Annotated in this window: 55 protein-coding genes (1 of these 55 cut by a window edge); 16 read left to right on the forward strand and 39 right to left on the reverse strand. The window is 63.7% G+C overall.

Annotation, left to right across the window (positions count from 1 at the left end):
- Positions 1-20 precede the first annotated feature (20 nt).
- From LB577_RS01335 to LB577_RS01345, 3 genes are all read right to left on the reverse strand, one after another.
- A complete protein-coding gene (locus LB577_RS01335) occupies positions 21-1,148 on the reverse strand; it encodes a sugar ABC transporter substrate-binding protein (protein WP_013894574.1) in 1,128 nt (375 codons plus the stop codon).
- A 293-nt stretch (positions 1,149-1,441) separates the two neighbouring features.
- Positions 1,442-2,485 (reverse strand): LacI family DNA-binding transcriptional regulator, encoded by a 1,044-nt coding sequence (locus tag LB577_RS01340; RefSeq protein ID WP_224685238.1) that lies wholly within the window; start codon positions 2,483-2,485, stop codon positions 1,442-1,444.
- Positions 2,486-2,642: 157 nt separating this feature from the next.
- Positions 2,643-3,872: an MFS transporter gene (locus LB577_RS01345; protein WP_224685239.1), complete on the reverse strand. Its 1,230-nt coding sequence runs from the start codon at positions 3,870-3,872 to the stop codon at positions 2,643-2,645.
- 179 nt (positions 3,873-4,051) lie between these two features.
- Between LB577_RS01345 and LB577_RS01350 the strand changes: the two genes are divergently transcribed.
- Entirely contained in the window at positions 4,052-4,342 is a 291-nt protein-coding gene (locus LB577_RS01350) for a DUF3175 domain-containing protein (protein WP_023768265.1), read from the forward strand.
- Positions 4,343-4,351: 9 nt separating this feature from the next.
- On the opposite strand, the gene LB577_RS01355 is transcribed toward LB577_RS01350, so the two are convergent.
- Entirely contained in the window at positions 4,352-5,128 is a 777-nt protein-coding gene (locus tag LB577_RS01355; RefSeq protein WP_224685240.1) for a FadR/GntR family transcriptional regulator, read from the reverse strand.
- A 154-nt stretch (positions 5,129-5,282) separates the two neighbouring features.
- Positions 5,283-6,179: an NAD-dependent epimerase/dehydratase family protein gene (locus LB577_RS01360; protein ID WP_224685241.1), complete on the reverse strand. Its 897-nt coding sequence runs from the start codon at positions 6,177-6,179 to the stop codon at positions 5,283-5,285.
- A 119-nt stretch (positions 6,180-6,298) separates the two neighbouring features.
- Between LB577_RS01360 and LB577_RS01365 the strand changes: the two genes are divergently transcribed.
- On the forward strand, positions 6,299-7,237 hold the full coding sequence (locus LB577_RS01365) for an NAD(P)-dependent oxidoreductase (protein WP_140576762.1): 939 nt from the start codon (positions 6,299-6,301) through the stop codon (positions 7,235-7,237).
- A gap of 59 nt (positions 7,238-7,296) precedes the next feature.
- Here LB577_RS01365 and LB577_RS01370 read toward each other — a convergent pair whose 3' ends face one another.
- Both LB577_RS01370 and LB577_RS01375 read right to left on the reverse strand, forming a co-directional pair.
- The gene (locus tag LB577_RS01370; protein ID WP_013894567.1) at positions 7,297-8,076 is read right to left on the reverse strand and encodes a FadR/GntR family transcriptional regulator; all 780 of its coding nucleotides are present in this window, start codon (positions 8,074-8,076) and stop codon (positions 7,297-7,299) included.
- Positions 8,077-8,257: 181 nt separating this feature from the next.
- The gene (locus LB577_RS01375; protein WP_013894566.1) at positions 8,258-9,247 is read right to left on the reverse strand and encodes a sugar-binding protein; all 990 of its coding nucleotides are present in this window, start codon (positions 9,245-9,247) and stop codon (positions 8,258-8,260) included.
- Between the two features lie 459 nt (positions 9,248-9,706).
- On the opposite strand from LB577_RS01375, the gene LB577_RS01380 reads away from it, so the two are divergent.
- From LB577_RS01380 to LB577_RS01425, 11 genes are all read left to right on the forward strand, one after another.
- On the forward strand, positions 9,707-10,450 hold the full coding sequence (locus tag LB577_RS01380) for an ATP-binding cassette domain-containing protein (RefSeq protein WP_224685442.1): 744 nt from the start codon (positions 9,707-9,709) through the stop codon (positions 10,448-10,450).
- Between the two features lie 55 nt (positions 10,451-10,505).
- Positions 10,506-11,504, forward strand: coding sequence for an ABC transporter permease (locus LB577_RS01385; RefSeq protein ID WP_023768273.1), 999 nt, complete (start codon positions 10,506-10,508; stop codon positions 11,502-11,504).
- Positions 11,505-11,752: 248 nt separating this feature from the next.
- A complete protein-coding gene (locus LB577_RS01390; protein WP_224685242.1) occupies positions 11,753-12,580 on the forward strand; it encodes a helix-turn-helix domain-containing protein in 828 nt (275 codons plus the stop codon).
- 113 nt (positions 12,581-12,693) lie between these two features.
- Positions 12,694-13,137 (forward strand): SRPBCC family protein, encoded by a 444-nt coding sequence (locus LB577_RS01395; protein ID WP_023779831.1) that lies wholly within the window; start codon positions 12,694-12,696, stop codon positions 13,135-13,137.
- An 11-nt stretch (positions 13,138-13,148) separates the two neighbouring features.
- Positions 13,149-13,943 carry an FAD binding domain-containing protein gene (locus LB577_RS01400; RefSeq protein WP_224685243.1) on the forward strand — a complete coding sequence of 265 codons (795 nt, stop codon included), beginning with the start codon at positions 13,149-13,151 and terminating at the stop codon, positions 13,941-13,943.
- Between the two features lie 59 nt (positions 13,944-14,002).
- A complete protein-coding gene (locus LB577_RS01405; RefSeq protein WP_224685244.1) occupies positions 14,003-14,485 on the forward strand; it encodes a (2Fe-2S)-binding protein in 483 nt (160 codons plus the stop codon).
- Positions 14,486-14,612: 127 nt separating this feature from the next.
- On the forward strand, positions 14,613-15,980 hold the full coding sequence (locus LB577_RS33045; protein WP_263495784.1) for a xanthine dehydrogenase family protein molybdopterin-binding subunit: 1,368 nt from the start codon (positions 14,613-14,615) through the stop codon (positions 15,978-15,980).
- Between the two features lies 1 nt (position 15,981).
- A complete protein-coding gene (locus LB577_RS33050) occupies positions 15,982-16,986 on the forward strand; it encodes a xanthine dehydrogenase family protein molybdopterin-binding subunit (RefSeq protein WP_013894558.1) in 1,005 nt (334 codons plus the stop codon).
- A gap of 8 nt (positions 16,987-16,994) precedes the next feature.
- The gene (locus LB577_RS01415) at positions 16,995-17,876 is read left to right on the forward strand and encodes an AAA family ATPase (protein WP_224685245.1); all 882 of its coding nucleotides are present in this window, start codon (positions 16,995-16,997) and stop codon (positions 17,874-17,876) included.
- A 198-nt stretch (positions 17,877-18,074) separates the two neighbouring features.
- On the forward strand, positions 18,075-19,211 hold the full coding sequence (locus tag LB577_RS01420; protein ID WP_224685246.1) for a vWA domain-containing protein: 1,137 nt from the start codon (positions 18,075-18,077) through the stop codon (positions 19,209-19,211).
- Positions 19,211-20,098, forward strand: a complete 888-nt coding sequence (locus LB577_RS01425) for an amidohydrolase family protein (protein WP_224685247.1) — start codon at positions 19,211-19,213, stop codon at positions 20,096-20,098. The genes LB577_RS01420 and LB577_RS01425 overlap by 1 nt, the downstream gene beginning before the upstream one ends.
- 14 nt (positions 20,099-20,112) lie before the next feature.
- Here the strand turns inward: LB577_RS01425 and LB577_RS01430 are convergent, their stop codons facing one another.
- The 7 genes from LB577_RS01430 to LB577_RS01460 all read right to left on the reverse strand — a co-directional run bounded on the left by LB577_RS01430 (position 20,113) and on the right by LB577_RS01460 (position 29,413).
- The gene (locus tag LB577_RS01430) at positions 20,113-20,520 is read right to left on the reverse strand and encodes a carboxymuconolactone decarboxylase family protein (protein ID WP_224685248.1); all 408 of its coding nucleotides are present in this window, start codon (positions 20,518-20,520) and stop codon (positions 20,113-20,115) included.
- 371 nt (positions 20,521-20,891) lie between these two features.
- Positions 20,892-22,388, reverse strand: a complete 1,497-nt coding sequence (locus LB577_RS01435; RefSeq protein WP_224685249.1) for a sugar ABC transporter ATP-binding protein — start codon at positions 22,386-22,388, stop codon at positions 20,892-20,894.
- Positions 22,388-23,437, reverse strand: coding sequence for a hypothetical protein (locus tag LB577_RS01440; protein ID WP_224685250.1), 1,050 nt, complete (start codon positions 23,435-23,437; stop codon positions 22,388-22,390). Before LB577_RS01440 ends, LB577_RS01435 begins: the two co-directional genes overlap by 1 nt.
- Positions 23,434-25,557: an ABC transporter permease gene (locus LB577_RS01445; RefSeq protein WP_224685251.1), complete on the reverse strand. Its 2,124-nt coding sequence runs from the start codon at positions 25,555-25,557 to the stop codon at positions 23,434-23,436. Before LB577_RS01445 ends, LB577_RS01440 begins: the two co-directional genes overlap by 4 nt.
- 75 nt (positions 25,558-25,632) lie before the next feature.
- Positions 25,633-26,658 carry a sugar ABC transporter substrate-binding protein gene (locus LB577_RS01450; RefSeq protein WP_224685252.1) on the reverse strand — a complete coding sequence of 342 codons (1,026 nt, stop codon included), beginning with the start codon at positions 26,656-26,658 and terminating at the stop codon, positions 25,633-25,635.
- 62 nt (positions 26,659-26,720) lie between these two features.
- Positions 26,721-27,707: an ABC transporter permease gene (locus tag LB577_RS01455; protein WP_224685253.1), complete on the reverse strand. Its 987-nt coding sequence runs from the start codon at positions 27,705-27,707 to the stop codon at positions 26,721-26,723.
- A gap of 272 nt (positions 27,708-27,979) precedes the next feature.
- Entirely contained in the window at positions 27,980-29,413 is a 1,434-nt protein-coding gene (locus tag LB577_RS01460; protein ID WP_224685254.1) for a DHA2 family efflux MFS transporter permease subunit, read from the reverse strand.
- A gap of 121 nt (positions 29,414-29,534) precedes the next feature.
- On the opposite strand from LB577_RS01460, the gene LB577_RS01465 reads away from it, so the two are divergent.
- A complete protein-coding gene (locus LB577_RS01465; RefSeq protein ID WP_224685443.1) occupies positions 29,535-30,536 on the forward strand; it encodes an ornithine cyclodeaminase family protein in 1,002 nt (333 codons plus the stop codon).
- A complete protein-coding gene (hutH, locus tag LB577_RS01470) occupies positions 30,533-32,044 on the forward strand; it encodes a histidine ammonia-lyase (protein ID WP_224685255.1) in 1,512 nt (503 codons plus the stop codon). Before LB577_RS01465 ends, hutH begins: the two co-directional genes overlap by 4 nt.
- Here hutH and LB577_RS01475 read toward each other — a convergent pair.
- From LB577_RS01475 to LB577_RS01540, 14 genes are all read right to left on the reverse strand, one after another.
- Complete coding sequence (locus LB577_RS01475; protein ID WP_224685256.1) at positions 32,009-32,809, reverse strand: 3-methyl-2-oxobutanoate hydroxymethyltransferase; 801 nt, start codon at positions 32,807-32,809, stop codon at positions 32,009-32,011. The genes hutH and LB577_RS01475 overlap by 36 nt on opposite strands.
- 40 nt (positions 32,810-32,849) lie before the next feature.
- Positions 32,850-33,161, reverse strand: coding sequence for a MocE family 2Fe-2S type ferredoxin (locus LB577_RS01480; protein WP_023768294.1), 312 nt, complete (start codon positions 33,159-33,161; stop codon positions 32,850-32,852).
- A 28-nt stretch (positions 33,162-33,189) separates the two neighbouring features.
- Positions 33,190-34,272: a fatty acid desaturase family protein gene (locus LB577_RS01485; RefSeq protein WP_224685257.1), complete on the reverse strand. Its 1,083-nt coding sequence runs from the start codon at positions 34,270-34,272 to the stop codon at positions 33,190-33,192.
- Positions 34,273-34,321: 49 nt separating this feature from the next.
- A complete protein-coding gene (locus LB577_RS01490) occupies positions 34,322-35,497 on the reverse strand; it encodes an aldose 1-epimerase family protein (protein ID WP_224685258.1) in 1,176 nt (391 codons plus the stop codon).
- Positions 35,498-35,507: 10 nt separating this feature from the next.
- Entirely contained in the window at positions 35,508-36,290 is a 783-nt protein-coding gene (locus LB577_RS01495) for an ATP-binding cassette domain-containing protein (protein WP_198028498.1), read from the reverse strand.
- The gene (locus LB577_RS01500; RefSeq protein WP_224685259.1) at positions 36,287-37,291 is read right to left on the reverse strand and encodes an ABC transporter permease; all 1,005 of its coding nucleotides are present in this window, start codon (positions 37,289-37,291) and stop codon (positions 36,287-36,289) included. Before LB577_RS01500 ends, LB577_RS01495 begins: the two co-directional genes overlap by 4 nt.
- A 57-nt stretch (positions 37,292-37,348) precedes the next feature.
- Positions 37,349-38,293, reverse strand: a complete 945-nt coding sequence (locus tag LB577_RS01505; protein ID WP_224685260.1) for a substrate-binding domain-containing protein — start codon at positions 38,291-38,293, stop codon at positions 37,349-37,351.
- A 55-nt stretch (positions 38,294-38,348) separates the two neighbouring features.
- On the reverse strand, positions 38,349-39,263 hold the full coding sequence (locus LB577_RS01510) for a sugar phosphate isomerase/epimerase family protein (RefSeq protein WP_224685261.1): 915 nt from the start codon (positions 39,261-39,263) through the stop codon (positions 38,349-38,351).
- A gap of 56 nt (positions 39,264-39,319) precedes the next feature.
- The gene (locus tag LB577_RS01515) at positions 39,320-40,405 is read right to left on the reverse strand and encodes a Gfo/Idh/MocA family protein (RefSeq protein WP_224685262.1); all 1,086 of its coding nucleotides are present in this window, start codon (positions 40,403-40,405) and stop codon (positions 39,320-39,322) included.
- Positions 40,406-40,440: 35 nt separating this feature from the next.
- Positions 40,441-41,502 carry an ABC transporter ATP-binding protein gene (locus LB577_RS01520; protein ID WP_224685263.1) on the reverse strand — a complete coding sequence of 354 codons (1,062 nt, stop codon included), beginning with the start codon at positions 41,500-41,502 and terminating at the stop codon, positions 40,441-40,443.
- A gap of 3 nt (positions 41,503-41,505) precedes the next feature.
- A complete protein-coding gene (locus LB577_RS01525) occupies positions 41,506-42,597 on the reverse strand; it encodes an ABC transporter ATP-binding protein (RefSeq protein ID WP_224685264.1) in 1,092 nt (363 codons plus the stop codon).
- Positions 42,594-43,553, reverse strand: coding sequence for a carbohydrate ABC transporter permease (locus LB577_RS01530; protein WP_224685265.1), 960 nt, complete (start codon positions 43,551-43,553; stop codon positions 42,594-42,596). The genes LB577_RS01525 and LB577_RS01530 overlap by 4 nt, the downstream gene beginning before the upstream one ends.
- Positions 43,550-44,410 carry a carbohydrate ABC transporter permease gene (locus LB577_RS01535; RefSeq protein WP_023779805.1) on the reverse strand — a complete coding sequence of 287 codons (861 nt, stop codon included), beginning with the start codon at positions 44,408-44,410 and terminating at the stop codon, positions 43,550-43,552. Before LB577_RS01535 ends, LB577_RS01530 begins: the two co-directional genes overlap by 4 nt.
- A gap of 82 nt (positions 44,411-44,492) precedes the next feature.
- On the reverse strand, positions 44,493-46,106 hold the full coding sequence (locus LB577_RS01540; protein ID WP_224685266.1) for an extracellular solute-binding protein: 1,614 nt from the start codon (positions 46,104-46,106) through the stop codon (positions 44,493-44,495).
- Positions 46,107-46,463: 357 nt separating this feature from the next.
- Between LB577_RS01540 and LB577_RS01545 the strand changes: the two genes are divergently transcribed.
- Positions 46,464-47,492: a LacI family DNA-binding transcriptional regulator gene (locus LB577_RS01545; protein WP_224685267.1), complete on the forward strand. Its 1,029-nt coding sequence runs from the start codon at positions 46,464-46,466 to the stop codon at positions 47,490-47,492.
- On the opposite strand, the gene LB577_RS01550 is transcribed toward LB577_RS01545, so the two are convergent.
- From LB577_RS01550 to LB577_RS01600, 11 genes are all read right to left on the reverse strand, one after another.
- A complete protein-coding gene (locus LB577_RS01550; RefSeq protein WP_224685268.1) occupies positions 47,467-47,940 on the reverse strand; it encodes an aconitase X swivel domain-containing protein in 474 nt (157 codons plus the stop codon). The two genes, LB577_RS01545 and LB577_RS01550, sit on opposite strands and share 26 nt — an antisense overlap.
- Entirely contained in the window at positions 47,937-49,187 is a 1,251-nt protein-coding gene (locus LB577_RS01555; protein ID WP_224685269.1) for an aconitase X, read from the reverse strand. Before LB577_RS01555 ends, LB577_RS01550 begins: the two co-directional genes overlap by 4 nt.
- A 238-nt stretch (positions 49,188-49,425) precedes the next feature.
- Complete coding sequence (locus LB577_RS01560) at positions 49,426-50,490, reverse strand: ABC transporter ATP-binding protein (protein ID WP_224685270.1); 1,065 nt, start codon at positions 50,488-50,490, stop codon at positions 49,426-49,428.
- The gene (locus tag LB577_RS01565) at positions 50,490-51,278 is read right to left on the reverse strand and encodes an ABC transporter permease (RefSeq protein WP_224685444.1); all 789 of its coding nucleotides are present in this window, start codon (positions 51,276-51,278) and stop codon (positions 50,490-50,492) included. Before LB577_RS01565 ends, LB577_RS01560 begins: the two co-directional genes overlap by 1 nt.
- Positions 51,278-52,141 (reverse strand): ABC transporter permease, encoded by an 864-nt coding sequence (locus tag LB577_RS01570; RefSeq protein ID WP_224685445.1) that lies wholly within the window; start codon positions 52,139-52,141, stop codon positions 51,278-51,280. Before LB577_RS01570 ends, LB577_RS01565 begins: the two co-directional genes overlap by 1 nt.
- Before the next feature lie 67 nt (positions 52,142-52,208).
- Positions 52,209-53,264 (reverse strand): ABC transporter substrate-binding protein, encoded by a 1,056-nt coding sequence (locus tag LB577_RS01575; RefSeq protein WP_318013396.1) that lies wholly within the window; start codon positions 53,262-53,264, stop codon positions 52,209-52,211.
- 39 nt (positions 53,265-53,303) lie between these two features.
- Positions 53,304-54,272, reverse strand: coding sequence for a PfkB family carbohydrate kinase (locus tag LB577_RS01580; RefSeq protein ID WP_224685272.1), 969 nt, complete (start codon positions 54,270-54,272; stop codon positions 53,304-53,306).
- Positions 54,269-55,318 (reverse strand): ADP-ribosylglycohydrolase family protein, encoded by a 1,050-nt coding sequence (locus tag LB577_RS01585; RefSeq protein WP_224685273.1) that lies wholly within the window; start codon positions 55,316-55,318, stop codon positions 54,269-54,271. Before LB577_RS01585 ends, LB577_RS01580 begins: the two co-directional genes overlap by 4 nt.
- A gap of 3 nt (positions 55,319-55,321) precedes the next feature.
- The gene (locus LB577_RS01590) at positions 55,322-56,047 is read right to left on the reverse strand and encodes a GntR family transcriptional regulator (RefSeq protein WP_224685274.1); all 726 of its coding nucleotides are present in this window, start codon (positions 56,045-56,047) and stop codon (positions 55,322-55,324) included.
- 348 nt (positions 56,048-56,395) lie between these two features.
- A complete protein-coding gene (locus LB577_RS01595) occupies positions 56,396-56,560 on the reverse strand; it encodes a DUF3309 family protein (protein WP_023768317.1) in 165 nt (54 codons plus the stop codon).
- Between the two features lie 231 nt (positions 56,561-56,791).
- Positions 56,792-57,109, reverse strand: the 3' portion of a protein-coding gene (locus LB577_RS01600; RefSeq protein WP_224685275.1) for a hypothetical protein. Its footprint extends 201 nt past the window's final position; 318 of the gene's 519 nt are visible here — the last part of the coding sequence; the start codon falls outside the window, past its right edge — the gene reads right to left on this strand; the stop codon is at positions 56,792-56,794.

Below are 57,109 nucleotides of genomic sequence, written 5' to 3' on the forward strand. Positions count from 1 at the left end.
CCCCCCCCCCCCCGGTCGGATTATTTGTTTTCCTTGGTCTGGCCCATGATCTCCTGGGCCGTGAAATTGATGCCGCAGGTCGGGAAGGAATTGCCGACGAAGAAATTGTCGGACTGGTCGGGGAAGAAATCCTGGCCTGCCTTGAAGTTGGGATCCTCGACGATTGCCAACGGCAGCTTGACCGACTGCGGCACGACATTGCCTTCAAGGGCTGCTATCGCCGTCTTGATGGCGACCGCCACCTGGGCAGGACCAGTGCCGGCCGATGAGCATTTGAGCCCATCCGCCGCATGCGCCGAGCAGAATTTGCGGAAGCCATTCTCCGTTTCGCCGCCGAACGGAACAAACGGATGCTTGGCGTCCATCATCGCCTGCACGATGCCGGTATCGCCGCCTTGCCCGGTGATGCCGTCGAAAGGTCCATTGGTGGCGATCGCGTCGGCTGTCGCTTTCTGGGCCACGCCATCGTCCCACTTGCCGACCACCTCGGTGACGGCCCACTTCTTGCCGGAACCGTCGAGCACTTCGTGGATACCGGCATGGCGGTCGGTATCGACGGAGGTGCCGGCAACGCCGCGCACTTCAAGCACCTTGCCGCCGTTCGGCACGTGCGAGACCAGCCACTTGCCCCACAATGCGCCAAGGCCCTTCTGGTCGACATTGACGTTGATGGCATCCTTGGTGTCGAGGATGTTGTCGAAGGCGACCAGCACCACGCCGGCTTCCTTGGCACGCTTGATGACCGGTCCGAAGGCGGTCGGATTCTGCGCATTGACGACGATCGCGTCAAAGCCGGAATCGATGAAGTTGTTGATCGCGGAGATCTGCGCCGGAACATCCTCGCCGGTCGAGACGACCTTGAACTCCTTCAGCTTCTTGGCGACATCCGGCTGTGCGGCATAGGCCTTGGCGGTCTGCACCATCTGGATGCGCCAGGTGTTGGCGATATAGCCGTTGGCGAGCGCAATGCGGTATGGACCGTCCTTCTTGGGGAATTTGAAGAATTGGGTATCGGCGGCCCAGGGCGCAAAACAATCCGGCTCGGCGGCCGGTCCCTTGACGACTTCGGGCCCCGCGGCCATCGCCGCCGAACTCAACATGACGAATGCAGTGGCGGCAACGATGCCACCAACGAGTGACTTGATCATCGATATTCCTCCCATTTGCAGTTCTGATTTATCTGTTGGCTGCAGTACAATTGACGCGCTTGCTCAAGCACCTCCTGCCTTGGCCCACCGCTGTTTCAGGCGGTCAACGCCGACCTGATCCTCTCCCTTGTCGCTCCCTCAAGCGGCTACGAAAACTATCATATTATCCATAATAAACAAGAAACATTCTGTCGCTTATGTATAATAAACAGAGTTGTTCCTCTTGTGAGTTTTCGCGAGCGCGGGATGGTAGCGCTACCAAGAAAGCCTGTAAAGTCTCATTTCAGCGAACTCTAAGATACTCGGCGGGCAGTGCTCTCGCGGCGCTTGAGCTCGAAGCCGAGATCGACGACCCGCTGCTGCGGCCTGTCACCGCCGATCGCCGCCAGCGCCATGGCGACAGCACGCCGGCCGATTTCATAGCGATGGGTGCGGATGCTGGTGACCGAGGGAAACGCCACCTGCATCATGTCGAGATCGTTGAAGCCGACGATGCCGATGGTCTTTGGCACGTCGATCGCTGCGCGGTGGCATTCGAACAGCACGCCGAGCGCGATGTCGTCATTGTTGCAGAACACACCGTCGAGCGTCGGAACCTTGGCGAGGGCATCCCGGAACAGTTCGCGGCCGAGCGACACGCTGGACGGCACCGGCGTGGTGGTGACCAGGCGCGGATCGAACAGACCGGCTTTTTCCATGGCGATCCGGTAGCCGGCAAGGCGGCGCTGCGAGCGCGGATCCATGCGGGCGCCGATGAAGCCGACGCGACGATACCCCATCTCGATCAGGTGCTCGGTCGCCGTTCTGCCGCCGTCGAGATGCGAAAACCCGACCATCATGTCGACGGGATCGGGGCCGATCTCCATCACCTGCACCACCGGGCAACCGGCATTCTCCAGCAGTCTTCGTGAACTCGGCGTCTGATCGATGCCGGCCACGATCAGCGCTGCAGGCCGCTGCGAGCCGAACAGCTGCAAGAGCCGCTCCTCCTCCAGCCCGGAATAGTGCGTGTTGCCAAGCTGGATGCGGAACGGACTGTCCGACAGGCTGTCATAGATGCCGCGCACCACTTCGGCGAAAACGTTGTTGGTGAGCGAAGGCACCAGCACGCCGAACACCTCGGCGCGCGCCGAGGCCAGCGCCCTTGCATTGGGGTCCGGCACATAGCCGAGTTCGTCGACGGCGGCCTGGATCTGGCGGCGCAAATCCTGGCTGACGCGCTCCGGCTCGCGCAGCGCGCGCGACACGGTAATGGCACCGACGCCGGCCTTGCGCGCGACATCGGATATGGTCGGGCGGCCGCCGCCCCGGCGCGAGCGCGGCTTGATCAAGGCCATGGCCCGTGCGCATGTCCGCCGAAGCGGACCCGCAATACGATCATCTGAGCTGTCGACATGTCACCGGCCCGTTGCCGCACCCTTCGGCCTTTGGCGTCGCGCAGTGCCTGTCCGTTGTCAAGCCGAGGCACTCAGCAGCCGCACCGCGCCCTTTATCTCAGGCCGCAACAGTGGCCCTGTGCCTCGCCTTCCACATGAACAGGCCGATGGCCAGTATGTTCAACAAATTCCAGGCGATGCCGTTGAGGAATGCTGCGGCGTAGGAGCCAGTCAGATCGTAGATCCAGCCCGACATCCAGCCGCCGATCGCCATGCCGAAAATCGTCGCCATCATGACGATGCCGATACGCTGGCCGGCCTCCTTGGCAGGCAAATATTCGCGCACGATGATCGCGTAGCACGGCACGATGCCGCCCTGCGACAGGCCAAACACCAGCGACACGACATAGAGCGAGGCGAGCCCGTCGAACGGGATGTAGAACAGCAGCGACAGGCATTGCAGTACCGAACCGATAAGCAAGGTTTTCGCGCCGCCGATGCGGTCGGCAATAAAGCCGGAGGCAAGCCGGCTGACGACTCCCGCCGCCATCATGATCGACAGCATGTCGGCGCCATGCGCCACCCCGTAGCCGAGATCCATGCAGTAGGCCACGATATGCACTTGCGGCATCGACATGGCTACGCAGCAGCCGAGACCGGCGACGACCAGCAGCGCCTGCAACGCCGCCGGCGACATTGGCATCGGCTGCACCGGCCGGCTTCCCGGCGAGCCGGCGGCCGCAGCCTCCGGAGCGCCGCGCCGCAGCATCAACACCAGCGGCACCATCGTAACCAGGCAAAAGATGCCGATGGCGGCATAGGTGAAGCGCCAGCCTTCCGCTTTCATCACTGTCGGCATAATGGTCGGCCAGATCGCTCCGGCAAGGTAGTTGCCTGCCGCGGCGGCTGTCACCGCGACGCCGCGCCGGCGGTTGAACCAGTGCGAGATGTCGGCGATCAGCGGCCCGAAGATCACCGAGGTGCCGACACCGATCAGTACCCCCTGGGCAAGGGTGAATTGCAGGATAGAGGTCGACAGCGCGGCCAACAGGAGGCCTGCGGATAGCGCCACGGAAGAGATCAGCGCCGGGATCCAGTAGCCCATGCGGTCGATGGCGCGGCCAACCAGCACATTACCGGCGGCGAAGCCCACCATGGTTGCAGTGTAGGGCATCGATGCCGCGGCGCGGTCGACGCCGAACTCGGCCTGCACGGCGGGCAGCACCACGACAACGGCCCACATGCCCACGGCGCCGATCGTCGCCAGCAGCATCGAAATGGCAAGCCGCATCCAGGCGTAGGAACTGTCGATGCCGGGGCTCGGCCGGCTCAAATCTGTTCGGGTCAAGGCGTTTCCTGTCGGCGATCTCGAAATCGGCTGCCGTTCGCTCCCACTATCGCCGCATTCTGAGCCCGCAGCAGCGCCACGACAGGCAAATCCGTGGCTCCAGAGCGGACAAGAAATGCGGGAACCGAGGCCAATGTGTGGAGTTTTCCGGTCAGCAACCCCGCAAAGGAGTCCCAGCCATGACCGCTGCCAAGGAAAAATGGTCGGCCGAGGTGACCGAGCACAGCAACGCGATGGATCTCGAGGACCATGTCTTCGAATCCGACGATGCCAAGAAGATCGCTGCCTCGCTCAAGCGATCGGCCGAACACAGCCACAGGCGCAAGGCCGAGCCGTTTCAGTCCGCCATGTCGATGCTGAATTTCTACATCAACCGGGCCGGCAAGAACCTGCCCGCCACGCGCAAAAAGGTGCTCGAAAACGCCAAGGACGAACTGCGGGTGGCCTTCGGCCGCGAGAAAGAAGGCTAGCGCCCGGGCCTAACGCGACTTGATCACGTGGTCGGTGTTGGCTAGCAATTTGCGCACCGCGTTGCGTGCTGCGTCCGGCCGCTGCAGGCGGATGTTCTTCTCGATCGCCTCATGCAGCTTTTGCGCATGGTTGAGATCGTCGACGGCCCGCGTCGTATAGGTGAAGAGATGATCGAAGGCGGACTCGATCAGGACGCCGAGCGGAACCAGCAGATCGTTGCCCGAGGCGCGCAGGATGGCAAGATGGAAGTGCGTATCGGCGCGCGTGCGCTCCTGCAGGCTCGTCGCCTCCCCCATCTCGCGGCAGGCCTGGCTGATCTCGGCCATCTGCTCGTCGGTCCGCCGCATGGCCGCAAAGGCGGTCGCTTCCGGCTCGATGATATGACGGAACTCCTGCACCGTCTTCAGGAACACCTCGCGGTCCGGCGACGTCGCGTACCAGGCGAGCACGTCTCGGTCGAGCAGGTTCCAGCGCTCCTTGGGCTCGACCCAGCTGCCGATCTTGGGGCGTGAGGCCAAAAGGCTCTTGGCCATCAGCATCTTGATCGCCTCGCGGACCGCCGAACGGCTGACGCTGAAAGTCTCCGACCATTTGGCTTCATTGGGCAGGATGGTGCCGGGCGGATAATCGCCGCGCACGATCCGCAGACCAATCTCGCTGGCCAGTGATGTGTGCACGCTGGAGCCGGGAATGCGCGCCGCGTCGGACCGCCGAACACCGGCCGGGCGCTCAGCGGCTTTAGCCTTTTTCGGCGATCTTTCCTTGTTCGGCTTTGCGTCCCGCATGCACTTCAGAAAGGCTGGTTTGCGGAAGCTGTCAAGCACTGTCGGGCGGTTAGGCCGCAAAGCCCGCCGCTATGCACAGCCCAGCCCGTTCCGCTGCTCGATTGCGCATGTTGAGGTTCAGGTCAGGCCGGCATCACCTGAACCTCGACCTGCCTCAGGCGGTTTTGACGTATTTGCGCCAGCTATGCTCCGGTCGGAAACCCAGCATGTCGCGCGCCTTGCGGTTCGATAGCAGCGTCTCGTATTCGCCGAGCTCCGCCTTGACCGGCACATCTGGATAGAACCGCTTCAAAAGCTCCGCCGTCGGCAGATCCGACGACGTGTCGTCATTGGCGGCGTTGAACACCTGGTAGCCGTGCCCATCCTTCTCGATGGCGCGCAGCGTGATCTGGCCGAGATCGCGCGCGTCGACATAGCTCCAGGCGATGCGCTTGCGGAAGCCCGGATCGGCGAACCATTTCGGGAACAGCGAATACTCATGCGGCTCGATGACGTTGCCGATGCGCAAGGCGTAGATGTCGGTGCCATTGCGCTGTGCGAAAGCCCGCGCCGTCTTCTCGTTGACGATCTTGGACAGGGCGTAGCTGTCCATCGGATCGACATCATACTCCTCGTCGAGCGGGAAATATTTGGGGTCCCGCGGCTCGTTGGCGAAGACAAGGCCGTAGGTCGTCTCGCTGGATGCGACGATCACCTTGCGGATGCCAAGCTTCACCGCGGCCTCGATGACGTTGTAGGTACCCATCGCATTGATGCGGAACACCTCATTGTCGGGCGTGATCATGATGCGCGGGATGGCGGCGAAATGCACCACCGCATCCACCGGCTGCGGGCGCAGCGACGGGTCGAATTCGTGCAGGCCCATATAGCTCGACAACGCGTTGAACACCTGCCCGCTGTCGGTGATATCCGTGATCAGCGTGCGCACCTTGGGATTGTCGAGCGGCTTGGTGTCGATGTTGAGCACCTGGCAGCCCTGCTCGACAAGATACTGCACGACATGACGCCCAGCCTTGCCGCTGCCGCCGGTGAACATGATCCGCTTCGTCATTGTGGTCTCCATGACAGGCTCTGGAATTCCCGTGTATTGTCAGACAATATTGCTTTCTGCAACCGCGTAGGGCTAAAACGGCGGCGCTATTATCAATAATCTGGGATAGGACTGAGAACATGAACACGACTGCCGCGCGCGAGACGATCGGCTTCATCGGCCTTGGTCTGATGGGACACGGGATCGCCAAGAACATCGTCGACAAGGGCTATCCCCTGACGTTCCTCGGCCGCAAGAACCGCAAACCGGCGGAAGATCTTCTGGGCCGTGGCGCCAAGGAAGCCTCGACCTCGCGCGATGTCGCCGCGGCATCGACGATCGTCTTCATCTGCGTCACCGGTTCGCGTGAAGTCGAGGCCATCATCCGCGGCCCGGGCGGCCTCAAGGAGGGGTTGAGAAAAGGCTCGGTCGTCGTCGATTGCTCGACCTCCGATCCGGTCTCGACCGTGGCACTGGCGACCGAACTCAAGGCGCTGGGCATCGATTATGTCGACGCACCGCTGAGCCGCACGCCGAAGGAAGCCTGGGAAGGCACGCTCGACGCCATGGTCGGCGCGCCCGATGCTCTCTTTGCCCGGGTGAAGCCGGTGATCGAAACCTGGGCCGGCCGCATCGTCCACATTGGCGACACCGGCGACGGCCACCGTATGAAACTGCTCAACAATTTCATCTCGCTGGGTTATGCCGCGATCTATTCCGAAGCACTGGCCCTGGCGCAAAAGGTCGGCATCTCGCCGCCGCGTTTCGACAGCGTCATCCGCAACGGCCGCATGGATTGCGGCTTCTACCAGACCTTCATGCGCTGGACGCTGGAAGGCGATCGCGACGCGCACAAGTTCACCATAGCCAACGCCTTCAAGGATCTGACCTATCTGGAATCGATGGCGGGCGCCGCCGGCATTGCCAACCCGCTCGGCAACGCCACCAAGAACTCCTTCGCCGGCGCCCATGCCACAGGCCCGGCCGAGCAGTTCGTGCCGATGCTGGCCACCCATATCGGCAAGGTCAACGGCGTCGACCTGATGCCCATGAAGGACGGCAAGAAGCAGACGATTTGAGAGAACAGTTCTCCCAGGGAAAATGCGTCAAAACAAGGAGCTGGGGCAGCTAGGCGGCCTTACCGCCGGCCCCTTCCGATCCCTTCATCGGTGTCGGCAAGCAGCTTGTGCACCGCATTGCGCGCCGCCGCCGGGCGCTGCAGGCGAATGCTTTTCTCGATCGCTTCGTGCAATTTCTGCGCTCGCGGCTGGTCGCCGACCTGCCGCGTCGTGAACACGAAGAGATGGTCGAGCGCAGACTCGATCAACACGCCGAGCGGCACCAGCAGGTCGTTGCCCGAGGCGCGCAGGATGGCGAGGTGGAAGCGTGTATCGGCGCGGATGCGTTCCGGCAGGTTCGCCGCCTCGCCCATCTCGCGGCAGGCCTGGCTGATCTCGGCCATCTGCTCGTCGTTGCGCCTTATGGCGGCAAAGGCGGATGCTTCCGGTTCGATGATGTGACGGAACTCCTGCACGGTGCGCAGGAACGCTTCGCGGTCGGGTGCGGTCGCGTACCAGGCAAGCACGTCGCGGTCGAGCAGGTTCCAGCGCTCCTTCGGCTCGACCCAGCTGCCGATCTTGGGGCGTGATGCCAAAAGGCTCTTGGCCATCAGCATCTTGATCGCCTCGCGCACCGCCGAGCGGCTGACGTTGAAGGTCTCGGCCCATTTGGCTTCGTTGGGCAGGATGCTGCCGGGCGGATAATCGCCGCGCACGATCCTGAGGCCGATCTCGCTGGCCAGCGAGGCATGGACGCTAGACCCCGAAAAGTGCGCGGCATCCACTCTGCGCGCCGCCGGATCGCGGTTGGCTTGCACCTTGGCCCGGCTGGCTTGTTTCTTTGCCTTTTCGTCCGGCATTCACGTTCCAATAGGTTCGGCCGTCTGTCGCCCGGATCGATCCGGATCTGCGCGGCGCCGATCCCGTTGCCGAATTCAAACTCTGGACGCGTCAAAGCTGGAGCCAATTGCCCCGGCTACCGCGTCTTCTGAAGTTTCGATGGAACGGGGCGCCCGGCGCCGGGCGCCCCGAAGTTGCAGCCTATTTCTGGATGCAGGTGTCGACCGTGTCCTTGGTGCATTCGTCGAGGCCGGTGAAGACCGGATCGTCGACCTTCTTGCCCTCGATGAGGTCGATCATCACCGACGGCGCCTTGTAGCCCATCTCGAACGGCCGCTGACCGACTAGAGCGGTGACAAGGCCGTCTCTGGCGATCGCCACCTCGTCGCCGATCGTGTCGGCGGCGCCGATGACGAAGTCGTTCTTGGCCAGCCGGTCCTTGAGCGGGCCGACCAGGTCGCGGTAGGGCTGCGGGGCGCCGAACAGCGGCCAGCCGCCCATGATGCCGAACGCGTCGAGCTTGGGGTTGGCGGCGAGGATGTCGGTCATCGCCTGAACGCCCTTGGCGCCGTCGTCATTGGTGAACACCGGACAGCCTGCGACTTCGGTCCAGCCACCTTCGCCGGCAAGCGCCGAGAGCCCTTCCTTGCCCGTCAGTGCGTCGCGCATGCCTTGCGCGCGGCGCAGGATGTTGTCGGCCGCCGGATTGCCCTCGATGGTGCAGATCGTGCCGCCATTCGGCTTGGCCTTCTTGATGTATTCGCCGATCTTCTTGCCCATCAGGTAGTTGTCGGTACCGAGATAGGTCTTGCGAAGCGCGGCGTCGTCCTTGGAAAGGTCGGCGTCGACGGTCATGATCGGGATCGTCGGATTGGCGGACTTGATCGTCTGCGCGATCAGCGGCGCGTTGGACGGCGAGATCGCCATCGCGACCGTGTCGGCCTTGCTCAGCATGTCCTGGACGATCTGTGCTTCGCCGGCTTCGTCGGAAGTCGACGCCGGGCCGGTGTAGAAGCATTCATATTCCGAGCTGGCGTTTTCCTTGTTCCACTTCTCGCAGCCTTGGTGGATGGCCTCGAAGAACGGATTGTCGAGACCTTTCACCACGATGACGAGCTGCTTCTTGGCCAATGCCGGCCCGGCGCCCAACGCCATGGCGGCGACGGCGGCGAGCAAAAGTGTTTTCCTCATGTCAGTCCTCCCTTGGAAACAGACGGACACGGCGTGCCCGCCACACAAACCAGCCCGGATGCAAGATGACGAAGGCGCGAGCGCTCGTGCCATCAAGCCAGGCCGATGAGCATTTTCAGATGCGACCGGGCCGGCATTCGCCGGCACGATCGATAATAACCTCCAGCCGCTCCCGTCGCCGATGATGGCGTCAAGGGAACCAGCGTATCTTCCTCCGGCTCCCAGCTAATAACGGCGGACGGCCAACGTCAATTGCAATTTGTCCTACAAAACTGATTTTTCAAAACAGCACGAAACTATTCGTCTGACAATTGGATTTTCTTGTGCATCCGACAATTGACGCCCGCGCGGCCATTCGCGTAAATGCCGGTCATCGCTGGTTCCGGGAGGATCTGGGAGCGCGACGTGAAGGCAGCACCCTATTTTGGGTATGCGGCAAACATGGGAGGCAACAGGCTGGTGGCGGTTCTCGAACTCACCAATATCTCGAAGCATTTCGGCGCCATCCAGGCGGTCAACGACGTGTCGCTGTCGATCGAGCCCGGCCAGGTCGTCGGCCTGATGGGCGACAATGGCGCGGGCAAGTCAACATTGGTCAAGATGATCGCCGGTAATTTCCATCCGAGCCATGGCATCATGCGCATGGACGGCAAGGAATTGATCCTGAACAAGCCGGCGGAAGCCCGCCAGCACGGCATCGAGATCGTCCACCAGGACCTTGCGCTCTGCAACAATCTGACGGCCGCCGCCAATGTCTATCTCGGCCGCGAACTGCGGCGCGGCGTTGGCCCATTCCGCATCCTCGACTATGCCGCCATGTACAGGCGCGCCGGCCAGCTCTTCGCCGAATTGAAATCCGAGACCCGCCCGCGCGATCTCGTCAAGCAGATGTCGGGCGGCCAGCGCCAGGCGGTGGCGATTGCCCGCACCATGCTGTCGCAAGCCAAGATCGTGCTGATGGACGAACCGACGGCGGCGATCTCGGTCAGGCAGGTCGCCGAAGTGCTCAACCTGATCCGCCATCTGCGCGACCAGGGCATCGCCGTGGTGCTGATCAGCCACCGCATGCCCGACGTGTTCGACGTCGCCGACCGCGTCATCGTCATGCGGCGCGGACGCAAGGTCGCCGACAAGGCAATCGCATCGAGTTCGCCCGAGGAAGTCACCGGGCTCATCACTGGCGCCATCGAGCAGGTCTCGTAGGCGCGGCTAATTTCACCAGGCTGGCGCGTATCGCAGCCGGCAGGAAAGGTCGATAATGGCAGTCACCCTTGACCAGACGATCGCACAGAAGCAGCACAGTTTCCTGTCGCGGCTGTTCTCCACCCAGACCTTCTGGGTGGTGATCGCCGTCATCCTGGCCTGCATTTTCCTGTCGTTCGCAACCGACGCCTTCGCCACATCGAAAAACCTCTACAACATCACCCGCAACATCACCTTTGTCGCCATCATCGCGCTCGGCATGACCTTCGTCATCATCACCGGCGGCATCGACCTGTCGGTCGGCTCGGTGCTGTGCCTGTCGTCGATGGTGCTAGCCGTCACCATGCATGCCGGCTACTCGATCGAGGTCGGCATCCTGGCTTCGATCGCCACCGCGCTCGCCATCGGCGCCTTCAACGGCATTTTGATCGCCTATCTCGGCTTTCCGCCGTTCGTGGTGACGCTCGGCATGCTATCGATTGCCCGCAGCCTGGCCATGGTCGCCTCCAACAACACCGTCGTCTTCCAATTCGGCCCGGACCACGACAAGCTTCTGGCGCTCGGCGGCGGCGCCTGGGTGTTCGGCATCGCCAATCCGGTGCTCTACATGATCCTGCTGGGGCTGATCACCGGCTTCATCCTGCGCTGGACCAAATTCGGCCGCCACATCTTCGCCATTGGCGGCAACGAGCATGCGGCGACGCTGACCGGCGTCCCGGTGAAGCAGATCAAGGTCGCCGTCTACATGATCTCGGCGCTTTCGGCCGGCATTGCCGGCATCATCCAGACCGGCTGGCTCGGCGCCGTCACCACCAATCTCGGCACCGGCATGGAGTTGCAGGTCATCGCCGCCACCGTCATCGGCGGCGCCAATCTGGCCGGCGGCGTCGGCACCGCCTTCGGCGCCATAGTCGGTGCGGCCCTCATCGAGGTGATCCGCAACAGTCTCGGCCTGCTCGGCATCAATGCCTTCTGGCAGGGCGTGTTCATCGGCGGCGCCATTCTGATGGCCGTGCTGTTCGACCGCATCCGCAATTTCAGACGCAGCGACTGAAGCTCAAGCGCCTGTCCTTCTCCCACAAGGGGCCCTGTCCTTCTCCCACAAGGGAACCGTCCTTCTCCCACAAGTGAGAAGTGCGAAGCGTTATTCGTTCTGGTTCCTATCGTTCAGTCTGAAAATCGGCTGAAGCGGCCTGTCATGGCTATCGGCTAACAGCCGATAGCTTGACGGAAGCGGACAACCGGCCGCACAATCCTCGATGCAGGCGAAGGGAGGCCAGTCGCCTGCGGGAGGATATACCCATGACGGAAGCGATCAGGCTCTACTGGGGCCGGTTCGGACATGTTTCTGTCCTGAATGTCGCGAGCGACTTCGTCACCCATGCCCATGTCGAGGCCCATCTGATCATCTGGCTCGAAGGCACCGCCGGCGAGATGACCATCGGCCGAGAGACCGTCCGGCTCGGACCATGCACCGCCGCTGGCATCAATTCCTTCCAGCCGCACAGCCATGTCCTGTCGCAGAACGGGACGCCCGGTCTGTTTCTCGCCTTCTACATCGAGCCCGACTGGGCGCGTCGCCGCCGAGACCTGCCCTCTTCCGCGCCGCTGTTTTCGCAGGCGGCAATCACGCTGGAACCTTGGTTGCACCAGGCTGCCGCCAGCCTGCTCGACCATCTGACCGACAATGAAAGCATCGACGACGTCGCCAATTACGAGATCGAGCGCTTCATCGACAGTGTGCTCGATGCCGCCGACGCCTCGGCGCCGCAGGAGGCGCGCGCCCGCATCAGCACCATGCAGGATTTCCGCGTCCGCAAGGCGATCCAGCTGATGAAGGCTAATGTCTGCGAGCGCATCTCCTTCGACGACGTGGCGCGCAGCGTCGGCCTGTCGCGGCCGCATTTCTTCGCTTTGTTCAAGGAACAGACCAATCTGACGCCCAATGTCTACTGGAACACGCTGCGCATGGAGGAAGCGGTGCGGCAGCTGCAGTGGTCGCAGGAGCCGCTGATTTCGGTCGCCTGCAACCTCGGCTTCACCACGCAAGGCAATTTCTCGCGCTTCTTCCGCGACCATGTCGGCGTGCCGCCGACGCTCTACCGCGAGGCCGCGCGCGCAACTGCCTGAGCCCGACGCCTGTTTTTCAGACTCCTTGATACGCGCCCAAGACGCATTGATAAGCGCCCTTGAAATGGCCGCCCTACCCTTGCCCGGCTGTCGCATTCGCAAGGGAACATCATATGCCGAAAGTCACCATCTCCAGCGTCATCGACGCGCCGGTCGAAAAGGTCTGGGCGCGCATACGCGACTTCAACGGCCTGCCGGGCTGGCATCCGCGCATGGTCGAGAGCCATATCGAGGACGGCAAGGACGCCTCGACGATCGGCTGCGTGCGCAACTTCCAGCTCGCCAGCGGCGCGCGCCTGCGCGAAAAACTGCTCGACTTCTCCGATGACAATTTCCTCGTCAGCTATTCCATCCTGGAAACGCCGCAACCGCTGACCAACCACAAGGCAACGCTGCAGCTCAGGCGCGTCACCGACGGCGACCGCACCTATGCCGAATGGACAGCCAGCTTCGACGCCGCGCCCGAGGATGCCGACAAGCTGGCCGAGGGCATGGGCACCAATGTCTTCCAGGGCGGCTTCAACGCCCTGAAAAGCCATTTCGCCGGCCAGAACTGAAGGAGCGGGCCATGGCGCTGGCACTGCAGACTTTTGCAACGGTGAAGGACGCGAACGCCGCGCTGAAGGCGGCCGGCACCCGCTATCTCGGCGGCGGCACGCTGGTTATCCGCGCGGCCAATGAAGGCGACATCTCGGTTTCCGGCCTTGTCAGGTCGACCGACCCGGCGCTGTCGGCCATTGCGGTCGCCGGCGGCAAGGCCCGCATCGGCGCTTCCGTGACCATGGCGGCGATCGCCCGCCATCCTGAACTGGGCCCGCTCGCCAAGGCCGCGCGCGCCGTCGGTGGCCCCGCGGTCCGCAACATGGCAACCGTCGGCGGCAATCTGTTCGCGCCTGCGCCCTATGGCGATTTCGCGGTTGCCTTGCTGGCGCTCGATGCCACGGTCGGCACCGATGACGGCGAATTGCCCATCGAAGGCTTCCTGGCCGGACGGGACAACAGCCGCATCATCGTCACCTCGGTTAGCTTTGCGCTTCCAAGTGCCGACAGCTTCCGCTTCCTGAAAGTGTCGCGGATCAAGCCCAAGGGCGTCTCCGTGCTCAGCATCGCCGCCATTCTGGAGCGGGCTGCCGACGGCACAGTCTCCTCGGCGCGGATCGCGCTCGGTTGCATGGCCGATCGCCCGATGCGCGCCAGGGCGGCGGAAAAGGCGCTGCTCGGCCGAAGCCTGACCAAGGACGGCATCGCCCCGGCGCTGGCTGCCGCAAGCGAAGGCATCTCGCCGATCACCGATCCGATCGCCAGTGCCTGGTATCGCGCTGAAGTCCTGCCGGTCCATCTCGGCCGGCTATTGCTTGGTTAAACATCCGTCGGGGGGCGCGCGTCTGTCCGATTGCTCGGGCAGGCGCGCAAGGAGGAAACATGGCGAAAGTCCCGGTTCAATTCACGCTCAACGGCTCTGAAAAAGCCGAATTCATCGAAGGCGGCACGACGCTGCTCAACGCCCTGCGCGACAAGATCGGCGATACCTCGCCGAAGGGCGGCTGCCATCAGGGCACTTGCGGCGCCTGCACCGTCATCGTCGACGGCGAGCTCCGGCTCTCCTGCCTGACACTGGCCGAGACCTGCGATGGCGCCGCCATCACCACCACGTCCGGCCTCGCCGAGGGCGGCGTGCTGCATCCGCTGCAGCGCGCGTTCCTCGACACATTCGCCACGCAATGCGGCTTCTGCACGCCAGGCATGATCATGGCCGCCAAGGTGCTGCTCGATCACACACCCAACCCCAGCCGCGACGAGGTGATCGAGGCGCTGTCAGGCAACATCTGCCGCTGCACCGGCTATGAGCCGATCATCCAGGCGGTGCTAACCGCCGCGCGCGCCAATTCGCAGAACGCCGCCTAGAGCCGGATGATTTCGGGTCGAATCGACCTGAAATCTGAATCCGGTTCTAAATCAAAGGGATAGAGCATGATGTCGTCCGAAAACCGCCTCACACTTTTCGGCATCATGCTCTGAGGGGACCAAGAGCATGGAACTGCGCAAGAGCTACTTCGCCGATGTCCGCAAGGACGACCTGCACGAGATCGGCCAGCCCAGGCCACGCTCGGATTCGCCCGGCCACGTCACCGGCAAGACCGCCTACTTCGCCGACCGTAACTTTCCCGGCATGTTGCACCTGAAGATGGTGCGCAGCCCGCACCACCACGCCCGCATCCGCTCGATCGACATTTCGGAGGCCGAAAAGCATCCGGGCGTGGTCAAGGTGCTGACGGCCAAGGACGTGCCCCACAACGTCTACACCATCCTGATCCTGATCCAGATCGGACCCGAGGACGAGACTGTGCTGGCCGACGGCAAGGTGCGCTGGAAGGGCGAGACCGTGGTGGCGGTGCTGGCCGAGACCGAGCGCGCCGCGCAAGAGGCCGCCGCCAAGGTCAAGGTCGACTACGAGGTGCTGCCGGCCGTCTTCGACATGGAGGAAGCGCTGAAGCCTGGTGCGCCCATCGTCAACGAATATCACGGCCAGAACTATTATCTCTACGACAGCGGCGAGTGTCGCAAGGTGCGTTTCGGCGATGTCGAGGCCGGCTTTGCCGGGGCCGACCACATACTGGAGCAGAGCTACCAGTCTTCGCCGATCGAGCACGCGCCGACCGAGACCACCGGCTGCGTGGTGGTGCCCGAGGGCAATGACCGCTTCACCTGCTACACCAACACGCAGGCAATGTTCTTCACCCTCGACAACACCTCCATCATCCTGCAGATGCCAGGCAGCAAGCTGCATTTCGTCGGCGGCACGGTTGGCGGCGGTTTTGGTGGCAAGGTCGACGTCATCGTCGAGCCGATCGCCATCCTCGGCGCGAAATTAACCGGTCGACCAGTCTGTTTTATCTACAGCCGCGAGGAGGAGATGCAGATCTCCTCGCCCCGCGCCGCCGAAAAGGTCGTCATCAAGGACGGCGTCATGAAGGACGGCCGTATCGTCGCGCGTAAGGTCACCGGCTACACCGATGCCGGCGCCTATTCGCGGCACTCGCCTTATGGTGCCCAGAAGGGCGCGGGGCACTATCCCGGCCCCTATACGATCCCCAACGTCTGGATCGACACTTACTGCGTCTACACCAACCGCACGCCATCGTCGGCCATGCGCGGCTTCGGCGTCACCATCGGCGACTTCGCGCTGGAAGTGCAGATGGACAAGCTGGCGCGGCTGATCGGCATGGACCCACTCGAATTCCGCTTCATCAACGCCTATCGCGACGGCGACATGAAGGCGCATCGCCAGCCGACCGAGGGGGCGGCCCTGATCGAATGCATGCAGGAGGCCTCGCGCGCCGCCAACTGGCCCGTGGCGGAGAAATACATGGCGATGTCCTCCTACGCGAAGGGAGCTTGAGATGACGATCAGGCGCGGACGCGGCGTAGCCGCCATCAATTATCCCACCGGTATGAACCTTGGCGGCGACCCGACCCAGGCGCTGGTCCATTCGACACCAACCGGCAATTTCATGGTGACTTTGTCATCAGTCGATCTCGGCCAGGGCATGAAGCAGATCATGGCGCAGATCTGCGCCGAGACCATCGGCGTGCCGACGGACCGTGTCGTCGTCGACACCGCCGACACCGACACCGGCCCGCATTGCATGGGCACCTTCGCCTCACGCGGCACCCACCGCGCCGGCAATGCCGTCATCCAGGCCGCCAAGGAAGCCCGCCAGGTGATGCTGGAAGTGGCGGCGGAAGAGCTGGAAGTCAATGCGTCGGACCTCGAGACCGACGGCCAGGGCAACATACTGGTCAAGGGCGCGCCGCAGAAATCGATCTCGATCTTCGACGTCGCCCTGTCGGCGCATTTCAAGCGCGGCCGCTCGATATCAGGCCGCGGCATGTTCCTGATCCCGCGCTCCTATCCGGAGAAAGAGACCGGCGCTATGAAGCCATCGACTTGCTATGCGCACGCCTGCACGGTGGCAGAGGTCGAGGTCGACGACGAAACCGGCGAAGTGACCGTGCTGACGGTGAAGAACGTGTTCGAGATCGGCCGCGCGCTTAACCCCAAAATGGTCGAGCAGCAGCTCGTCGGCGGTTCATGGATGGGCATCAGCCACGCGCTCTACGAGACGACCGAGCCCTATTATCCCAACCGCGACCATGGCGGTACCGACTTCAACCAGTATCTGATGCCAGGCCCCGGCGACCTTGCCGAAACCGAGATCATCGTGCTGGAACGGCCCTCGGCCGACGGGCCTTACGGTGCCAAGGGGCCTGGCGAAATGTGCGCCAACCCGCAGATACCGGCGGTCGCCAATGCCGTTTTCGACGCCGTCGGCGTACGCATCGACACGCTGCCGATCACGCCGGAGCGCATCTTGCGCGCGCTCAAGGCGCAAGCGGCGAACTGAGGCCCGAAATGTCCGGGACAAACGCCGAAACGGTCGCGACCTCGCCGGAGGCGGTGGCCGAGCATCTCGCCGCCTCGCGCTATCTGGCCGACGACAGCCTGGCGACCGCGATCTTCCTGGCGATCCGCCTGGGCAAGCCGCTGCTGCTCGAAGGCGCGCCGGGCGTCGGCAAGACGGAAGCGGCGAAAGCCATCGCCGAGTTGCTCGGCCGCGATCTGGTGCGGCTGCAATGCTATGAAGGCATCGACGCCGCGCACGCGCTCTACGAGTGGAACTACCAGCGCCAGCTGCTTGCCATCCGCCATGCCGGGGAGCATGAGATCGACATCTACGACGATCGCTTCCTGATCGCGCGGCCGCTGCTGCAGGTGCTGAAGGCACCCGACCAGCGTGTGCTGCTGGTCGACGAGATCGACCGTTCCGACCATGAGTTCGAAGCGCTGCTGCTGGAATTCCTCTCCGACTTCCAGATCAGCATTCCCGAGCGCGGCACCATTCGCGCCGCCGCTCAGCCGATCGTCATCCTGACCTCGAACCGCACCCGCGAATTGGCCGAAGCGCTGCGCCGGCGCTGCGTCTACCATTGGATCGGCTATCCCGACGCCGAGCGCGAAGCCGCCATCATCATGCTGCGCGCCGGCAATGTCGCTGAAGGCACGGCGCGCGCCGTGGCGACCGCCGTGCAGACCATCCGTGCCCGGCCGCTGGCCAAGCCGCCGGGCATAGCCGAAGCGGTCGAATGGGCCAATGCCGCCACCATCCTCGAAAAATGCGGCAGCCCATGGCCGGAAGCCTTCCGCCGCGCCATCGGCGTGCTGATCAAGGACGAGGAGGATCTGTCCTATATCGCACCGGAGCTCGGCCGCATCGTCGAGGAGGCGCTGGCGTGAGCCGGGACCTCATTCCGCAACGCTGGCGGGACAGCGCCCCCCTCTGTCCTGCCGGACATCTCCCCCTCCAGGGGGAGACCAGCCGCCATCGCGGCTTTCGCCAATCTCCAGCATCGCAAAGCTGAGCGAAGCATCAAAGCTGCCAATCTCCCCCCTTGAGGGGGAGATGTCCGGCAGGACAGAGGGGGGCGACACAGAATGATGCGGGCAACAAGCCTGCCCCGTGCCGCCGTGCCCCTCTTCGGCTTCGCCCGCCTGCTGCGCCGCCACGGCTTTGCCATCGCACCCGAGCAAGTCTCCGGCTTCATGCAGGCGGTGACGCTGCTCGGCCCACGCTCGATGGCCGACATACGCGAGGCCGCCCTTGCCACGCTGGCGCCACCGCCGGACCGCCGCGATGAATTCGAGGCGCATTTCCAGAGCCATTTCTATGGCAACGCATCCGCAGTGGTCGAAGCCGACGCCGATGAGGAAACCCGAATCAAGGATGATGGCGGCGCCGACGACGAGCGGATCGAAGCCGAGCAGCAACAAGAGGGCGGCGAGCTGTCTTCGGCGCTCGAGCAATTGAGCACGCGCGATTTCCAACGCGACGACGACAGGCTGACCGCCTTTCGCCGAAGACTGTCGGCCGCCCTGCCCGCCCGCCGCTCCTTCCGCACCGTGCGCACCCATTCGCGCGGCAAGCTCGATTTGCGCCGCTCGCTCAGGGAAATCGTCAGTGCCGATGGCGATGTCCCCTCGCCGCTGCTGCGCCGGCGGCAGACCGTGCCACGCAAGCTGCTGCTGCTGATCGATGTCTCCGGCTCGATGAAGCTGCACACAGCGGACTATCTCAAGCTGGCGCACGCCGCCGTGCAGGGCGCTGACCGCGCCGAAATCTTCACCTTCGGCACACGGCTGACCCGCATCACCGCGGCATTGCGCATCCGCGATCGGGATCAGGCGCTGGCCCGTGCGGCAGCCCAGGTCGACGACTGGGACGGTGGCACCCGCATGGGGCCGACGCTGCTCGCTTTCCTCTCCGTGCCGCGCTTCTCATCCTTCGCGCGCGGTGCCGCGATCGTCATCCTCTCCGACGCGCTGGAGCGCGGCGACCATGCCGAACTGGAAACAGCCATGCGCCGGCTGAGCGCCCGCGCCTTCCGGCTGTCGCTCGCCACACCTTTGGCCGGTGACCCGCGCTTCCGGCCGGAGACGGCGGGGCTCCGCGCCATCCTGCCGGTCCTCGACGATCTGGTCGACGGCTCCTCGCTCGCCGGCCTCACCGGTTTCATCCTGTCGCTTGCCCGCCCCGCCCCGGCGGCCGAGACCATCTGGAAAAGGGTATCGTGATGCAGAAAGCCATCGACGCGCATTTCCACATCTGGCGCCAACAAGATCAGCCCTGGCTGGTCGGTCCAATGGTGCCACGCATCTTCGGCCCCTACGAGCCGATCCGTCGCGACTATCCGATCACCGAGTTTTTGGAAGACCAGAAGGGTTCGGGTGTCGAAAAGGCCGTCTATGTCCAGACCAACTGGGCCAAGGAAGATTTCGAGAAGGAAGTCGCCTTCCTGCAGAAGACGTCGGACGAGACCGGCTGGCCGCATGCCATTGTCGGCTATGCCGACATGACGGTGGACGATGTGCGCCATCAGATCGACCGGCTGATGAAATACAAATTGCTGCGCGGCGTGCGTATGCAGTTGCACTGGCACGAGACGCCGGCCTTCCGCTTCGCCGCTTCCCCCGACCAGGTCATCGACCCAAAGGTGCGCGCCAACGTGGTGCGGCTCAAGGACTACGGCCTGTCCTTCGACCTGCAGCTTTTTCCCGCCCAGATGAAGGATGGGCTGACATTGGTCGGCGACAACCCGCAAACCAACTTCATCCTCACCCATGCCGGCATGCTGACCGGCATGGACCCGGAGACGACAGAGGCCTGGAAGGCCGGCCTGCGCACGTTGTCGGCGGCGCCCAATTTCTACGCCAAGCTGTCCGGCCTCGGCACATTCGTCCACCGCAACGATCCGGCCCTGATCGCCTACATCGTCGACAACGCAATCGAGATTTTGGGCGCCGACCACCTGATGTTCGGCTCGAATTTCCCGATCGAGAAGCTGTGGACCAGCCACGCCGAGCTGATCAAGGCGCACCGCGATGCGGTGGCCAGGCATGGTCCGGCAGCGGAGGCGGATATCTTCTGGAATACGGCGGAGAAGGTGTACCGGCCGGTGTAGCGCGGGTCTTTCCCTCACTTCACCTCGAACTGCGGATCGACCGGAATCTGCATCGCCGTCACCAGGTGGTTGGTCTGGCCGGCAAGCCCGATGATCGACACCAGCTCGCCATGCTGAGCGTCGGTCATGCCCTTGGCCCGCGCCGCCGCGGTGTGCGAGTGGACGCAGTAGGAACAGCCATTGGCGGTCGAGACGGCTATGTAGATCATCTCCTTGGTAAGCGGATCGATGGCGCTGTCCGCCACCATCACCACTTTCAGCTGCTCCCAGATCCGCTTCAGCGCTGGGGGATCATTGGCCAGCCCGCGCCAGAAATTGTTGACGAAATCCGATTTCCGTATCGCGCGGATGTCGTCGAACACGGCCTTCACATCGGGGATTTTTTCGACCTCGGCATCGGTCAGGAGTTTAGTGGTGGCCATGGCATTTTCCTTTCGTGTGAATTGAATCAGGTCATGAGCAAAGATGGCTAGTCGGCTCTTCTGATTCAGTTTTCGTGCGTATCGAAACCGATCTTGATGATTGGCCGAAGCTTTTCACCTTCGTCATCCTAGGGCGAAGCAGGAGCGAAGCTCCGTCGCGGAGGCCCGAGGATCCATTCCGTGACGTCTATCGAAGTGTGCAGCGGAGCAGAATTCCGCACCGTGGCAGCGCTTCCGAGTCCCGGCATGGATCCTCGGGTCTGCGCTGCGTCGCTACGCTCCTTGCTCCGCCCGGGGATGACGAAATGACGGATGCCTCGGCTAATTCCGGTGTTCGATCCAACGGTGCGATCATCCGCCTTGCCCGCCACCTAATGTACCGCCGCATACATGATCTTCTCCTCCGTAGCCTCCGCCGGCGAAAACTCCTCGACGATGCGGCCTTGCCGGCACACGAGAATCCGATCCGACAGGTTCATGATCTCCGGCAGGTAGGACGAGATGACGACCACGGCGAGGCCCTCGTCGGCCAGCCGGTTGATGATTTGGTGGATCTCGGCGATGGCGCCGACATCGACGCCGCGCGTCGGCTCGTCGAAAATGACGATGCGCGGCTGCTGCACCAGTCCCTTGCCGATCACCACCTTCTGCTGGTTGCCGCCGGAGAGCTCGACCACGCGCGCATTGTCGTTGATCGTCTTGATGTTCAGCGTCTTCGTCCACCCGGCCGAAAGCTGCCGCATTTCCTGCTGGTTGATCACCCATGCCTTTTCGCGACCTGCCGCCAGCAGGCCGCCAAACAGGTTCTCGGCGATGCCCATGGTCTCGAAAATGCCTTCGCTCTTGCGGTCCTCGGTGACGTAGACGATGCCGTCGGCCACGGCTTCGCTCGGCACGAGATAGCGCACCGGCCTGTCGTCCAGTTCGATCGCGCCACCGCGCAAGAAATCGCGCTTGTAGATGCCGGAGACGATCTTGAACGTCTCCGTGCGGCCGGAGCCGATCAGCCCGAACACGCCGGTTATCTGGCCCTCGAAGATCGAGAAGGAATTGTTGCGCACGACATTGCTCATCGAGATGTCCTGCACCGAGAGCACCTTCTTGCCGGCTTTGCGCAGCTTGGTCTCGTCGCGCTGACGATAGATCTGTCCCGACAAGGTGCGGCCGACCATGGCGGCGACAATGCGGTCGCGGTCGAAGGCGGATGTGTCGTCGGTGATGACCAGTTCGCCGTCGCGCAGGATGGTGATGCGGTCGGCAATGGCAAGCGCCTCCTCTAGCGCATGGCTGATGAAGACGATCGACACGCCACTCGCTTTCAGCCGCCGGATCAGCGCGAAGAAGTGGCGCTTTTCCTCCGGCGTCAGCGTCGCCGTCGGCTCGTCGAAGATGATGATCTCGGCATTGTGGTGCACCGCGCGCGCGATCTCGACCATCTGCCGCTTGGCGGCACCCAGCGTCGCCACCATGGCGTTCGGATCGACCGGAAAATTCAGCGACTGCAGAAACTGCTGTGCTGAAATATACGTGCCGCGCAGCCGGTTGAGGAATTTTTCAGTACCGAGATAGAGGTTCTGCGCCACCGTCATCGACGGCACCAGGCTGGTCTCCTGGAACACCATGGCAATGCCGGCTTCAAGTGCGGCATGCGGCGACGCGTAGGCGATCTCCTGCCCCTTGTGGAACATCTTGCCCGAAGTGGCATCGACGACGCCGGCGATGATCTTGGTCAGTGTCGATTTGCCGGCGCCGTTCTCGCCAAGCAGCGCGTGGATCTCGCCCTTGCGCAGTTCGAAGCTGACTTGTCTGACCGCCGGCACGCCGCGATAATTCTTGGTGACGTTCTCCAGGCGAACGATCGGTTCCATCAGAAACCTCCCGCGTCGACGGAAAGGATGCAGTCGCCACCCCTGGAGGCGATAAGCAACTCGCCCCCCTTTTCCGCCACGCTGCAGATGCCATGGCGTGTGCCGTTGGCGCGGCTGTGCAGGCTGAATTGCGGTTGCACCCTTGCATCGAGCCTGACCACCAGTCCGTAGGAGCGGCTCGGCGACCACGGCTTGTGGATGCCCATGGTACGGATGCCGCCGCACTGCAGCGGCTCAAGGAAGCTGCGGCTGGAGGCCAGCGCCGGCGCGATCCAGTATGCCGGCGGCACTTGGTCGATCATGTCCTGCCGGTAGTGCGTTTCCTGCAGCACGAACTCGATCAGCCGGTTGCGTGGCGCAAACAGTGTCAGCCATGCCGCGCCATCCGCGGATGGCGACAGGCGAGCAGGATAGCCAGGCAGATGCGTCAGCACCGTCGAGCGGCTGCCGGTCGCGCCGTCAAGGCGGACGAGCTGATGGCGCCAGCTTTCGCTGACCAGAACGTCCCCGCCGACGGGATGGAGACCGTAGGGGAAAGCGAGATCGCCGGCCACTTTGCGGAAGTCCCCGCCGGCCGGGTCTCGCTTCCAAAGCGAACCGGACGCGCCCTTCTTCATCAGATCGGCGGCCCATTGCGATGGCGTATGGTCGAGCGAGCCGTTGGCCAGCCACAGCGTGCCGTCCTCTGCATAGACGAGCGCGGTGATGCAGCGGACACCGGCCGGCAGCGAAATCTCTTGACCGCCAATCAGCAGCTTGCCGTTTTCCAGCCCGACGGTCAGTTCACCCGATCGCGACAGAGCCAACGCCGTAATGGGAGACGAAAAGGTCTCGACCACCTTGGGCTCGGTTTCGGCGGCAAGCGAATAGACGGCGTTGCCACTGGAGGCGAGCAGCCGGTCACCGGAGACCAGAAGATTATCCGGCTCGGTTAGCTCCGCAAAGGCCGGCGCATCGTCCAGCCGCGTGTTGGGCCGAAACGCACCATCCAGCGGCGGGATGGTCACCGCCTTGCCGCGAAACATATCCAGGATCGGATCGAGGATCATGATGCTGCTCCCCAATAGGAAGCCGGGCTGGTCCAGTTCGGGTCGGCGCCTGAAATCTTGTAGCGACCGATGCGGTTGTTGAGGATACCGCCGACGAACAGAGAGCCCTTGTGCTCGCGCATCGAAGTGACCATCGGATGCGCGCCGCCGGTGAGGTCGCCCATCGCCTCGACGATGCTGCCCTTCTCCGTGAATTTCACCACGCCGCCGGTGTTGATGTTGGGAAACAGCCATTCATCCTGCGGCAGCCGGCGGGTCATGCGCTTGCGCATGTCGGGATGGCGCAGCGACAGGTCGAAGCTCGGCGTGCGCATGCCGAGCCACGCCATCCAGTAATTGCCGTCCGAGGCGCGGTTGATGTTGTCGGGATATCCAGGCATGTCGCGAATGAGGCATTCGGCGGTGCCGGCCTTCGGCCCCTCCAGCCAGTAGCGATGCACGCGACAGGCCCAGCTTTCGGCGAAGAACAACGACTTGCCGTCATGGGCCATGCACACACCGTTGGTATAGCGATAGCCGTCGAGAAGCGTCTTGGTCGAGCCGTCCTTTGGGTCGTAGACCAGCAATCGCCCCGTGGCGCGGTTCTCGATCGAATCCAGTGCCCAGTCATGGGCGTCGTAGCGCTTGGTGGAGTCGGTGAAATAGATGCGGCCGTCAGGTGCGATATCGCAATCGTTGGGGTCACGCAGCCGCGCATCGTCGACGATCGAGGTCCAGGACCGCGATGTCTCGGCCGACAGGCGTTTCACCTCGCGGTCCGGCGAGACGGAATAGAGCCCCATTGCGCCGACGCAACTGATCAAATTGCCCGATTTGTCGAAGGCGAGGCCGAGCGGAAAGCCGCCGATATGGGCAAACACTTCCGACTTGACGTAATCGGGCGCGAAAAAGCGGACGATCTCACCATGACGCGTGCCGCAGTAGAGATTGTCGTCGCGGTCGAGGATGACGTCCTCCGGCCCTTCCAACTCGCCAAGCCCGATATGGTCGGCCGCCGACAGCCGGTTGTCGAGTTCATAAGGCGTGCCGGAGCCTGGTGCTGCGGACTGCGTCTCGCCCATCTTGAGATAGACCGGCGCGACATAAACCTCGTTCAGCACCTTGTGACGGTTCTTCAGCCAGCGGATGTCGATGGTCACCGCCACCGCCAGCATGATGCCGAGCACCATCTGGTTGGTGCCTGTGCCGTAGCCCAGCCGGATCAGACCGTTGGTCATCGTCAAGACGATGATCGCGCCCATCAGGCCCTTGATCACCGAACCGCGCCCGCCGCCAAGGCTGACACCGCCGACCACCGCCGCCGTCAGCGCCATGATCTCGAGATTGAGGCCGGTTCCCGGCCCTGCCCCGCTCAACCGGCAGGCGATGAGGAAACCGCCGATCGAGGCACAGAAACCGGAGAACACATAGGTCATGAACACGGTGCGGCGCACGCGGATGCCGGCATTGTGCGCCGAGCGCCTGCTGCCGCCGACCGCCAGCACGTGCCAGCCCGGCCGCGAGCGCGTCAGCGCGATATGGGTGACGATGGCCAGGATGATGGCCAGCCACACCGACACGGAGAGCCCCCAGAAGGTGCTGTCGCCGATGAAATCCAGCACATCCGAGGTCGCCGTCGAAAGCTGGACGTCGGCGGCGTAAGTGGTGACCAGGATGTCGAACAGCGCCCGTCCGAAAATGAAGGTGACCAGCGTGGTGAGGAAGGCCCGCAGGCGCAGGTAGCCGACGAGATAGCCGTTGATGGCGCCGAAGACGAGGCCAGTGGCGAGCGATGCGGCCAGCGCCAGCCAGATCGACTGTTCGAGGATGAAGAAGACATAGACGGCAGAGAAGCACGACAGCGCGAAGATCGAGCCGACCGACAGATCGATGCCGCCGCCCAGCATCACCACCGTCATGCCGGTCACCACCATCGAGAACTCGCCGAGCTGGCGGGTCGATTCCTGCAGCGAGGTCAGCTTGAAGAAGCCCGGAATGATCGACCCGAAGGTCGCCAATGTCACCACCAGCGCCAGGAAGGGAATAGCGTTGTCGGTCCAACGTTTGGTCAGGATCTCGCCGACCAGATGGTCGGGCACGAGATTGTAGCGCCAGGACTGGAGGCGTTCGCGAAAGGACATCGGCTCACTGCGGCAAGAGAAAGAGGTGGCCGGGCAATCCGGCCACCTCATTGACTGGTGTTTGTAAGGATCGGCTTACTTCGCCGCCGCTTCGGCCTGCAGCGCCTTCAGGTCCCAGCAGCTGTCGGGCTTCAGGTCCGCCTTGGTCGTCGCCTTCTCCAGCGTGTAGATGTAGGTGTGCGAGGTGCCGGCCGGCTGGCCGCTCTGCAGCAGGAACTTGATGATGGCGTTCATGTCACCCGACTGGCGGGCAAGGTCGGTCATCACCACGGCGCCATAGGTGCCGTCGGCCAGCTTGTCGCAGTCGGCCGCCTTCTCGCCGCCGCCAGTGGTGACCAAAAACACCTTGCCGTCGAGCTTGGCGTCACGGATCGCGGCGGAAGCGCCGGTGGCGTCACCATCCCAGAAATCGATGATCGAGCAGATGTCCGGGTTCTGCTGCAGCATCGTTGTCGTCACGTTGCGCGAGGTCGTTGCATCCCAGTTGGAGTCGGGCTTGGCCACCACCTTGAAGTCGGGATGCTTGTCCAGCACCTTCATGATGCCGGCATATTGATAGAGGCTGGACGAGTTCGCCTGGTCGCCTTGCACCAGTCCGATCTTCTTGGAAGAATTTTCGCCGCAGCCCTTGATCGCCGCTTCGGCCTCGAGCTGGCCAAGCCGGTCCCAGTCGCTGCCGACAAAGGCGTCAGCCGGGAAGTTGGCGGGATTGTCGACCAAGAGCACATAGGTGCCGGCGGCCTGCGCCTTCTTCATCAGCTTGGAGTAGGAGTTGAGGTCGGGCGCATGGATGATCAGCACATCGGGCCTGGTGTCCGACGAAATGGCGTCGGTGATGGCTTGCGCGCCGGCATCGACGACCCAGTTCGGATCGCGCGTTTCGAACACGCCGCCCCAGGCCTCGACCTCGGTCTTCAGATAGTGCGACCAGCCTTGCGCCAGATCGAAGCCCATCGCCAGCGGCACAAGCATGACGCGCTTGCCCTTGAGTGCCTGCGCATAGGCGGCCGGACCCGGATCGTCGGCGGCAAAGGTCGGCGCCACGAAGGCGGTAACGGCAAGCGCCGTGGCCGCGGCCATCAGTGTTCTGATCAGTTTCATGTCGTCACATCCTCTGTTCGGTTTTCATTGCCGGCCGATCGTCGCGATCGCGCCGGGTACCCCTAAATGTCGCCCTGCTGGGCGGTCTGCTCGTCACGTGGATTGATGATGCCGTCGACGATGATGGCGCCGAGCAGGATCGCCGCCTTGATCAGGTTTTGGTAGAGCAGCGGAATGTCGATGATGGTCATGGCGTTCAAGAGAATGCCGATCAGCGCCGCGCCGACCAGCACGTTGCGCACCCCGCCTCGTCCGCCCGACAGGCCGATGCCGCCGATCACCGCCACCAGCACGATGTCGTAGAGCAGCGTGGAATTGACGATTCGGGTGTTGATCGAATGCAGGCTGGCCGCCGTCAGCAGGCCGGCGATCAGCGCCACGAATGCGGACAGCACGTAGCGCAGCACCAGCATCGGCCGCACCGGAATGCCGATGTTGCGGGCGGCCACCGGATTGTCGCCGGCGAAATAGATGTAGCGGCCCCATTTTGTGTAGCGCAGGAACAGGAAGAACAGGAAGGCCAGCCCCGCGAAGACGAACACTTCGATCGGAATGTCGAGGAAGCGCAGGCCGCCCAGCAATTCGACCCAATGGCCCTGCGGCACCGGCACGGCATCCTGCGTGATCAGCTGCGAGCGCACATAGCCGAAGACGAAGGAGCCGGTCGCCAGCGTGACGAAGATCGCCGGCACATCGGCATAGGCAACGAGAAAACCGTTGAGCAGTCCGATCGCCAGCACGCCGGCCAGCACATAGGCGAAGGCCAGCCCGTCCGAGGTCCCGGTGTTGAGCAATTGCAGGTACCAAGCGACCGACATCGCCATGATCGCCACGGCGGAGAGGTCGATACCGCGACCGATGATGACGACCGCCATGCCGAGCGCGAGGATCCCCAGCACCGATACCGAGCGGACGATGGCGACGAGATTGTTGGGATCGATGAAGCCCGGCAGGCCGATCGCCGCGACAACGAACAGCACCACCGCAATGGCAAAGACAATGCCTTCCTGATTCAGGCTCCTGAAGTTCGGCCAGCCGGTCGTGTTCATGTCTGCATTCGCCCCGATGGCAGCGCTGCCATCCCGAAAACAAAAGCTAATCGGCTCAGCGCTGGTTCGTCAAATGAATCCGCGTCCGGAACGAGGCCCCATGTCGATATTCGTCGAGTGGACGCATCGATTGCCTAAGCTGGCGCAATGCATGGAAAAGCCTGCATTTTTTGGCAATTGATTGCGCCGTGTCAGCTGTTCGCGAAAGTGCTGGATCAAGGCGAAAGGACAAAACGGAATTTATCTCCGCGCCGGGCGGAAAAATTCGATTTTCAGTTCGTCGGCGTGTGGCCGGAAACCTCGGCGCCGGCGCCGGGCGGCAGCACCAGAAATCGCAGCGCGGCCACCAGTCCGATGACGCCGATCACCAGGAAGGCGATTCGGAAATCGACGAGGTCGAGCGCCGGCTGTGCCCTGGCGATCTGCGACAGATTGAGGATGGCCGCCGCCACCGCGACGCCGAACAGCATCGCCACCTGCTGCAGCATGGACGACAGCGTCGCCGCCGAACTGCGCTGCGCCGCTTCGATATCGGCGAAGGCCAGCGTGTTGAGTGCCGTGAACTGCATCGAGCGCGACAGGCCGGCGACCAGCATCAGCGCCACCACCAATGACTGTGGTGTCTGCGGCGAAATCGCCGCACAAGCCATGATCGAGGCCGACGCGATCAGGCCGTTGACGACCATCACCGATCGGAAGCCGAAACGCCGCAAAGTCGGCGTCGTCACTGTCTTCATGCCGAGATTGCCGAGGAAATAGGCCAGGATCATCATACCGGCATCGACGGGGCTGAGGCCGAAGCCGACCTGGAACAAAAGCGGCAGCAGGAACGGCGTGGCGTTGATTGCCACCCGGAAAATGGTGCCAGCGGCGAGCGTCGAGATGGCGAAAGTCAGTACCTTGAATGAGGAGAGATCGAGTAGCGGATGCGGCGCGCGCCGGAGATGCCGCGCCGCCAGCCAGTTGATGACGATGCCCGCCGCGATCAAAAGCACCGTCGGCAGCACGCCGTCCTCGGGATGCGCGATGCGCTCGAGGCCGTAGAGCAGCAGCGCGAGCCCGAACGATGTCAGGAAAAACCCCGGCCAGTCCAAAGGCTTCGGATCGGTCTCGCGGTCGCCGGGAATGAAGCGCGCGACCGGCGCCAGCCCGATCGCGCCCAGCGGTATGTTGATGAAGAAATTCCAGTGCCAGGACAGATAGGTGGTGATGAAACCGCCGAGCACCGGCCCGACCACCGGCGCGAACAGCGCCGGCCAGGTGATCAGCGCCGTGGCATTGAGCAGCTCGGATTTCGACGCATTGCGCAGGACGAGAATGCGCCCAACCGGCGTCATCAGCGCGCTGCCCAGCCCCTGCACCGCGCGCGCGGCAACGAACTCGGTCAGGTTTTGCGAGAAGCCGCAGGCGAGCGAGGCCAAAGTGAACAGCGCGATCGCCACCAGGAAGATGTTGCGCGCGCCGAAGCGGTCGGCGAGCCAGCCCGACAATGGCACGAACACCGCCATGGTCAGCATGTAGATGGTGATGCCGATGCTCATCGCCACTGCCGGCACACCGAAGGAGGCACCCATCTGCGGCAGCGACGTCGAGATGATCGTCGAATCCAGCAGTTGCATGAAGAACGCGATAGCGACGATCAGCGCCACGCGCCGCGCATTCGTGGCCGTTTCGGACAAGGCTTCAGTCTCGGGAATGGCAGTCATGACGGATCGGTTTGAACAGCATTTGGGAGGCAGCGTCCATAGATAGCGCAACAAACTTTCGTGTCGCGCCGTGGCCTGCTATGGGATGAGCGGGGCAATCGAGGAAAGTGCACGCATCGACATGAAGGCGATCTATATCGACTACCTCAATGCCCTCGACATCGATGCGCTTGCCATGACCGATGGCGAAATCATTGCCGCCGTCGAGGCCGGCCTTGTCGCCCAGGGTAAGGGCCAGACGGTGATCGAACCACGTGTCCATCTCGAACCGGATCCATCCTTCCACGGCCATTTCAATGTCTTGCGCGGCTACGTCGCGCCACTCGATACAGCGGGTGTGAAAATCGTCGGCGACTATGTCGACAACTACCTGCACGGCCTGCCCTCGGAATTCGGCATCCTCAATTTGTTCGATCCGCGCACCGGCATGCCGCGCGCCATTCTCGACGCCACCGTCATCACCGACATGCGCACCGGCGCCGTCACCGCCATCGGCGCCAAACATCTGGCGCGCAAGAATTCCAAGGTGCTGGCCCATATCGGCGCACGCGGCACCGCCTACTGGAACGTACGCCTGCTCGATCATCTCTTCGACTTTGACGAAATCCGCGTCCATTCGCGCCGCCCGGAGAGCCGCGACGGCTTTGCCGCCAAGCTCTCCGCCGATCTCGGCAAGAAGGTCACGGCCGTGGCCGACTGGAAGAGCTGCGTCGAAGGCGCCGACATCGTCGTCGAGGCTTCGCGCCTGCCGGAGCCGCAACCGCTGCTCAAGACCGAATGGATTAAGCCCGGCGCGCTGGTTGTGCCCTACGGTACGATGAGCGCGGTCGAGCTGTCGCTGACCGATATCATGCAGAAGACGGTCGTCGACGACTGGGGCCAGTGCAAGGGCGGCAAGTTCGGCTCGCTGCGCGCCCATGTCGAAACCGGCCGGCTGAGCGAAAAGACGCTGCATGCCGAACTTGGCCAGATCGCCGCCGGCCTCAAGCCCGGGCGCCAGAGCGACGACGAAACCATCCTGTTCTGGCATCGCGGCCTGTCGCTTTCAGACATCGCGCTGGGCAAGGCGATGCTGGCCAAGGCAGGGGAAAAAGGCATCGGCCAGAGGCTGCGCTTCGCATGAGCGCGCTCGTCCTCACCGGAACCGGCGTCAGCACAAGCGATGTCGCCGCTGTCGCTCGCGAGGCGCGCAAGGTAGAGGTCGGACCCGATGTCGTCGGCAGGCTGGAGAAAGCGCGAAAGGTGCTCGACCAGGCGGCCGCCTCCGGCCAGCAGATCTATGGCCTGAACACCGGGCTCGGCGCCAATCTCGGCACCACAGTCCAGGGTGATGCCAGTGCCTTCCAGCGCCAGTTGCTGGAAGGGCGCAGCGCCGCGGTCGGCGAAGCGCTGCCGGTCGAAGCCGTGCGAGCAACCATGGTCGCCCGCGCGGCGATGCTGTCCACCGGCGGCTCCGGCCTTTCGCCCGCCGTGTTTGTCGCCCTGGTCGACGCACTCAACGCCGGCGTCCATCCGGTGATGCCGTCGCTCGGCTCGATCGGTGCCGGCGACCTTGTGCTGATGACGGCACTCGCCCGTCTCCTGATCGGCGAAGGCGAGGCCGACTATCAGGGCCGTCGCATGCCGGCCGCCAAGGCGCTGATGATGGCGCGTCTCGGGCCGATCAGCCTGGCGCCCAAGGACGGACTGTCGCTGATCAACGCCTCGGCGGTTTCGGTGGGCAGCGGCGCGCTTGCGGTGACCGACGCGCTGTCGGCGCTGGCCCAGCAGCAGCAGGCCGGCGCATTGACCATGGAAGGGTTTGGCGCCAACCGCACCATCCTCGATCCGCGCCTGCACATGGCCCGCCCGGCCGCCGGACAGCAGGAAGCCGCCAAGGCGCTGCACGATCTGCTCGCCCGTGACGAGGCACCAGCCCCGACCACCATACAGGACCCGCTGTCCATCCGCTGCATGCCGTCGATCCATGGCGCGCTGATCGAGGCGATCGGCCAGGCAAAGCGCGCCGTCGAGATCGAGCTCAACGCCGCCGCCGACAACCCGCTGGTGCTCGGCGATGACGAGCTGGTGCTGTCGACCGGCAATTTCCACACCGCCGCACTTTCGCTCGCCTTCGAGACGCTCGGCCTGGCCATCGCGCAATGTGCCGCCGCCTGCGCGGCCCGCTTCATCCAGCTCACCGGCTCGGGCCGCAACGGCTTGCCGAAATATCTGTCGCCGGTCGGCGGCGCCTCTGCTGGTTTCGTGCCGCTGCAGAAGACGGCGACATCGATCCTGGCCAGCATCCGCCACAAGGCCAATCCGGTGATGCTCGATTTCCTGCCCGTGTCGGAAGGCGTCGAGGACCATGCCACGCAGACGCCGCTGGCCGTTTCGAAATGCGCCGCCATGATCGCGCTGTGGCGGCGGCTGATCGCCTTCGAACTGATGGCCGCCGTGCAGGCCGTCGACCTCCGCGAGGGGTTGGTGCTGGCGCCGCGCACGGACGCGATCCATGCGGCGGTGCGCTCGCTCGTCCCTGCCCTCAGGGAAGACCGGCCACTCGGCGTCGAGGCCGAAGCGCTCCATGCCGCGCTTGCCGGCGGGAATTGGACCTTAACCCCGGCCGACCTTGTCCAGGAACAGGCGTAGCTCGGCCGGGTCCATGTGCACGACGTGCCTGTCCTCGGGATAGGCGCCGCTGTTGACGTCGGCGACATATTCGGAAAATGCCGCCACCCGCTCCGCCTGCAGCCGATCATATTCGGCGGCGAAATTGCGATAGACCTTGGAATGGCGGGGCATGTGGCCCCGGTTCTGGCCAAGAATATCGTCGGCGAACAGATATTGTGCGTCACAACCGGTGCCCGCCCCCATCGACAGCATGATCAGCGAGGTGCGCTCGGAGATCGCCTTGGCCACCTCGACCGGCACCACTTCGATTTCCGCGCCGATGGCGCCCGCGGCCTCCAGTTGCTTCACCGCCTCGAACACCTGGATGGCGGTGTCGGCGGTCTTGCCGACCGCCTTGAAGCCGCCGGTCCAGGTCGCGCGGGAGGGAATGAGGCCGACATGGCCGATGACGGGGATGGCGTCATCAGCCATCCGCTTGATCGTGGCATAGCCGGCGCTGCAATAGACCGCGTCGGCGCTTGCTTTGTAGAGCCTGAAGGCCCAGCGGACGAAGTCATCCGCCGTACCGATCTCGAAGAAATTCTCGCCCGGCATGGTGAACAGGCTGGGTGCTGCATCGCGGTATTGAGGGTTGAGCACCAGTTCGGGTGGCACCGAGACGATGTCGACCCCTGCCCGCTCGGCGGCCTCCGCCTCGTCCAGGTTGAGCACGCGCAGCATGGTCAGCTGGCGCTTGCCCTTCATGGCGCGCAGGTCGGCGACGGTCGGTCTCTTTCGGCTCATTTAGATGTCCCCTCTGTGATGCTGGATCGGTTGCCACACGTCAAATCTGGATCATCACCTTACCGGCCTCGATCTTCACCGGATAGGTCGCGAGATTGACGCAGACCGGCGCGCCCTTGGCCTGGCCGGTCTTATAGTTGAACCGGCCATTGTGCTTGGGGCATTCGATGATGTCGTCCATCACCAGCCCGTCCGCCAGATGCGCCTTCTCATGCGTGCAATAGCCGTCGGTGGCGAAGAACTCATTATCGGGCGAGCGGTAGATCGCAAAGGTGCGGCCGCCATGATCGAAGCGGATGACATCCTCTTCCTCGATGTCATCAACCGCGCACGCTTCAACCCAATCAGTCATTTCGGTCTCCTGCAATCATTCGCGATCGCTATTCGGCCGCCGCCGACATATCGACCTCGTGGAATTCGCCGCGATAGGGTCTCGCCGTCGGCGGCAATTCGCGCTTGAGGTAATAATCCTCATATTTCAGCTGCCTGAGCAGGACGGGCCAGACCTCGCGATAGGCATGCCACATCGAAGGGTTCGGCTCGGGCAGGTCGTGCTTGATCAGTTCGTGCAGCCTGGGCAGCGCGTGATAGGGCACCATCGGGAACATGTGGTGCTCCACATGGTAATTCATGTTCCAGTAGATGAACCGGCTGATCGGGTTCATGTAGACCGTGCGGGTGTTGAGCCGGTGGTCGACGACATTGTCGGCAAGCCCGATATGCTGCAGCAGGCCGGTCGTCACCATGTGCCAGGTGCCATAGAGGCGCGGCAGGCCGATCAGCACCAGCGGCAGCCATGATCCCAGCGCGATCGCGAAAGCGATCGTCGCAACGTATACGGCCACATGCCAGCGGGCGACGACCACGGCCTTGTGCTGCTCCATCTCGGGGATGTAGCTCTTCTCCTCCTCCGACAGCGTGCCGAATGCCTGGCGCACCAGGGTCGGCAGCGAATAACGGAAATCGAGAATCCCGGTGAACGCCAGCGCCGCCTTCAGCAGATCCGGCGGGCGCATGACGGCGATCTCGGCGTCACGGCCGACGATGATGGTGTCGGTGTGATGGCGGGCATGGCTCCAGCGCCATTGCACGGGATTGCGCATCAGCATGAAGGAGGCGATGTGATAGACGACATCGTTCATCCAGCGCGTGCGGAAGGCCGTGCCGTGGCCGCATTCATGCCAGCGGGAGTCGCTCGACGAGCCGTAGAGCACGCCGTAGACGAACAGGAACGGCACCACCCACCACGAGCCCCAGAACCAGACGATGCCGGCGGCGGAGCCCAGTATGACGGCGAGCCAGATCACCGTGTCGCGGATCGCCGGACCGTCGGAGCGTTGCATCAGCTCCTTCATCGCCTTGCGCGGCACGTCGGTGTGGTACCACTCGGCCGAGGCCAGGCCGGTTTCGATCGCAAGCCGCGTGCTTTCGCCGACCAGGCTGTAGTCGCGTTTTTTGCCCATCACACCGGCCTCCGGTTTCCGGCCCGCCAGCCGGAGCATTCCTGTCGCATCATGCCCTCAATCTCGCAAAATTTCCCGACGGTTGCGGATAATCCTGCCGCGGCTGCCTGGCGATAGAGGTAATCCTGCTTTCGGCCGCGGCAATCTCGCGGGCGCCATCGAGGACGCGAAACACCGCATCGTAGCTCCGGCTTTCGCCATGCTCCAGCCAGATCATCTCGCCGCGTTCGCGCGCGGCGAGATCGCCGAGCACATGATGGGTCGAAGGCTCTATACCCAGCGCATACTGCCCGGCCTGGAAATTCTGCCATTGATAGGCGCAAGGCAACTGGTCTTTGCGCGTCACCACTTCGAAGCCGAGACCGAGCCGGTCGTTCACCACTGCCACCGGTACCTCGCCATTGGCGTCGGCCGTCATCTCATGCTGCCAGACCTGTTCGCTGAAACCGAGCTGCGGCGGCGGCACCGTGCGGTAGCCGACCTTCTGCGCTTCGTAATGCTCGCCGGCATGGCCGGCCCAGACAATTTCGCGGATCGGCGCCAGATAGCGCGACCCTTCGTCGAGCAAGGGATGGCTGACATTGACGTGGTAGAAATACATATGCGGCGTGCGGTTGAAGCCGTGATTGACGACACGGTCGGACAGCCGGATCTCGTTGCCGCCGACATCGGCCTCGATGCGCCGGATCAGATGCAGATCCTCGCCGAACACCGCCGATTGCTGGACGACACCTTCGGCCCACAGCACGCAGCGGTCGCCATCCCAGCGCTCGCCATAGCCGGTCAGCCGCGCCGGGATCGTGCCGACACGGCCATGCAGCGAATGGACCGCGGTCGTCTTGCCGGGGTAGTTGTAAGTGTCGACAGGTACTTCTTCCCGGCCCAGTATGTGGTCGAGCCCGCAGGTGACGAGCAGGCCGGAAAAGGAGCGCGCCCAGGCGAGCCCTCTCTCCCCCTCATACTCGTGCAAGCCCGGATGGCGAAAACCGCTCGGCGAATGCCAGCCGATCGCCTGGCCCCTATAGTCGCAGTCGGCGATGTCGAGCGCACGATCGACCAGCGCGGTGAAGCGCAGGCCCGAACCGGTACGGAACTCAAGCATGCGGATGCCGCGCTCCACCCCATCGCCAAGCGTCATCAGCCGCACCCCGGCGAATTGCGATAGCATGCCGGACCGCTCGGCGACTTGCCTTCGCGACAGCGTCTTGCCGTAGAGCTCTACCATGCGACGTCCTTCACTTTGCCCTCGCCTCCTTGAGCAAGGCCGACATGTCGGCGCCGGTGATGATGCTTTCCACGGTCAAGAGGTCGGTGTCGGCGACCGTCTGTTCGGCGACGATCTCGCCACGCCGCATGACGATAATGCGATCGGCGACCTGGAACACGTGGTGGATGTTGTGGGTGATGAGCAGCACCGAATGGCCGGCGTCGCGCACCTCCTTGACGAAGCGCAGCACGCCATGGGTTTCCTCGACACCGAGATTGTTGGTCGGCTCGTCGAGAATAATCACCTTGGCGGCGAACTGCATGGCGCGCGAAATGGCGATCGACTGCCGTTCGCCGCCCGACAGCGTCGAGACCAGCGCATCGGCATCCAGCTTCTTCGAGATGCCGACGCGCTTGAGCAGTTCGGAGGCGGCCTTGCGCAACTTGGCCAGATCGAGCGGCGCAAAGACGCCGAGCCAGCCGAATTTGACCGGCTCGCGGCCAAGGAAAAGGTTGCGCGCGATACTGAGATCCGGCGCCAGCGACGTGTCCTGGTGGATGGTTTCGATGCCCAAGTCCATCGCATCGCGGGTCGAGCGGATCGAGACCTTCTCGCCGCGCACGAAGATGTCGCCACGGTCGACGGGAAACACGCCCGAGATCGCCTTGATCAGCGTCGATTTGCCGGCGCCATTGTCGCCGAGCAGCGCCACCACCTCGCCCTCCCGTAATGACAGCGAGGCATTCTTCAGCGCGCGCACGCTGCCGAAGGATTTTTGCAGATTCTGCAGCCGAAGCACTTCCATCGTCAGCCCCTTGCGGCGTTCTTCTGCAGCAGAGCGTGCAGGATGAGCATGGCGAGGATGATGAGGCCGACGAAAATATTGTAGGCGAGCCCCGGTACGCCGATCAGCACGATGCCGTTGCGGATGGCGCGCAGCATCAGCGCGCCGACGATGGTGCCCAGGATGGTACCGCGCCCGCCGGTCAGCGCCGTGCCGCCGACCACCACCATGGCGATCACTTCCAGCTCGTAGCCGGTGCCCGCCACCGGCGAGGCGGCGGAGATGCGGAAGGCGCTGATCATGCCGGCAAGCCCGGCCAGCACCGAGGTCGCGATGAACAGCCAGATCTTGACGGCGTCCGCCGGCACGCCGCGCGCCACCGCCGCGTTGCGGTTCGAACCGATGGCGCTGATCCAATTGCCGAGCTTGGCGTAGCGCAGGATGTAGATCGCCAGCAGCGACAGGCCGATGAACCACCACAGCGACGTGTAGAAGCGGAACGAGCCGATGTTGAAGCTGCCGGCGAGCAGCGTCACGAAGAAGCCGGGCTGGTCCCAGGATTTCAGCGGAAAGCCTTGCGTGATGTAGAGCGCCGCCCCGCGCACGACGAGCAGCATCGACAGCGTCACCAGGAAGGACGAGATGCCGATCTTGGTGACGATCAGCCCGTTGATCGCGCCGATCCCGATGCACAGGAGAAGCCCGGCCAGAAGGGCGACGCCGATATCCACCCCGCCGTTCTGCACCAAAAGCATGACCACCACCGGCGCCAGCCCGAACACCGCGCCGACGGACAGGTCGAACTCGCCCGCCGTCAGGAGCAGCGTCATGCCGAGCGCGATGATGCCGAGCTCGGGCAGGAACGCCATCATGTTGGAAATGTTGAGCGGCGACAGGAAATTGGCGTCCGCGATGGCGAACGCCACCAGCAGGACGACGAGGATGACGAAGGAGGAGAATTGCGGCGAGCGCAGCAGGCTCGATCTGCCCTTCGCTCCCGGCGCGTCATCTTCTGCGGCGATTGTCATGACTGCTTGGACCATGCTTTGGAAGACGCCCGCCGCTTTCCGGCGGACGCCGGTTTCTCACTTCTTGTCGTAGAGCTTCAGGATCGGGTCGACGCTGGAGGCGTCGTAGAGACCGAAAGTGTGGATGTCGTAGCCGATCGGTTCGCCCGAGGCGGCGAGCCCGAGCAGCGCCACCGGCATGAAGCCTTGCGCCGACGGGTACTGCCAGGCGGCGGCGTTGACGAAGCCGTCCTTGACCGCCTGTGCCGTCTCCTTGGAATTGCCCCAGCCCACGACCGGGATCTTGCCGGCCGGAACGCCTGCGCCGTCGAACACCCGCTTGACGCTGGCCGCCACGGAATCGCCGAGTGCGATGATCGCCGGCGGATTGTTGGCGACCATGTAATCGGTCATCTTGGCGATGATGCCGGCCGGATCGGTGCCGCAATCGACCACGTCGTATTTGATCCCAAGCGGATCGAAAACGCTGGCGATGCCTTCGGTCTCCAGCTGCTGGTAGCTTGCACCGGGAACCTCGACCGGCAAGAACACCTTGTCGCCCTGCTTAACCATCTTGTGGTCGACGAGATATTTGGCCCAGATCGCGCCGGCTTCCTTGAGGTCGGCCCCGACATAGGCCTGGCGCCCCGTCTCAGGATCGTCGGTGTTGAAGAACACGATCGGGATGCCGGCTGCCTTGGCCGCCTTGACCTCCTCGGTCCACAGGCCCGGCTGCGCCGAGGTCGTGGCGATGCCGTCAGGCTTGGCGGCGAGCGCCGAGTTGAAGGCCTCCTTCTGCGCCGCCATGTCGCCGCCGCTGAAGGAGATCTTGCAGGTCACCTTGAGCTGGTCGCAGGCCTTGGTCGCGCCGGCATTCCAGTCGATCCAGAACGCGTCCGACGGGCCGCCATGCGACAGGAGATAAAACGTCTTCTGTCCGTCCTGCGCCTGCGCCGTCGATCCGAACGCGACGCCGGCAAGCACTGTCGCGGCGGCCGCCAATTTCAAAGCGAATTTCAACATTCTTTCCTCCCTTGTTTGGAGCCGCGCCGCCATGCACCGGCGGCGCGACTGGCCATCACAGGCCGTTGGCGCGGAACTTCCCGTCCAGGAATGTCTTGGCGCGCGGCACGTCGTCTTCCGACAGATGCTCGATGATCACCGGGATGTTCGGGTGCTTTTCCGCCAGCCGCTTGAGATAGAGGTCGTAGTTCAGCGAGCCGAGGCCGGGCGCCGGCAGTTCGATCTCGCCGACGCCGCGGAAAGTATGGCTTTCCATCGCATCGGCGTCGCCGATATCGGCGTGCTTCTCCGACTTGTCGTCGCCCGAACGTTTGACGTCCTTGGCGTGCGCGATCCTGATCTTGTCGGTCAGCGTGTCGAACACCTGGTTCAGGATCTGGTCCATCTTGTCGATGTTGTGCGTCTCGAAATAGTTGGTCGGATCCATCAGCAGTCCAAGGCCGGGATGGTCGACCTGCGCGAACATCCTGACCGTCTCCTCGACCGAGCCGACAACGTTGTTGACGTAGGTTTCGAGCAGGAAGACCGCGCCATGGTCATAGGCTGTCTGCGCGAGGTCGGCGATCACCTTGCGGCATTCCTCGAAACCCTCCTCCGTCTTGTTCTTGGGGTGATGCACCCAGTCGGATTCGGTGTTGTAGGTACCGGTTTCCGAGATCACGTAAGGCGAGCCGAAATGGCGGGCGTTGCGGATGATCTCCTTGAGGTAGCCGACGCGCTTGTCGCGCTCGGCCTTGTCCGGATGGATGATGTTGGTGTAGCCCGACACGCAGCAGACAGGCAGATTGTGGTCGCGGAAGACGTCGCGCACCTTCTTCGCCTTGTCCTTGGTGATCTGGCCTGCCGACAGGTCGACATCCCTGAAATGCAGGTCGAGCTGCACCGTGTTGAAACCGAGCCCGCGGATCTTCTTCGCCGTCTCTTCGAGGCCGTACGGGAAATAACCCGTGAAAATACCTGCCTGCATCATGATCTTGAATTCCTCCCTGTAAGCGATTCAGTTGTCTGGTGTTTCAGTGGCGGTGATCAGATAGCGATCTCGGAAAGCTTGACCGTTCGGCCCTCGTCGATCGAACGGTAGCCCGCCTCGACCAGCGCCATGGTCTTGACGTTGTCGGCGACCGACAGCGCCGGTGGCGTGCCTGTCTTCACCGCGTGCTGCAGCTGTTCCATCACGCCGATGAAGGCATGGGGGAACCACATCGTGTCCCAGCTTGGGCTCACCCATTCGCCACCGGTGGCCTCGGTCGAGGCGTAGGTCAGGGTCGAGGCAGCGCCCGTCGGCCAGCCGATCGTGCCCTTGGCCACGCCCTTGGTGCCGTCGACGCGCCAGTTGATATGCTGGTCGTCCTTGTAGCCTTCCTGGCGCGGGCCGGACCACACATCCTCCAGCGACACGGCGAGCACCCCGGACGGGAAGCGCAGTGTGGAAACGGTGATGCCGTCGGAGTGATCGAACTTCGTGCGCGGATCCTTGCGCGTCAGCGCGGTGATCTCATCGGGATCGCCGAACAGGAAGCGCAGCACGTCCAGATGATGCACGCTCATATTGGCGAGCGTCAGCCGGTCGTAGTCTTCAAGAAACGTCTGCCAGTGCGGGATGGCGTGCATGTCGATCTGCGCGAACACGATGTCGCCGAGCGCGCCGCTATCCATGATCTGCTTCAGCACGCGCATCGACTGGTCGTAGCGCATGTTCTGGTTGACCGAGAGGATCTTGCCGGCTTTCGCCGCCTCGTCGCGCAGCTTGACCGCCTCCTCGACCGAAAGCGCCAACGGCTTCTGCGCCAGGATCGCCTTGATGTGCTTCTGCTTCAGCGCATGGCGGATCAGCGCCGGCTGCTGGTCGGGTGGAAAGGCAAGGTCGATGATCTCGACATCAGCGTCCTCGATCAACCGCTCCGGCGTATCGTGGACGGTCGGGATGTCCCAGCGTTTCGCCACCTTCTCGGCACTTGCCTTGGTGCGTGAAGCGATCGCCACCACCGGAAACCCGGCCTCCTTGTAGGCAGCCAGATGGCACTCGGCCATGATCATGCCGGCGCCGACGCAGCCGATCCTGTATTCTTTCGTGCGGACCCTCACGTCCGGCTCGAAATCCTTGCCTGCCATATTTTCCTCCCGAAATTCTCTCTTCGCAGCGGCAATCATCTCGCCAACGCGCCTCCGCTCTGTCCGAAATAATGCACGCGGGCCGGCTCGCAGGATATCGCCACCATCGCATCGGGCCTGATGTCGGGCTGGCCGCGCAGCAGCGCCTTCAGCCGCGCCTGCCCGGCGGCGAGCGTCACCACGGTATAGCCGCCCAGTGGCTCGACCTCGAACACTCGTGCCGGGCGGCCCGGCCCTCCATCGCCCCACGGTCGGACCTTAATATCTTCCGGCCTGAGCCCAATCTCGACAGCATCAACAGGGGCAGCCTTGTCGGCAATCCGGATCGTGCCTTCAGCCGCCTCGATACCGCCCTCGCCGCGCGCCGCTTTCAGGATGTTCATGACAGGCGAACCGAGCAGCCGCGCCACATAGGTGCTGGCCGGGCGGTCGTAGATCTCGGCCGGCGCACCGATCTGCCTGATCGTGCCATTGTCCAGTATGGCGATGCGGTCGGCGATCGACATCGCCTCTTCCTGGTCGTGGGTGACATAGATCAGCGTCTTGCCGAGCTCGCGCTGAATGCGCTTCAGCTCGACGCGCGTCTCCTCGCGCAGCCTGGCATCGAGCGCCGAGATCGGGTCGTCCATCAGATAGGCGTTGGGGTCGCGCACCAGCGCGCGCGCGATCGCCACGCGCTGCCGCTCGCCGCCCGACAGCTGCGCCGGCGGCTTGTGCAGGATGTGGCCGATATGCAGCTTGGCGGCGACATCGGCGACGCGCTTTTCGATCTGGGTCTCGGCGACCCGGCGCTCGACCAGCGGGAAGCGCACATTGTCCAGCGCGCTCATATGCGGGAACAGCGCCAGGTTCTGGAACACCATCGCAACATTGCGCTCGGCCGGCGATACTGCGTTGACCGGTCTGCCGCCGATCAGGATTTCTCCGGCATCAGGCGTCTCCAGCCCGAGCACCAGGCGCAGGATTGTCGACTTGCCCGACAGCGGCGGCCCGAAGAAGCAGAAGAACTCGTTGTCGTTGACGGTGAACGAGGCGTCGTCGACGGCGATCGTAGCACCATAGCGTTTCGTGACATTGCGAAAGATGATGTCGGCCATGGCTCAGCCCGCCCCCATCGCAAGGCCGCTGGCGGCGTCGAAGACACGTACCGACGAAGCTGCGGGCGCGACGACAGCCGTCTGCCCGATCGACAGCCCGACATCATTGTCGAACACCGCCTTCACGGCGCCCGCGCCCTCGCCGAGATGGACGATGGTGCGCGCGCCGATCCGCTCGACGAAGGTGACAGGCATGGCGAGCCCGCGCCCGTCCTGCGCCAACGCCACCTCCTCCGGCCGAAAACCGTAGAGCACGTCGCCGCGCGCGCCGCGCAACCTGGCTGCCAGATCGTCCGGCAGCGGCGGCGTGACGCCCAGCAATCCGAGATCGACGACAAGGCCCCTGTCGCTTTCCGCCGGCTTGCCTTTGAGCAGGTTCATGCCCGGTGCGCCGATGAAACGAGCGACGAAGACATTGGCCGGATTGTTGTAGACCTCGAGCGGCGTGCCGACCTGCTGCAGCACGCCATGGTCCATCACGGCAATGCGGTCGGCCATGGTCATGGCTTCCAGCTGGTCATGGGTGACGTAGACCATGGTCTGCCTGAATTGGCGCTGCAATTGCTTGAGTTCGGTGCGCATCACCGCCCGGAAGGCGGCGTCGACATTGGACAGTGGCTCGTCGAGCAGGAAGATTGCCGGCTCCATGATCGCCGAGCGGCCGATCGCGACGCGCTGCAAGATGTTGACCGACAGCCGGTCGGCCTTGCGGTCGAGCAGCGGCGCCAGTTGCAGCAGCTCGGCAATGGCGCCGACGCGGCGGTCGATCTCGGCTTTGTCCGCGCCGCGCATCCTCGGGCCATAGGCAAGGTTCTGGCGCACCGTCATGTGGGTGAAGATGGCGTAGTTCTGGAACACGAAGCCGACGCCGCGCCGGCCCATCGGCACGCCGGCCATGTCGCGCTCGCCAAACAGGATCTTGCCGCTGGTCGGTTCTTCCATGCCGGCGATCATGTTCATCGTCGTCGACTTGCCGCAGCCCGAGGGTCCGAGCAGCGCCATGAACTCGCCATCTGATATTTCGAGGTCCATGGTCTTCAGCGCGGTGAAATCGCCGAATGTCTTGGTGAGGTTACGCAGCTGGATCGCGCTCATGCCGGCACCTGCCTTGCCCGCGCCATCCGCTTCATGGCGAACACGGCAACGATGGAAAGCACGATCAGGATGGCGAGCGCGATCGCCGCCACATAACCCCAGATCAGATCCTGCGTGGTGACCTTGTAGATGTAGACGGAGATCGTTTCCGTGGCGACGCCGGGGCCGCCGCCGGTCATGATGTAGAGCGTGTCGAAGATCTTGAAGTTCTCGATCACCCGGATTGCCAGCGCGATGATGATGATCGTCTTCATCTTCGGCAGCACGATGGTGACGAACCGCTGCCACGGATTGGCGCCGAGCAGTGTCGCCGCCTTGATCTGGTCCTCCGGCACGCCGACCAGGCCGGCAAGCAGGATGAGGAACATCAGCGGCGTCCACTGCCAGATATCGGCGATCATCACCGCGATCAGCGCCAGCGTCGGGTCCGAAAGCCAGGCAATGGTGACGCGTGTACCCGTGATGGTGGACAGGATGTCGTTCACCGGGCCACCCGACTGGAACAGCATGAAGAACATGTAGCCGGCCACCGCCGGCACCACCATCATCGGCATCAGCAGGATCGAATAAAAGATGCGCTTGCCCGGAAAATCGTCGGCGAACAGCGTCGCCAATGCGAGACCCAACAGGAATTCAGCCGGCACGCAGACGACCATGACGATTGCCGTGCGCCTCAGCGCGCTCCAGAAACGGGCATCGGCGGCAAGGTCGGTGTAGTTGGCAAAACTGTTCCACATCTCCCAGGCGTTCCACCAGCCGATGCCCGAGAGCGGCGACCAGTCGGTGACGCTGATGTAGAGCTGCATCAAGAGCGGAAAGACGGAGATGAACAGGACCAGGATCTGCGCCGGCAGGGTCAGCCGGAATCCCAGCCGCGCGCCCTCGTCCCGCAGGGCCGGCATCGCACGCGCGGCGCCCATTTCGTCCTCCGAAACAGTCACTGTCACCGCGCTCATTGCTTGAGCGCCCCAAAAGTCAGGCCACGCACCAGATGGCGCTGGATGGCGATGCCCATGATGACGGGCGGCACGGCGGCGATGAGGCCAAGCGCTGCCTTGGCGCCATAGAGCTGGCCGGTCATCGAGGACGACAGCGAGGCCATGTAGACCGGGATCGTCACCCATTCGCGCGTCGTCAGAAGCAGCGCGATCAGATAGTCCGACCAGTTGAGGATGAAGACGAACAATGCCGCACTTGCAAGTGGCGCGCGCATCATCGGCAGCGTGATTCGGGTGAAGACGCGCAGCCGCGAACAGCCCTCGACCAGGGCGGCCTCCTCGATCTCGCGCGGCATGTCGTCGAAGAAGGTCTTCATCAACCAGAAGGCGAACGGCAAGGTGACGATGCCGTAGATCAGCGCCAGGCCCCACCAGCTGTCTGTGAAATTCAGGAACGCCCACATGATCATCACCGGGATCATCACCGCCATCGGCGGAAACAGCCTGAGCTGGATCAGCGCCAGCGGCAGGTTCTGTCCCGAGCCGAAGCGCGACAGCCCATAGGCCGCCGCCGTGCCCGCCGACATGGCGATCGCGGTGCCGAACACAGCCGACAGCAGCGACGACAAGATCGGCTTCAGCGCCGTGCGGTCGAGCGCCACGATGAGGCTGTTGGTAGACTCGCCGAACACGAACTGGAAATTGCTGAGCGTCGGGTTCTTCGGCCACCATGTCAGGTCGGCACCAGTCGCCGACCATTCGGCGATCGGCTTGAAGGCCATCGACACCATCCACAGGATGGGCACCAGCGTCACCGCCATCGCCGCCAGGATCGCGGCGTAGCGGAATATCTCGAAGGGAACGGAACGCTTCATCTGGCTGCTTTTGCTGGTGGCGTTGATTGCGGAGGGGAAGAGCTTTCGCCCTTCCCCCTCGCTCCTGATCCAGGGAGATGGATCAGCTGATGGGATCGAGAACGGTCGGCCATGCCTCCTTGTTGGTTCTGATGGCTTCCAGCAGCTTGTCCTCGCCGATGCGCCGGGCGATCTTCTTCCACTCGGCTTCGGTATCGGCCATCGCCTGCTCTGCGGTCTTGGCCTTGGTCAGCGAGGCCATGAGGTTTTCGTCCAGTGCGTTGTGGAAGGCGGTGGCGCCGGGATAGTTGATGGTCGGCACGGTGCGGGCGACCGTCTCGCGCACCACATCCATGTGGTAGGCGTGATAGGTCTGGCGCACCAGCGGATCGGAGAAATCCGAAAGCCGGAATGGATCGAGATAGCCGCCGGGGTTGGCGCTCATCCAGGCGTAGATGCGGGCCGAGCCCAGCCATTGCAGCAGGAGATAGGCGACTTCCTGGTTCTTCGACTGCGACGAGACCATGCCGGTCAGCGAGAACCACAGCACGGAGCGGCTGATCAGCTTGCCGTCGATCTCGCGGCCGGGCGGCAGCATCGAGCCGATCTTGCCGGTGACGGCCGAATCCTTGTTGCCGGCATTGTCGAGGAATTTCGGCAGGTTGGAGAAGGCGCAGGTCATCGCCGCGCCGCCCTTGGCGAAATTGCCATACTGCTCCGGCCAGCCCCACGAGATCGCATCCGGCGAGTGATGGGCGAGCGATCCGACATATTCGTTGGTGGCGGCGATGCCGTGCTCGGAATTGATCAGCGGCTTGCCGTCGTCGCCGAACAGGAACTGGTTGGGCGAGGCCATCGAGACATAGCGCTGGTACCAGTTGGTGTAGCCCCAGCCCTGGTTGCGCAGGTCGGTCGAGCCGAACAGGCCCTTGTCCGGACGCTGGAAGAAGGCGGCGATATCGCCGTGCTGCTTCCAGGTTTTCGGCGGCGCCAGATCGTCGCCGTATTTGTCCTTGAACGCCTTCTGCTCGGCGGCGTCGCCGAACAGGTCGGAGCGGTAGACCCAGGTCTGGAAGTCGCCGTCCAGCGACACGCCGTAGTTCGAGCCACGGTATTTGTTGAGCAGCGACACGCCCTTGGCGCCGTCGACATAGCCGGTCTTGGGGTCGTCCCACTCGGGCTTGTACTGGGCGACGAAGTCGTCGAGCTTGGCGATGCCGCCGGTCTCGGCGAGATCGCCAAGGCGGTTCCATTCGGTGGAATAGATGTCATAGGCCCCACCCTTGGTGGAGATGTCCTGCATCGTCTTGGTGAATTCCTGGCCGTTCGGCAGGCCGACGATCTCGATCGGAATGCCGGTTTCCTTTTCCCACAGCTCCTTGATCGACGGCGCGCCGGCCGGGAAAGGCTGCGTAAGCTGGCCGATGGAGCCGTCCGACAGGCCGAGCACGATCTTGGCCGGCGCCTTGCCGGCGCCCTTCAGCGCCTTGGCCGCCTCGATGGCACGGCCTTCCGGCGTGTCGGCGCCATACTGGTAGCGCTCGGCGCCCTCGAAACCGGTCGGGCCGCCGATCATGCCCGGCGCCAGCGCGTCCGCCGCATAGGCACGGCCGGGGCGGATGAATTGGGGTGCGATACCTGCCGCGGCTACGAACACCGCCGCCTTTCCTCCAGACGCCAGCAATCGGCGTCGCGACATGCGGATCAGATCAGACATTGGAATTCCTCCCTCGGGCCCGATGTTTCCTCCACGAGCCCATGAGGGATATTGACGGCAGGATCGGAAGGCTGTCAACATCATAAATAATCAAAATACCTCACAACATCGCAATAGGGCGAGGAAATGCGTCACACGAAGGTCCTTACAACGCTCTCCATGCCTCGATTTGATGGGAAATATATCTTCCCGCCCCGGTATGGCCGTGCCGGGCGACTTGATTTAGCGCGACCACTTGCGCATCGGCCAAGGCCGGATACATCATTTCCCATCAGAATCGCGGATAGCGAGGAGCCGTTGCCATCAGGCCGGCCGCGGACAATGCGTGATCCTGATGCGTCGAGGAGATGAAAGACGGTGCGTTCCACCCTGACTGACATAGCCCGGGAAGCCGGCGTCTCCGCGGCCACCGTCGACCGCGTGCTCAACAATCGGCCCGGCGTGCGGGCGCGCACCCGCGAAATCGTGCTCGAAATGGCGCAACGCCTAGGCTACATCGCCGAAGGCCCGAACGGGGCAGCGCCGCGCACCTCGCCCGGCGAGATCATCCGGCTCGACTTCGCACTGCCGGCCGGCACCAATTCCTTCATCAAGATGCTGCACCGCCACATCGAGGCGCAGGCTCTGGCGCGACCCGATCTCGACGTCCACATCGCCACCATAGAGGGCTTCAATCCCGATCGGCTCGCCCGTCTGCTGCAGGATCTGCGCGGACAGACGCAAGGCGTCGGCGTCATCGCGCTCGACCATCCGACAGTGCGCGAGGCGATCCGCTCGCTGTCGGCCAACGACGTCAAGGTGGTGACCATCGCCTCCGACATCCTGCATGTGCCAAGGGTCGCCTATATCGGCATCGACAACCGAGCCGCCGGCCGGCTGGCCGGCTATCTGCTCAACCGCTTCATGGGGTCGGAACGTCCCGGCAAGGTGGCACTGTTCGCCGGCTCGCTCTCCTATCGCGGCCATGAGGAACGCGAGATGGGGTTCCGGCACATATTGACCGAGGAGTCTCCCAATCTCGAGATCGTCGAAATGCGCGAAATGCTGGACGACCGCGAAAAGGCCTATTCGGAAGCATCAGCGCTTCTGGAACGGCACCCCGACCTTGCCGCGATCTACAATGTCGGCGCCGGCAACACCGGCATCGCCCGCGCGCTCAAGGAGCGCGGCCGCGCGCAATCCATGGTCTTCCTTGGCCATGAGGTGACGGACGGCACCAAGGAGCTGCTGCTCGACGGCACGCTCGACGCGGTCATCGACCAAAACCCGCGCGTCGAGGCCCGCGAGGCGCTCAACACCTTGACCCATGCGGTCCGGGGACTGCCCTACGAATTGCACCAGCCGAGGCTGCAGGTGATCTTCAAGGAGAACATCCCGGAGATTTGAGCGGCTGCCTTTCTGTTTGAACCCTGGTGATCGCCCGGCCATCTTCGCCTGAGCCGATCGCGATCCTGTCACCAGTCGCAATGCCGTCAATCTCACACACCACCAACGGCATGCGTATCCCATAGAGAAACTCGGCGACGATGGCGCCCACGGCCAGGATCGGGTCCGGCCGCTCCAGAAGAATGCCGGCCGGCGCCGTGCCCTTGCGGATCGCCTCGGCCAGCACCGAGGACGAGGACGACGAGCCGCGCCCGCTCGGCATGACCAGGATCTTGCCGGCGACATTCTGGCCGAGCCCCGGATGCGAATGGTCTGTTATGTCGCCGGTCTCCGCATCGATCCCGCCCCAGAAACTGAGCGGCTGCGAAAACACCAGCGCCCGACCTTCGGCCTCACCGGCCAGCTGAAAGATGCCTGCTCTTTCAAACGCTTCCACCGGTTGTGTCATGTGCTGCTCCGCACGACACGGCCGACCGCGGCGGAACGGATGCAATCCTTCATGTCGGCGAAGGCGACGGTCACGCCGATATTGCCCGGCGCGTAATGCGCCCATTTGCCGGAATTGGTCATCACCACGCCGTCGAGCCGTTCCATGATCGAGGTGACATAGGTGCAGGTGTCGGCAACCGGAACCAGGCCGAACGCCTCCATCCCAGCCAAGGCACCCTCTTCCTGCAATCGTGTCAGTGTCGCGCGGCCTGTGTTGACATAGATCGGGATGCCCCTGCCCGGCGCTGCCTCGCGCAGCAGCGGCAACAGGCGCATCCATTCCTCATGCGAGAAATGCGGCGTACCCAGCGAGACCGCCGCGAGCCGCGAGCCATCCGGCACCGTCGATAGCCTGGCCAGCGCGTGATCGATGTCGGAACGGGTGATGCGGACCGTCTCCTCCGGCGCCTCGCCATGAAACGCCTCGTCGAGCGTTCCGGCTTCCGGCGTGATGCCGACCGCATGGAACAGCGCCACAGCACCCGTCGTTGCCGCCGCAGCACCCAGTGCCTTCAACTGGTCCTCGTCGCGCGGCTGCGGCAGGCCGGCAATCACCGGAATTCGATCGCCGCTGGCTTGTCCGATGATCAGCCCGACGCCAACGAACAGGCTGTCGCTCGGCTCCGGATCAGGAACGTCCAATTCGAACAGGATGCGGCCGCGACGGTTCTCGCTGAGATGCAGGCCCCAGGCCGGCGCGCGTCCGGTCATGGCGCAGCACAGGTCGATGAAATCGCCATAGCGGTTGGTGCGCGCGCCGATCACCGAATTGGCGAACACGATGGCGTTGGATTCACCCCAGGCGATCTGCTGGCCGAATTCAGGCCGGAACCGGGTCTGGTAGGGCGCGCAGGTGAACGTCGCCTGGCAGCCAAGTTCCATATGCGCCTTCATCAGCCGCCGCGCCGGCACCTCCTCCGCTGCCGGCATCTTCACCATGCCCGGATGGATGAGGTCGAACGAGCCGACATTGAGCGTCGTCGGCACCTTGACGCGACCAGCGCCCTCGGCGAGCCGTTCGACGAAATCGAGGCCGGCCTTGCCATGATAGAGGCAGCCATCGATATGGGCGCCTGATATGTCGAGCAGGCCGTCCGCCCCGACGGCGTTGGAGAAGGCGACGAGAATCTTCATGGCGGCAGCCGCGGATGGACCTTGCTCGCCGTCGAGCATGGATCGGTCGCGCGCGGTTAGTTTCAAAGTCATCGGTACTCCAGCCGCTTGCTCGATCGTATGGCGGGACAGCGCCCCCCTCTGTCCTGCCGGACATCTCCCCCACGAGGGGGGAGATTGGCGGCTTCAGCCTTGGCGCCCTTTTTACAATGTCGGAGATTTGCGAAACCGGCGATGACAGTCAATCTCCCCCCTCGTGGGGGAGATGTCCGGCAGGACAGAGGGGGGCGCCAGGGAACGCCGGCGTCTCACAGCTATCGAGCGACCCCACCTACCCCGCCGCGATCAACACCGTACTCTCCGGCGACCAGCGCAGCACCACATCTTGCCCTTCCGCCAACCTGTCCGCGCCGGTGTTCTGCACGATGACTTTCAACGTCTGGCCGGCGCGCTCGACGAAGTAGGTGCTGTTGTTGCCGGCGAAAATGCGCTTGGAGACCTGGCCCTTCAGGCTATTGGCATCGCCGTCCGAAATGCCTGCATCCGTGGCAATCCGAATGCGCTCGGGCCGAACGGCGCAACTTGCCTTCGCGCCGGCCGCAAGCGTCGCGCCCGCGCCCGCGGCAATCGCCGTGCCATCCGGCAGCCGGATGCCGTTCCCGGTCGAATCGCCGCGGAAAATGTTGGCGTCGCCGAGGAAGGTGGCGGCGAATTCGCTTTTCGGCCGGTCGTATATCTCCTCCGGCGGCCCTTCCTGCACCAGCCTGCCGTCGCGCAAGATGCCGATCCGGTCGCTCATCGTCAGCGCTTCTTCCTGGTCGTGGGTGACGAAGATGGTGGTGATGCCGATCTCGCGCTGGATGCGCTTCAGTTCGATCTGCATGTCGACGCGCAGCGCCTTGTCGAGCGCGCCGAGCGGCTCGTCGAGCAAAAGCACGCGCGGCTTGGTGACGATGGCGCGCGCAAGCGCCACGCGCTGGCGCTGGCCGCCGGAGAGCTGATGCGGCCGGCGGCCGCCAAGCTTGCCCAATTGCACGAGATCGAGCGCGCGCTGCACTTCGGTGGCAATCACAGCCTTGGCCTCGCCGCGCACCGACAGGCCGAAGGCGACATTGTCGGCGACGCTCATATTGGGAAACAGCGCGTAGTTCTGGAACACCATGCCGATGCGGCGCTTCTCGACCGGCACCCGTTCGACGCTCTCGCCACCAATGGCGATGCGGCCGGAGTCGGGAAAATCGAAGCCGGCTATCTGGCGCAGCAGCGTGGTCTTGCCGCTGCCCGACGGCCCGAGCAACGCATAGAAACCGCCATCGGCGAAATCGATGGAGACGTCGTCCAGCGCCTTGTGCGCGCCAAAGCTGCGCGAGATGTTCGATACCTGCACGCCGGCCATTATTTCTCTCCGCCGAATTTGAAGAAGCGCGCCGTCAGCAGCATCAGCGTCATCGACACGACAATGATGATTGTCGAGACCGCGTTGATCTCGGGGGTAAAACCCTTGCGGATCGCGGCGTAGATTTCGACCGGCAGCGTCGTCTGGCCAGGCGTCGCCAGAAAATAGGAGACGACGAACTGGTCGAACGACACCGCGAAGGCAAACAGCCCGCCGGCGATGACGCCAGGCATGATCCAGGGCAGGGTGACGCGGTTGGTCACCTGCCACTGGTTGGCACCGAGCGAGCGCGCCGCCTCTTCCAGTTCGGGCGCGAAGGTCTGCAGCCGCGCCGAGACGACGACGATGACATAGGGCAGCGCCAGCGCGACATGGCCGAGCAGGATGGCGAACAGGCCGCGCCCGATGCCGACGCCGAAGAAGAAGATCAGCATCGCTGTTCCCGTGATCAGCCAAGGAATGGCGATCGGCGGAAACAGCAGTGCCTGCAGGAACTTCTTGCCCCGGAATTCATAGCGGTAGAGCGCAAGCGACGCCGCCGAGCCCAGCACCACGCTGATGACAGTGGTGATGACGGCGATCTCGAGGCTGTTCCAGGTGGCCGAGATCAGCTGGTCGTTCTGCCACAGTGAGGCATACCACTCGGTCGTCCATTCGAACGGCAATTGGTAGAAGGGCGAGACGTTGAACGACATCAGCGCCATGATGATGATCGGCAAATAGAGGAAGGCGAGCAGCAGCCCGACATAGAGGCGGCCAAGTCCTTCGAGGATGCGGGTGGTCATCATCACGCGGCCCTCCGCAACACCGGAGAGGCAACCGCCAGGATGACCAGCACGACGGCCAGCAGGATGAAGGAGAGTGCCGCGCCCAGCGGCCAATTGAACACGGCGACGAACTGGTCCTCGATCACCGTGCCGTAAAAGGTTCCAGTACGGCCGCCCAGAATGCGCGGCTCCATGAACGAGCCGACGACCGGCACGAAGATGAGCGCCGCGCCCGCCACCAGTCCCGGCATCGACAGCGGGATGATCACCCGCTTCAGCACCTGCAGCCGTGAGGCGCCGAGCGAGCGCCCAGCCTCGATCAGTGAATCGTCGATCGCCTGCAGGGTGAGATAGCAAGTCAACACCATGTAGGGCACGTAGGAGTGCACCAGCCCGATGATGACGGCTGGATAGGAATACATGAGATCGATGTTGATCTTGAACGGCAGCAGCGCGTTGAGCGCCGTATCGAGAATGCCGCCCTCGCGCAGCACCATCGCCCAGGAGAAGATCCGCACCAGCCCATTAGACCAGAACGGCAGGATGACGAGGAGAAAAATCGCCTCGCGGCTGCGGCCCTTCAGCACCTTGGCCAGCACATAGGCCGCGGGATAGCCGATGACGATGCACCACAGCGTCACCTCGAGGCCGAGGCGCAGCGACGCCAGCAGCAGCGTCAAATAGAGGCTTTGCGAGAAGAAGGCGGCATAGTTGCCAAGGGTGAAGGCCCACGGCTTTCCCGACAGCGGCAACTCGGTCATGAAGGAGAAGAAGACCATGGCCGAGAGCGGCAGGAAGATCGCCACCGTCAGCCAAAGATAGGCTGGCGCCAGCAGCGGCAGCGCCGATTTCAACCCCCTGCGCGACGCGGCCGCACCTGCCATCATGCACTCCTCCCCAGGGCTGAAGGATCGGTCGGCGAAGATCGCCGGCCGGCCCGGACGTCTGCTCTTACTTCACGTCGACTTTGAGCTGCTGCCAAAGCGCCAGATAGGCTTCGCGCTGCTTGTCGGTGATCGGCGCCTGGAACTGGATGCGCTTGGCGACCTCGGGATCACCCATCACCTTGCGGTTGAAGGCATCCTCGGGCAGCGCGTCCACCGCCTTGGTGTTGGCCGACACGGGCGCACCGACCTTGGTGACCCATTCGACGTAAAACTTCGGGTCGATCATGTAGTTGATGAAGGCCTCAGCGCCCGCGACATTCTTGGAACCGACCGGAATAGAGAAGGCATCGAGCCAGGCGACGGCGCCTTCCTGCGGAATGACCAGCGAGACCGGCAGCTTGAAGTGGGTCTTGGCGCGGTCGGCCGAGCCGCTCCAATAGGTGCCGATGTCGATCTGGTTGGAGGCGACCATCTGGTTCCAGTCGTTCTCCGAACTCCAGAAAGTCTTGATCTGCGGCATCAGCGAGGTGAGCTTCGTCTTGACCGCGTCCATGTCCTTAATGTCGTTGATGTTCTGGCCGGTGGCGATGGCGCCGAACTGCACCGCCTCGACGGCGTCGTCGCGGATGACGACGCGGCCCTTGTGCGCGGGATCCCACATTTCGGCGATCGACGTCGGCGGTTTGTCGAAGGACTTCTCGTTGATGGCGAGCGCCGTCAGCCCCCACACCCACGGCACGCCGTAGACCTTGCCGTCATGGTCGAGCATCGGGGAACCCGCCTTGTCCTTGCTGATGTCGGCGTAGTTCGGCAGCTTCGAGATATCGATCGGCTGGATCAGCTTTTCCGCCATCGCCTGGTCGTTGAAGGCGGCATTGATCATGACCACGTCATAGAGGCCGGGATTGGTCCGGATCTTGGTCAGCATTTCCTGTTCGGAATTGAAGAAATCGTTGACGACCTTGTTGCCGGTCGCCTTTTCGAAGGCCTCGACGGCCCACGGCTCGTCAGCGCCATAGCCCTTCCAGTTGAGCACATGCACTTCGGCGGCACTGGCGGCCAGCCCTGAGGTGATGACGGCGGTCGCCGTCAGGAAAGCAGTCAGTCTGGGCATGCGCATGTTCGTTCCTCTCATTGTTTGCCCGCTTGGCGGGTTTGTTTAGGCCTCTTGCTTCCGGCCAGGCGCGGTCACCGAATAACCGTCACGGCTTAGGAATTCCTGGATCTCGTGATCGTTTGGCGCCGACGAGCCGCCTTGGCGGGTAACCGAAATGGCGGCCGCCGCATTGGCGTAGCGCGCTGCCTCAAAGGGGTGCGCGCCGCGCGCCAGCGCACTGACGAAAGCGCCGATATGGGTGTCGCCGGCGCCGTTGGTGTCGATGGCATCCACTTTGAAGCCGGCAACGGTCCGTGTCGTGCCGTCGGCCAGCCTGATATGGCAGCCCTTGGCCGCGGAACGAATGACGACGCCGGCGGCATGCCGGCAATGGTCGGCAAGAAGCCGCGCCGCGACGGCTTCGACATCGCCCTGGCCGGCGATCTCGACGGCTTCCGTCACGTTGCAGCTCAGCCACGTGGCCCGGGCAAGCACCCGTGCCAGGATGGGCCTCGGAATGTCTGAAATGATCGGCGTCGGGTCAAAGACAAACGAGGTTTGCGCCGGCAACGCCTCGATCCAGTCGGCAAGCGCATCGCGGCTGCCCTTGTAGCTCAGCGTATAGCCTGACGTGAACACCCAGTCCTCAGGCACGACGGCCACGGGCGCCATCATGTCGAGGCTGAGCACGCTCTCGGCACCTGGCCATGACACGAACGTGCGTTCGGCGTCGCTCGAAATCATGGCGACGCAATTGCCGCTGTCCATGACCGGCGATGGCGGCGTCAGCGTCTCGATGCCCTCCGTGGCGAAGGCCGCGCGTAAAAAGTCGCCATTCGGTCCGCTGCCGAGCTGCCCGCCGAACACCACCTTCATGCCTGTGCGGCTGGCCGCGACCATCATGTTGAAACCGCCGCCGGCGACCTGGGTATAGCTCGACGCCGTCTTCTCGGTGCCTGGTGCCGGCAAGGCATCGATGCGGTAGACATGATCGACCACCGCGCTGCCGATATGGACCAGACGCCCGCTCATGCCGCGGCGTCCTTGCCGGAGCCAGTCTTCTGCGCACCGCTCCTGGCCACCCTCGCCGCAACAAGGTCGGCGGCCAGCCCCCGAACGTCCGCCATGTCGATGCCCTTGAGATCAGCGACACGCTGCGGTGGCAATCGCGAGAAGCCGGCACAGGCACCCGCCATGCCGGCGGCGATGGCGCCGATCGTGTCGGTATCGCCACCGAGATTGGCACTGATGACCGCCGCCTGCCAGGGATCACCGCCCGCGACTTCCAGAACAGCGAAGGCTGCCGGAACCGATTCCTGGCTGGCGACGCCGGTGCCGACCAGATCGATGATCATCCGGATCGCATCCCTTTTCGTCTTGCCGCGCACGATATCCTGCGCCCAGACGATGCGAGCGGCGATGTCGCCACCGGTCACCCAATGGCCGAGCGTTGCGCCTCGCCTCGCCGCCGCGACGGCGCTGTCTGATGCGGCGCGCCAATCGCCACCGGCGATGCCACGGCTGACGGCGGCCGCAACGGCAGCGGCCGAGGCAATGGCGATCGACGTGTTATGCGTTGCGCGGCAGGTTTCGGCCACCTTGGCGACGAACGCGTCCAGCGGCTCCAGCGGCATCATGATGCCGACCGGGGCGATGCGCATGGCCGCGCCATTGGTATCGCCACTGCGCCCCGCCTCTTCCGCCGGCACGCCATTGTTGATGGCGTCGATGGCGCGCTTGGTCGACGGCCCCAAGAGATCGTAGCTGCCGCGTGCCTTGACCTCGCGCTCCCAGTCGAGCAGCGCGTTGACCCAACGCGCATGGTCGAAGCGCTCGCCCGATTCGACGAGGATGCGGCCGAGCAGCAGCGCCTGTTCGGTATCGTCTGTGATGGTTCCGGCCAGAAGTCCCTTCGACACCGGATGGTCGGCGAAAGGCGCGATGAAATCCTCGACATGGCCGTGGAGTTCGGCAATCCGGGCCGGCGACAGAAGCTGCGTCGGCATGCCGAGCGCGTCGCCCAGCGCTCCGCCGACAAGCGCGCCCATCGCCCGATCGAGTGTCGTGCTATCCGGCATCGCTCAGAACCTCATATGCAGCGCGAAATGCGCCGGGTTGAGCAGGCTGATGACATATTCGATCGGCCGGTCATCGGCCGCGCGGGTCAATCGGCGGCCGCGCAGGAAAGGCGTACCTTGCGGGCAGCCGAGGATGGCGGCGTCGTCGGCATTGAGCATCTCGATGCCCACCCATTCCTCGCCATGATCGGGAATGAGGCCGGCGGCGCGCAGCGTCTGGTGCAGTGAGCCTTCGCGCAGGCCGCGAAGCGGCACGTCTTCCAGCTCGGGCGACAACGGCAGGCGGCTGCGCTCGATGGAGATCGCATGGCCGTCGCTGGCATTGGTGCGCACCCGGTCCACGGCAATGAAGAACGGGCTTTCGATCTCCAGCATGGCAGCCAGATCGACGTCCTCGATAACCTCCAGCCGCAGCGTCCGCGTCTCGGCATTGGCGCCAGCATTGGCCAGCGCCCGCGACCAGCCGATGGCATCGTCGACCGGCTTGCCATCGAAAGTGACGAAGGAGCCGACGCCGACCTTTGTGGTGATCAGCCCGCGGCTGGACAGCTCCTCGAGCCCCTTGCGGACCGTGTTGCGGCTGACGGAGAAGCGCTGGACGAGCTCGTTCTCGCTTTGCAGCCGGTCGCCGAAGCCGAGCACGCCGGAGCGGATTTCATGTTCGAGAACGGTGGCGATCTGCTCGGGCTTGCCCGTGCCGGGAGACAATTGAACCGCGCGCCGCTTCATATGCGTACCTGTCCAGCAAACCTGTATAGTCCTGTTCAATAACTTGACACGCCAGTTCTGTCAACGATCGACAGGTGAGCGATGGATGGATGGCCCTCATCTCAACCAGACAACCTTGAATCAATTGGCACGATAAAAGAAAGCCCGCTCCGGGATACCGGGGCGGGCCTTGGAGGAAGATGTGGGGTGGGACCCTTTCCTCTTGTTTCCACGGGGGGTGTGGACCGCAATCAAGCTACAAGAATCCGGCGAACCGCGGGATCACAAGCTGGCCTGCTTCCATCACATTCCGGTGCACGCCAGCACGGGCTTGCTCACGAGATTGCGAACCCTGCGGCCGAGAACCGGCTAAATGCGCCCGAGCACGACAAGGATGATGACGATGAGCAACACAAGTCCGAGACCACCACCACCGTAATAACCGGTTCCGTAGAATGGGCCACCGCCCAGACCGCTGAAGCCGCCGAGCAACGCGAGGATTAGAATAATGATAAGTATCGTTCCGAGACCCATGGCCTTCCCTGCTCCTGATTGCGCTTTCTGCGTCGGTTCAACATCGCGCCATTCGGATGCTGCAAGGTATGAACGTTTTAGCGGCTCTGGCGTTCCGCCGGAGCCTTCGCGGCCGCAGCGCACTCAGCCCACCAGGCAGAAAGCCCGTCTCAGAGGCGGGCTTTCCCGACCGGCCGAGCAAGGAGGGTGCGGTCGGCTGGCTCCGCATTTCCGATCCCGGCGCTCTTGGTCTTAGCGGCGCGCGATCAGCAGGCAGAGTTGACGCAGATCACGATCGTAAGTGCCTTCGCTGCCGAGCACGTCGACGCACCGCTTCTTCATGCGCATCACCTGGGTGTCGGGCATTTGGGCCACGACGCCCGGCAGGCTCGTACGACTGAGGTTCAAACGGTTGCTTGGGTTGGACGAATTTGATGGATTGGTGCCGCCGCCGATACCCACCCCCACGCCGGCGCCGATGCCGCTTGTGCCGTCAACATTGGCGCCAAGCCCGGCGGCGACGCCGTTGCTGCCGCGGATGGACGCGCCGAGCCCGGCGCTGACGCCGCT

It is taken from the genome of Mesorhizobium sp. B283B1A (assembly GCF_020165735.1).
In the GTDB taxonomy this organism is placed as follows: Bacteria; Pseudomonadota; Alphaproteobacteria; order Rhizobiales; family Rhizobiaceae; genus Mesorhizobium; species Mesorhizobium opportunistum.

Coding starts and splice junctions, on each gene's coding strand:
- LB577_RS01415 (WP_224685245.1), top strand. CDS start 16,995: ATGTCCGGGACAAACGCCGAAACGGTCGCGACCTCGCCGGAGGCGGTG.
- LB577_RS01425 (WP_224685247.1), top strand. CDS start 19,211: ATGCAGAAAGCCATCGACGCGCATTTCCACATCTGGCGCCAACAAGAT.
- LB577_RS01490 (WP_224685258.1), bottom strand. CDS start 35,497: ATGGTAGAGCTCTACGGCAAGACGCTGTCGCGAAGGCAAGTCGCCGAG.
- LB577_RS01455 (WP_224685253.1), bottom strand. CDS start 27,707: ATGAACACGACCGGCTGGCCGAACTTCAGGAGCCTGAATCAGGAAGGC.
- LB577_RS01465 (WP_224685443.1), top strand. CDS start 29,535: ATGAAGGCGATCTATATCGACTACCTCAATGCCCTCGACATCGATGCG.
- LB577_RS01445 (WP_224685251.1), bottom strand. CDS start 25,557: ATGTCCTTTCGCGAACGCCTCCAGTCCTGGCGCTACAATCTCGTGCCC.
- LB577_RS01520 (WP_224685263.1), bottom strand. CDS start 41,502: ATGGCCGACATCATCTTTCGCAATGTCACGAAACGCTATGGTGCTACG.
- LB577_RS01540 (WP_224685266.1), bottom strand. CDS start 46,106: ATGTCTGATCTGATCCGCATGTCGCGACGCCGATTGCTGGCGTCTGGA.
- LB577_RS01590 (WP_224685274.1), bottom strand. CDS start 56,047: ATGAAGCGGCGCGCGGTTCAATTGTCTCCCGGCACGGGCAAGCCCGAG.
- LB577_RS01390 (WP_224685242.1), top strand. CDS start 11,753: ATGACGGAAGCGATCAGGCTCTACTGGGGCCGGTTCGGACATGTTTCT.
- LB577_RS01575 (WP_318013396.1), bottom strand. CDS start 53,264: ATGCGCATGCCCAGACTGACTGCTTTCCTGACGGCGACCGCCGTCATC.
- LB577_RS01430 (WP_224685248.1), bottom strand. CDS start 20,520: ATGGCCACCACTAAACTCCTGACCGATGCCGAGGTCGAAAAAATCCCC.
- LB577_RS01400 (WP_224685243.1), top strand. CDS start 13,149: ATGGCGCTGGCACTGCAGACTTTTGCAACGGTGAAGGACGCGAACGCC.
- hutH (WP_224685255.1), top strand. CDS start 30,533: ATGAGCGCGCTCGTCCTCACCGGAACCGGCGTCAGCACAAGCGATGTC.
- LB577_RS01460 (WP_224685254.1), bottom strand. CDS start 29,413: ATGACTGCCATTCCCGAGACTGAAGCCTTGTCCGAAACGGCCACGAAT.
- LB577_RS01360 (WP_224685241.1), bottom strand. CDS start 6,179: ATGACGAAGCGGATCATGTTCACCGGCGGCAGCGGCAAGGCTGGGCGT.
- LB577_RS01480 (WP_023768294.1), bottom strand. CDS start 33,161: ATGACTGATTGGGTTGAAGCGTGCGCGGTTGATGACATCGAGGAAGAG.
- LB577_RS01450 (WP_224685252.1), bottom strand. CDS start 26,658: ATGAAACTGATCAGAACACTGATGGCCGCGGCCACGGCGCTTGCCGTT.
- LB577_RS01385 (WP_023768273.1), top strand. CDS start 10,506: ATGGCAGTCACCCTTGACCAGACGATCGCACAGAAGCAGCACAGTTTC.
- LB577_RS01500 (WP_224685259.1), bottom strand. CDS start 37,291: ATGACAATCGCCGCAGAAGATGACGCGCCGGGAGCGAAGGGCAGATCG.
- LB577_RS01440 (WP_224685250.1), bottom strand. CDS start 23,437: ATGATCCTCGATCCGATCCTGGATATGTTTCGCGGCAAGGCGGTGACC.
- LB577_RS01475 (WP_224685256.1), bottom strand. CDS start 32,809: ATGAGCCGAAAGAGACCGACCGTCGCCGACCTGCGCGCCATGAAGGGC.
- LB577_RS01560 (WP_224685270.1), bottom strand. CDS start 50,490: ATGGCCGGCGTGCAGGTATCGAACATCTCGCGCAGCTTTGGCGCGCAC.
- LB577_RS01565 (WP_224685444.1), bottom strand. CDS start 51,278: ATGATGACCACCCGCATCCTCGAAGGACTTGGCCGCCTCTATGTCGGG.
- LB577_RS01365 (WP_140576762.1), top strand. CDS start 6,299: ATGAACACGACTGCCGCGCGCGAGACGATCGGCTTCATCGGCCTTGGT.
- LB577_RS01505 (WP_224685260.1), bottom strand. CDS start 38,293: ATGTTGAAATTCGCTTTGAAATTGGCGGCCGCCGCGACAGTGCTTGCC.
- LB577_RS01585 (WP_224685273.1), bottom strand. CDS start 55,318: ATGCCGGATAGCACGACACTCGATCGGGCGATGGGCGCGCTTGTCGGC.
- LB577_RS01355 (WP_224685240.1), bottom strand. CDS start 5,128: ATGCGGGACGCAAAGCCGAACAAGGAAAGATCGCCGAAAAAGGCTAAA.
- LB577_RS01510 (WP_224685261.1), bottom strand. CDS start 39,263: ATGATGCAGGCAGGTATTTTCACGGGTTATTTCCCGTACGGCCTCGAA.
- LB577_RS01335 (WP_013894574.1), bottom strand. CDS start 1,148: ATGATCAAGTCACTCGTTGGTGGCATCGTTGCCGCCACTGCATTCGTC.
- LB577_RS33050 (WP_013894558.1), top strand. CDS start 15,982: ATGACGATCAGGCGCGGACGCGGCGTAGCCGCCATCAATTATCCCACC.
- LB577_RS01395 (WP_023779831.1), top strand. CDS start 12,694: ATGCCGAAAGTCACCATCTCCAGCGTCATCGACGCGCCGGTCGAAAAG.
- LB577_RS01570 (WP_224685445.1), bottom strand. CDS start 52,141: ATGGCAGGTGCGGCCGCGTCGCGCAGGGGGTTGAAATCGGCGCTGCCG.
- LB577_RS01485 (WP_224685257.1), bottom strand. CDS start 34,272: ATGGGCAAAAAACGCGACTACAGCCTGGTCGGCGAAAGCACGCGGCTT.
- LB577_RS01555 (WP_224685269.1), bottom strand. CDS start 49,187: ATGACTTTGAAACTAACCGCGCGCGACCGATCCATGCTCGACGGCGAG.
- LB577_RS01535 (WP_023779805.1), bottom strand. CDS start 44,410: ATGAAGCGTTCCGTTCCCTTCGAGATATTCCGCTACGCCGCGATCCTG.
- LB577_RS01340 (WP_224685238.1), bottom strand. CDS start 2,485: ATGGCCTTGATCAAGCCGCGCTCGCGCCGGGGCGGCGGCCGCCCGACC.
- LB577_RS33045 (WP_263495784.1), top strand. CDS start 14,613: ATGGAACTGCGCAAGAGCTACTTCGCCGATGTCCGCAAGGACGACCTG.
- LB577_RS01515 (WP_224685262.1), bottom strand. CDS start 40,405: ATGGCAGGCAAGGATTTCGAGCCGGACGTGAGGGTCCGCACGAAAGAA.
- LB577_RS01405 (WP_224685244.1), top strand. CDS start 14,003: ATGGCGAAAGTCCCGGTTCAATTCACGCTCAACGGCTCTGAAAAAGCC.
- LB577_RS01580 (WP_224685272.1), bottom strand. CDS start 54,272: ATGAGCGGGCGTCTGGTCCATATCGGCAGCGCGGTGGTCGATCATGTC.
- LB577_RS01525 (WP_224685264.1), bottom strand. CDS start 42,597: ATGAGCGCGATCCAGCTGCGTAACCTCACCAAGACATTCGGCGATTTC.
- LB577_RS01550 (WP_224685268.1), bottom strand. CDS start 47,940: ATGACACAACCGGTGGAAGCGTTTGAAAGAGCAGGCATCTTTCAGCTG.
- LB577_RS01370 (WP_013894567.1), bottom strand. CDS start 8,076: ATGCCGGACGAAAAGGCAAAGAAACAAGCCAGCCGGGCCAAGGTGCAA.
- LB577_RS01375 (WP_013894566.1), bottom strand. CDS start 9,247: ATGAGGAAAACACTTTTGCTCGCCGCCGTCGCCGCCATGGCGTTGGGC.
- LB577_RS01595 (WP_023768317.1), bottom strand. CDS start 56,560: ATGGGTCTCGGAACGATACTTATCATTATTCTAATCCTCGCGTTGCTC.
- LB577_RS01420 (WP_224685246.1), top strand. CDS start 18,075: ATGATGCGGGCAACAAGCCTGCCCCGTGCCGCCGTGCCCCTCTTCGGC.
- LB577_RS01435 (WP_224685249.1), bottom strand. CDS start 22,388: ATGGAACCGATCGTTCGCCTGGAGAACGTCACCAAGAATTATCGCGGC.
- LB577_RS01530 (WP_224685265.1), bottom strand. CDS start 43,553: ATGAGCGCGGTGACAGTGACTGTTTCGGAGGACGAAATGGGCGCCGCG.
- LB577_RS01350 (WP_023768265.1), top strand. CDS start 4,052: ATGACCGCTGCCAAGGAAAAATGGTCGGCCGAGGTGACCGAGCACAGC.